This window comes from Vampirovibrio chlorellavorus, assembly GCF_003149375.1.
GTDB classification, from domain to species: domain Bacteria; phylum Cyanobacteriota; class Vampirovibrionia; order Vampirovibrionales; family Vampirovibrionaceae; genus Vampirovibrio; species Vampirovibrio chlorellavorus_B.
Map to the genome: position 1 here is coordinate 1 of NZ_QFWH01000006.1, position 57,671 is coordinate 57,671.

44 protein-coding genes and 1 tRNA gene are annotated in these 57,671 nt (G+C 55.5%); 26 read left to right on the plus strand and 19 right to left on the minus strand.

Annotated elements, in window-relative coordinates:
• The 4 genes from DF283_RS08645 to DF283_RS08660 all read left to right on the plus strand — a co-directional run.
• A partial coding sequence (locus tag DF283_RS08645; protein WP_303674365.1) for a HEAT repeat domain-containing protein occupies positions 1–751 on the plus strand: 751 nt, incomplete at its 5' end.
• Positions 752–1,204: 453 nt separating this feature from the next.
• On the plus strand, positions 1,205–2,689 hold the full coding sequence (locus DF283_RS08650; RefSeq protein WP_303674366.1) for a phosphodiester glycosidase family protein: 1,485 nt from the start codon (positions 1,205–1,207) through the stop codon (positions 2,687–2,689).
• A 346-nt stretch (positions 2,690–3,035) separates the two neighbouring features.
• Entirely contained in the window at positions 3,036–5,642 is a 2,607-nt protein-coding gene (locus DF283_RS08655; RefSeq protein ID WP_303674367.1) for a tetratricopeptide repeat protein, read from the plus strand.
• A 77-nt stretch (positions 5,643–5,719) separates the two neighbouring features.
• Positions 5,720–7,831: a tetratricopeptide repeat protein gene (locus DF283_RS08660; protein WP_303674368.1), complete on the plus strand. Its 2,112-nt coding sequence runs from the start codon at positions 5,720–5,722 to the stop codon at positions 7,829–7,831.
• A 41-nt stretch (positions 7,832–7,872) separates the two neighbouring features.
• Here DF283_RS08660 and DF283_RS08665 read toward each other — a convergent pair whose 3' ends face one another.
• Positions 7,873–9,144 carry an alpha/beta hydrolase gene (locus DF283_RS08665; protein WP_303674369.1) on the minus strand — a complete coding sequence of 424 codons (1,272 nt, stop codon included), beginning with the start codon at positions 9,142–9,144 and terminating at the stop codon, positions 7,873–7,875.
• 252 nt (positions 9,145–9,396) lie between these two features.
• On the opposite strand from DF283_RS08665, the gene DF283_RS08670 reads away from it, so the two are divergent.
• The gene (locus tag DF283_RS08670) at positions 9,397–11,100 is read left to right on the plus strand and encodes a hypothetical protein (protein WP_303674370.1); all 1,704 of its coding nucleotides are present in this window, start codon (positions 9,397–9,399) and stop codon (positions 11,098–11,100) included.
• A gap of 52 nt (positions 11,101–11,152) precedes the next feature.
• Here DF283_RS08670 and hisS read toward each other — a convergent pair whose 3' ends face one another.
• The 3 genes from hisS to DF283_RS08685 form a co-directional block, all read right to left on the minus strand.
• Positions 11,153–12,421 (minus strand): histidine--tRNA ligase, encoded by a 1,269-nt coding sequence (gene hisS, locus DF283_RS08675; RefSeq protein ID WP_303674371.1) that lies wholly within the window; start codon positions 12,419–12,421, stop codon positions 11,153–11,155.
• A 53-nt stretch (positions 12,422–12,474) separates the two neighbouring features.
• Complete coding sequence (rph, locus tag DF283_RS08680; protein ID WP_443083010.1) at positions 12,475–13,227, minus strand: ribonuclease PH; 753 nt, start codon at positions 13,225–13,227, stop codon at positions 12,475–12,477.
• A gap of 140 nt (positions 13,228–13,367) precedes the next feature.
• Positions 13,368–14,105, minus strand: coding sequence for a hypothetical protein (locus DF283_RS08685; RefSeq protein WP_303674373.1), 738 nt, complete (start codon positions 14,103–14,105; stop codon positions 13,368–13,370).
• Positions 14,106–14,340: 235 nt separating this feature from the next.
• Between DF283_RS08685 and DF283_RS08690 the strand changes: the two genes are divergently transcribed.
• Positions 14,341–15,933 (plus strand): tetratricopeptide repeat protein, encoded by a 1,593-nt coding sequence (locus DF283_RS08690; RefSeq protein ID WP_303674374.1) that lies wholly within the window; start codon positions 14,341–14,343, stop codon positions 15,931–15,933.
• A 260-nt stretch (positions 15,934–16,193) separates the two neighbouring features.
• A tRNA-Ser gene (locus tag DF283_RS08695) sits at positions 16,194–16,275 on the plus strand.
• A gap of 195 nt (positions 16,276–16,470) precedes the next feature.
• On the opposite strand, the gene DF283_RS08700 is transcribed toward DF283_RS08695, so the two are convergent.
• The 3 genes from DF283_RS08700 to DF283_RS12800 form a co-directional block, all read right to left on the minus strand.
• A complete protein-coding gene (locus DF283_RS08700; protein WP_303674375.1) occupies positions 16,471–16,830 on the minus strand; it encodes a hypothetical protein in 360 nt (119 codons plus the stop codon).
• A gap of 781 nt (positions 16,831–17,611) precedes the next feature.
• Entirely contained in the window at positions 17,612–17,821 is a 210-nt protein-coding gene (locus tag DF283_RS12795) for a hypothetical protein (protein WP_443083007.1), read from the minus strand.
• 1,233 nt (positions 17,822–19,054) lie between these two features.
• Complete coding sequence (locus DF283_RS12800) at positions 19,055–19,468, minus strand: pentapeptide repeat-containing protein (RefSeq protein ID WP_443083008.1); 414 nt, start codon at positions 19,466–19,468, stop codon at positions 19,055–19,057.
• A gap of 157 nt (positions 19,469–19,625) precedes the next feature.
• Between DF283_RS12800 and DF283_RS12805 the strand changes: the two genes are divergently transcribed.
• Complete coding sequence (locus DF283_RS12805; protein WP_443083009.1) at positions 19,626–20,465, plus strand: hypothetical protein; 840 nt, start codon at positions 19,626–19,628, stop codon at positions 20,463–20,465.
• An 81-nt stretch (positions 20,466–20,546) separates the two neighbouring features.
• On the opposite strand, the gene DF283_RS08710 is transcribed toward DF283_RS12805, so the two are convergent.
• Together DF283_RS08710 and DF283_RS08715 are read right to left on the minus strand one after the other, a co-directional pair.
• Positions 20,547–21,086 carry a GNAT family N-acetyltransferase gene (locus DF283_RS08710; RefSeq protein WP_303674377.1) on the minus strand — a complete coding sequence of 180 codons (540 nt, stop codon included), beginning with the start codon at positions 21,084–21,086 and terminating at the stop codon, positions 20,547–20,549.
• Positions 21,086–22,048 carry an EamA family transporter gene (locus DF283_RS08715; protein ID WP_303674378.1) on the minus strand — a complete coding sequence of 321 codons (963 nt, stop codon included), beginning with the start codon at positions 22,046–22,048 and terminating at the stop codon, positions 21,086–21,088. The genes DF283_RS08710 and DF283_RS08715 overlap by 1 nt, the downstream gene beginning before the upstream one ends.
• 479 nt (positions 22,049–22,527) lie before the next feature.
• Here DF283_RS08715 and DF283_RS08720 point away from each other — a divergent pair, with 479 nt between their 5' ends.
• A complete protein-coding gene (locus DF283_RS08720; RefSeq protein WP_303674379.1) occupies positions 22,528–22,962 on the plus strand; it encodes a hypothetical protein in 435 nt (144 codons plus the stop codon).
• A 44-nt stretch (positions 22,963–23,006) separates the two neighbouring features.
• Here the strand turns inward: DF283_RS08720 and DF283_RS08725 are convergent, their stop codons facing one another.
• The 3 genes from DF283_RS08725 to DF283_RS08735 all read right to left on the minus strand — a co-directional run bounded on the left by DF283_RS08725 (position 23,007) and on the right by DF283_RS08735 (position 25,664).
• Positions 23,007–23,609, minus strand: coding sequence for a 2OG-Fe(II) oxygenase (locus DF283_RS08725; RefSeq protein WP_303674380.1), 603 nt, complete (start codon positions 23,607–23,609; stop codon positions 23,007–23,009).
• 111 nt (positions 23,610–23,720) lie between these two features.
• On the minus strand, positions 23,721–24,761 hold the full coding sequence (gene pseG / locus DF283_RS08730; RefSeq protein ID WP_303674381.1) for a UDP-2,4-diacetamido-2,4,6-trideoxy-beta-L-altropyranose hydrolase: 1,041 nt from the start codon (positions 24,759–24,761) through the stop codon (positions 23,721–23,723).
• Between the two features lie 27 nt (positions 24,762–24,788).
• Positions 24,789–25,664: an aldo/keto reductase gene (locus DF283_RS08735; protein WP_303674382.1), complete on the minus strand. Its 876-nt coding sequence runs from the start codon at positions 25,662–25,664 to the stop codon at positions 24,789–24,791.
• 303 nt (positions 25,665–25,967) lie between these two features.
• Here DF283_RS08735 and pseB point away from each other — a divergent pair, with 303 nt between their 5' ends.
• From pseB to DF283_RS08760, 5 genes are all read left to right on the plus strand, one after another.
• Positions 25,968–26,972 carry a UDP-N-acetylglucosamine 4,6-dehydratase (inverting) gene (gene pseB / locus DF283_RS08740; RefSeq protein ID WP_303674383.1) on the plus strand — a complete coding sequence of 335 codons (1,005 nt, stop codon included), beginning with the start codon at positions 25,968–25,970 and terminating at the stop codon, positions 26,970–26,972.
• Between the two features lie 198 nt (positions 26,973–27,170).
• Positions 27,171–27,464: a hypothetical protein gene (locus tag DF283_RS08745; RefSeq protein ID WP_303674384.1), complete on the plus strand. Its 294-nt coding sequence runs from the start codon at positions 27,171–27,173 to the stop codon at positions 27,462–27,464.
• A gap of 370 nt (positions 27,465–27,834) precedes the next feature.
• Positions 27,835–29,439 carry a hypothetical protein gene (locus DF283_RS08750; protein WP_303674385.1) on the plus strand — a complete coding sequence of 535 codons (1,605 nt, stop codon included), beginning with the start codon at positions 27,835–27,837 and terminating at the stop codon, positions 29,437–29,439.
• 105 nt (positions 29,440–29,544) lie between these two features.
• Positions 29,545–31,467 carry a secretin N-terminal domain-containing protein gene (locus DF283_RS08755; RefSeq protein WP_303674386.1) on the plus strand — a complete coding sequence of 641 codons (1,923 nt, stop codon included), beginning with the start codon at positions 29,545–29,547 and terminating at the stop codon, positions 31,465–31,467.
• Positions 31,468–31,470: 3 nt separating this feature from the next.
• Positions 31,471–33,825, plus strand: a complete 2,355-nt coding sequence (locus DF283_RS08760; RefSeq protein WP_303674387.1) for a secretin N-terminal domain-containing protein — start codon at positions 31,471–31,473, stop codon at positions 33,823–33,825.
• A 52-nt stretch (positions 33,826–33,877) separates the two neighbouring features.
• On the opposite strand, the gene DF283_RS08765 is transcribed toward DF283_RS08760, so the two are convergent.
• Entirely contained in the window at positions 33,878–35,665 is a 1,788-nt protein-coding gene (locus tag DF283_RS08765; protein WP_303674388.1) for a glycerol-3-phosphate dehydrogenase/oxidase, read from the minus strand.
• 444 nt (positions 35,666–36,109) lie between these two features.
• Here DF283_RS08765 and DF283_RS08770 point away from each other — a divergent pair, with 444 nt between their 5' ends.
• The 4 genes from DF283_RS08770 to DF283_RS08785 all read left to right on the plus strand — a co-directional run bounded on the left by DF283_RS08770 (position 36,110) and on the right by DF283_RS08785 (position 40,382).
• Positions 36,110–37,522, plus strand: coding sequence for an MmgE/PrpD family protein (locus DF283_RS08770; RefSeq protein WP_303674389.1), 1,413 nt, complete (start codon positions 36,110–36,112; stop codon positions 37,520–37,522).
• Between the two features lie 26 nt (positions 37,523–37,548).
• Positions 37,549–38,460 carry a methylisocitrate lyase gene (gene prpB / locus DF283_RS08775; RefSeq protein WP_303674390.1) on the plus strand — a complete coding sequence of 304 codons (912 nt, stop codon included), beginning with the start codon at positions 37,549–37,551 and terminating at the stop codon, positions 38,458–38,460.
• A gap of 106 nt (positions 38,461–38,566) precedes the next feature.
• Positions 38,567–39,694 carry a citrate/2-methylcitrate synthase gene (locus DF283_RS08780; protein WP_303674391.1) on the plus strand — a complete coding sequence of 376 codons (1,128 nt, stop codon included), beginning with the start codon at positions 38,567–38,569 and terminating at the stop codon, positions 39,692–39,694.
• A gap of 238 nt (positions 39,695–39,932) precedes the next feature.
• Entirely contained in the window at positions 39,933–40,382 is a 450-nt protein-coding gene (locus tag DF283_RS08785; RefSeq protein WP_303674392.1) for a cyclic nucleotide-binding domain-containing protein, read from the plus strand.
• A gap of 156 nt (positions 40,383–40,538) precedes the next feature.
• On the opposite strand, the gene DF283_RS08790 is transcribed toward DF283_RS08785, so the two are convergent.
• Positions 40,539–41,273 (minus strand): peroxiredoxin family protein, encoded by a 735-nt coding sequence (locus DF283_RS08790; RefSeq protein ID WP_303674393.1) that lies wholly within the window; start codon positions 41,271–41,273, stop codon positions 40,539–40,541.
• A gap of 296 nt (positions 41,274–41,569) precedes the next feature.
• Between DF283_RS08790 and DF283_RS08795 the strand changes: the two genes are divergently transcribed.
• A complete protein-coding gene (locus DF283_RS08795; RefSeq protein WP_303674395.1) occupies positions 41,570–44,806 on the plus strand; it encodes a HEAT repeat domain-containing protein in 3,237 nt (1,078 codons plus the stop codon).
• 204 nt (positions 44,807–45,010) lie between these two features.
• Here DF283_RS08795 and DF283_RS08800 read toward each other — a convergent pair whose 3' ends face one another.
• Complete coding sequence (locus DF283_RS08800; protein WP_303674396.1) at positions 45,011–46,150, minus strand: DegT/DnrJ/EryC1/StrS family aminotransferase; 1,140 nt, start codon at positions 46,148–46,150, stop codon at positions 45,011–45,013.
• A complete protein-coding gene (locus tag DF283_RS08805; protein ID WP_303674397.1) occupies positions 46,095–46,808 on the minus strand; it encodes an acyltransferase in 714 nt (237 codons plus the stop codon). Before DF283_RS08805 ends, DF283_RS08800 begins: the two co-directional genes overlap by 56 nt.
• A gap of 479 nt (positions 46,809–47,287) precedes the next feature.
• Between DF283_RS08805 and DF283_RS08810 the strand changes: the two genes are divergently transcribed.
• The 4 genes from DF283_RS08810 to rpmB all read left to right on the plus strand — a co-directional run bounded on the left by DF283_RS08810 (position 47,288) and on the right by rpmB (position 52,013).
• Complete coding sequence (locus DF283_RS08810; protein ID WP_303674398.1) at positions 47,288–48,814, plus strand: hypothetical protein; 1,527 nt, start codon at positions 47,288–47,290, stop codon at positions 48,812–48,814.
• 540 nt (positions 48,815–49,354) lie between these two features.
• Positions 49,355–50,755 carry a hypothetical protein gene (locus DF283_RS08815; protein WP_303674399.1) on the plus strand — a complete coding sequence of 467 codons (1,401 nt, stop codon included), beginning with the start codon at positions 49,355–49,357 and terminating at the stop codon, positions 50,753–50,755.
• 271 nt (positions 50,756–51,026) lie between these two features.
• Positions 51,027–51,680, plus strand: a complete 654-nt coding sequence (locus tag DF283_RS08820) for a type II secretion system protein (RefSeq protein WP_303674400.1) — start codon at positions 51,027–51,029, stop codon at positions 51,678–51,680.
• 135 nt (positions 51,681–51,815) lie between these two features.
• Entirely contained in the window at positions 51,816–52,013 is a 198-nt protein-coding gene (gene rpmB / locus DF283_RS08825) for a 50S ribosomal protein L28 (RefSeq protein ID WP_303674401.1), read from the plus strand.
• 254 nt (positions 52,014–52,267) lie between these two features.
• Here the strand turns inward: rpmB and queA are convergent, their stop codons facing one another.
• Positions 52,268–53,380, minus strand: coding sequence for a tRNA preQ1(34) S-adenosylmethionine ribosyltransferase-isomerase QueA (queA, locus tag DF283_RS08830; protein ID WP_303674402.1), 1,113 nt, complete (start codon positions 53,378–53,380; stop codon positions 52,268–52,270).
• 113 nt (positions 53,381–53,493) lie between these two features.
• On the opposite strand from queA, the gene DF283_RS08835 reads away from it, so the two are divergent.
• Positions 53,494–53,961, plus strand: a complete 468-nt coding sequence (locus DF283_RS08835; RefSeq protein ID WP_303674404.1) for an HIT family protein — start codon at positions 53,494–53,496, stop codon at positions 53,959–53,961.
• Positions 53,962–53,978: 17 nt separating this feature from the next.
• Here the strand turns inward: DF283_RS08835 and DF283_RS08840 are convergent, their stop codons facing one another.
• Entirely contained in the window at positions 53,979–55,295 is a 1,317-nt protein-coding gene (locus DF283_RS08840; RefSeq protein ID WP_303674405.1) for a metallophosphoesterase, read from the minus strand.
• 315 nt (positions 55,296–55,610) lie between these two features.
• On the opposite strand from DF283_RS08840, the gene DF283_RS08845 reads away from it, so the two are divergent.
• A complete protein-coding gene (locus DF283_RS08845; RefSeq protein WP_303674406.1) occupies positions 55,611–56,054 on the plus strand; it encodes an Hsp20/alpha crystallin family protein in 444 nt (147 codons plus the stop codon).
• A 317-nt stretch (positions 56,055–56,371) separates the two neighbouring features.
• Positions 56,372–56,539, plus strand: a complete 168-nt coding sequence (locus DF283_RS08850; RefSeq protein ID WP_303674407.1) for a hypothetical protein — start codon at positions 56,372–56,374, stop codon at positions 56,537–56,539.
• Between the two features lie 621 nt (positions 56,540–57,160).
• Here DF283_RS08850 and DF283_RS08855 read toward each other — a convergent pair.
• Positions 57,161–57,358 carry a hypothetical protein gene (locus DF283_RS08855; protein ID WP_303674408.1) on the minus strand — a complete coding sequence of 66 codons (198 nt, stop codon included), beginning with the start codon at positions 57,356–57,358 and terminating at the stop codon, positions 57,161–57,163.
• Between the last annotated feature and the right edge of the window lie 313 nt (positions 57,359–57,671).

A 57,671-nucleotide genomic window follows, 5' to 3' on the forward strand; every position in this document is an offset into this window, starting at 1 on the left:
GGGAATGGACCCGGCTATGCAGCAGCAGATGATGATGCAGCAAATGCAGCAGCCACAGGCCCCCATGGGAATGGACCCGGCTATGCAGCAGCAGATGATGATGCAGCAAATGCAGCAGCCGCAAGCCCCCATGGGAATGGACCCGGCTATGCAGCAGCAGATGATGATGCAGCAAATGCAGCAGCCACAGGCTCCTATGGGAATGGATCCGGCTATGCAGCAGCAGGCAATGCAACAACCCATGCAGCCCGCCGGTGGAAGCGAGTTCCAGACCATGCGCCCGGAGGAGCTGAACATGATCATTGCCGCTCCGCCGTCAGCCAACCAGAAGTTGGGAGCCATTCTGGAGTTTGCCGCCCGTCAGCAAGGCAACCGTGAGACCTACGAATTACTGAAGCGGGAAGCCCTGGCGCCGACCAATGAACTGCCTCCGGGGCAGGCGCAGGAAGATGGCAACCTGATTCGTCAGGCGGCCCTGTTTGCCCTGGGTAACCTGAACCGGGCCCAGAACAGCCAGGTGGAAACACGCGCCCTGCCGGGTTTGGAAGCCATTAACACCATTCTGAAAAATCCCAAGGAAAACCCGGCAGTGAAAGCCGCGGCGGTGACCGCGCTGGGTTACATCGATCGTCCCAACGATCCGGTGATCAAGGGGCTGCTGAATCGGGCGGCTAAAGATCCCAATCAGGACGTTAAAAATGCCGTGCAACAGGTCCAATCCGGCTTGATGGGCGCAGCGGTGCAAGGGTAATCCCACCAGCGTAGCGGTTGCTTCCGCTTTCACCGGGATCTGCTCAGTCGAATAAACCGACAAAGTCGAAAGTCTGGATGATTTTCGACTTTGTTGACTTGAAATGAACAGAATCAGGCTTTATGATAGAGAGTGAGAAGCACATCAGTATCCATTTTTTGGTTATATACGCCGGTTTGGTGATTCACCCGCTCAGAAACAATCGGAGGGGTGTATGACCCGGATTGTTGATATCAGGTGACAGTTGCTGCCGGTTTGACCGACTGCTGCGGGGTGTTTTTTACCGAAGCATGCCCGCACTCAGGAACAGGACAATTTCGCGATCCGATATGCTGCTCCGCCATTCCGTTGTTTGCTCCAAGACGCCAATCACGCTGAACGCCTGCAATCTGGAGGACTGGACTCATTTTGAAGGCCCACTGTCTCAATCGACTGTTGCTCGGGAGCGCCCGCGTGCTTTTAGTGGCGGTTGTTCTGATGCCGCTGCTTTTTACCGGAGCGGGGGCTCAGCGTCCCTCGCCGGTCCCGGTGGTGGCAACGCTGCACAAATTGCAGTTTCTGGAGTCTGGGACGCATACCCAGCTGGTTTTAACCCTGAGTCGATCGCCGGAAGCCCTGGTGGTTCAGGATGAACCGGGCAAGCCCATGACCCTCAGCTTCAAGGCCGACTCTGCCCCGGGTGATTTTCCGCAAAACCGCACCTTTAATCAGCCCAACCTTAAAGGGGTATTTATTGAAAGCCGTAACGGGCGCATCCAGATTTTCGTCAAGCGTGTTCTCCCGGGCTCGGTTACGCTGACCCGGCAAAACGCCCGCTTGACTCTGAATATGCCTCATTTGTTGAGCCAATCCGGCACTTCGGACAAGGCCAGCAAGCCCGATCAGGAACTGGCCCCGGGCATTCAGCACAGGCTATTGATGGAACGACTACCAGCCGGGCCGGTTCGCGTCAATGTGCTGGAAATTGACCCGCAAAACCCGTCTGTCACCATTACCCCGGCTCTGGCCTCTAACCGGATGGGGGCCAAGGCCAATGTGGCGGCCATGGTGGCAGGCAATCAGGCCGTTGCCGGAATCAATGGCTCCTTTTTCAAGCAGGATAAGGGGATTCCGCTGGGCATCCTGATCATCAATCAGGAACTCATTTCCGGGCCGATTTACGATCGGGTGGCCATGGGCATTACGCCCAATAACGAGATTGTCATGGACCGGGTCCGGCTGGGCGGCGAGGTTCTGTTGCCTGATCGCCGCCGGGTGGCTATCCACACCATTAACCAGCCTCGGGTGAAGAGCAATCAGACCGTCCTGTACACCACCCGTTGGGGCAAGCAGGCTCCGCCCGTTCCTCAGGATGGATTGCAGATCCTGATTCGTCAGGATAGGGTTGCCGCCGTCTCTCAAACCGAATCTCTTTCTATTCCTAAGGACGGAATGGTGCTTTCCGGGCCAGCCACCCCCGAAATGCTGGCGCTGGGCAGTATGAATCCTAATATACCGGTCAGCCTGAATGTGTACACGCTGCCCGATTGGTCAGGCATGAAGCACGCGGTGGGCGGTGGACCCTGGCTGGTCCGAAACGGGACCCCTTATGTAGACCTTCAGGCCCAGCACTTTACCAGCAGAAGTCTGGGAAGCCGGGAGCCTCGCAGTGCGGTTGGGGTGACCGCCCAGGGCAAACTGCTACTGGTGGCTGTGGATGGTCGACACAAAGATGTTTCCATCGGCATGACCCTGTACGAGATGGCTCACCTGATGAAAAAACTGGGCGCTGTCAACGCCATGAACCTGGACGGGGGGAGTTCCACCCAGATGTCGGTTTACGGGCGGATGATCAACCGCCCTTCCGCCGGTTCCATCGGAGTCAGTAACGCCTTGATCATCAAAACCGCCCCCACGGATACGGCAAGCAACCCGTCAGCGCCCCTGCCGGTCAAATGAGAGGGCTGGCTCACACATCAGGGCGACGACCCTGTTGGGGTGGGCGGCTGTGTGGCCTGCTGCGAGATCATTCGATACGGATAAAAATGGTATACTAGATCAGGTTATAAAGCGGGAATACTGCGTCCTAACCAGATAAGGCCCCTTTCTGGCGCTGCCCGATCCGTCTGCGTCTGATGCCCGCTAACAGTCTCTCAGCCCGGCGTCGAAAAAGTGAAAAAACAGAAATCGAGGCTCGGGCAGTCAGGCTTAAAGGAACTCATTTACAGGCGCATCAACAGTCAGTCCGTATTTGGAACGGCATCAGCCGGGGCGTTATCAGATGAATTTGAAGGATTTCACGAAGTTGAACAGCAGCATGGTGTCACTCTCCAGACAAATATCCCTGATTAGCCTCACCGGTTTGGCCCTGCTTTGTCTGGCCAGTCCGGTATGGGCCGTGGATGGCAGAATTCAGGATATTCGCTACGACGCGACCAGTCGGCATTTTCAAATCAATTCCGCCGGAAATGTAAAAGCCACGGTCAACACCCTGAATATCGCCGGGCACAAGCGCATTATCATTGACATCGACAACGCGGAAATCGGGCAGGAGCTGCCCCGGGATGTGCAGCTGCTGCACACGCTGTCTCGGCAGTTGCCTGCCCTGAAAAATGTAACCGTCAATCAGTACGCCGGAAATGGTCGCCCCATTGTCCGTATTTTGTTTGACATTGAAGGCGAGCCCGGCACCATTCGGCTGGTGCGTAATCAGGGGGCTCAAATTGAGCTGGAATTCAACGAGTCGGCCAACTGGACGGCGACGCGCAGCACCTATGGTCCGCCCGTGACCTCCAGAAACCGACCGGAAGTCCCTCAGCCCGTTCAAAGCGAATATACGGATGTTGATTTGCGGCGCACCCTGGGCATTATGAACCAGAAGTATGACCTGTTGGCCCAGGAAAACCAATATCTGAAGACCCGGCTTTCCTCTCTGGAACAAAATAGCGGCGCTCAGCAAAGCCAGCAACAAAGCAATCGGGAAGAGCAGATTCGCTTAAAGGGCGAACTGGATAGGCTCAAGGCGGAAAATGGCAATCTGCAGACCCGTTTGACCTCCCTTGCCGTGGAAAAACAGCGCCCTGATCCGGCTCTGTATGCCAAAGACTCTGAAATTAACCGGCTAAAAACCGAAAATCAGGCACTGAACAGTCGATTGACCGCGGCCCTGAGCGCCAGCAACGAGTCTGGTCTGTCGGCCATGAAACAGAGTCTGGCGGAACTCAACCGGCGGTATGAGTTGCTGGCTACTGAAAATCAGGGGCTAAAAAGCAAGTTAAGCGCTCAAAGTAGCCAAACCAGCAGCGCCCAGACCTACAAGGCGGAAGTCGAGCGCCTGAGCCAAAGCTATCAGTCTTTACTGACCGAGAATAACCGCTTGAAGTCTGAACTGGGTCAAAGCAAAGCCGCGGCGGCCAAGGTGCCCGCCAGCAGGGACGCCGATCTGGCGGCTCTGAGGAGCCAGCTGGTCACCGCTCAGGCCTCATTGGGAGAGTCGATTCAGACCATTAACCAGCAGAACAAGGAAATCGCGTTTTTAAAGAATCAGGTGAATCAGGTGAAAAGCGGGCTAAACGCCTCCTCCAAAGAGCAAATCGCCACGCTGCAAGCAGAAATTGAAACCTTGCGCAAGAACGCGGCTGCCACTAAAGTCAGTAGCGCCGACAAGCAGGTCATTGAACAGCTCAGGCAGGACAAGCTGTCCATTCAGAGCGAATTGGAGGCTCTGCGCAAGAGCGCCTCTGCCAGCAAGGACAGCGGTGCTGATAAACAGCGGATTGCCCAATTAACGCAAGACAAACAGGCCCTGCAAAACGAGCTGGAGGCTGTGCGCAAGACTGCCCCTGCCAGTAAGGGCAAAAATGCCGACAAGGAACTGATTGCCCAGTTAACGCAAGACAAACAAGCCTTGCAAAGTGAACTGGGACGCCTGCGGGCAAGCCAGAGTCAGGCCGCGGATGAACAGGAGGCTGCCGTTCAGTTGCAATCGAAAGTGGCCAGCTTGCAAGCGGACTTATCCAACCTGAAAGCCCAGTACGAAAAAGCCAGTCAGGAGGCCTTGCAAGCCAAGCAGGCCCTGAAGGCGGCCAGCAACAAAACAGCGACAGCGACTGGCGCCACCCAGGCTACCGCAAGCCCGACCCAGCAGAAGCAAATCCAGAGCCTGAACCAGCAAGTGGCCAGCCTGAAACAGGAAAACAGCAGTTTGCGGGAGAGCCTGAGTAATGCCAGCGCCAGCAACCGCAAGTCTGGCTCCACCAACGCCGAAGCGGAACAGAATTATCAGTCCGGAAAGACGGCCTTGGGCGAAAAAAAGATGAGCGTGGCCCTGGATAGCCTGAAGAAGTCCACCCTTCTGGATCAGGACAACAGCAAATACGTGGTGGATTACAGCATAGCCCTGGCCGAAGATCGTCAGTTTGCCGAGGCCATCGATGTGCTTCGCCGCTATATCCAGCGCAATCCTGGGGATCGAGAGGCCTATAACCAGCTGGGCAAAATATACCTGCTGAACGATCAGCCGGATGCCGCCAATCAAGCGTTTACCCGGGCCATTCCGGTCAGCGTGCTGAACAACTACGCCACTTCGCTCAAAAAGCTGGGCAATACCGCCGAGGCGGAGTCCATTTTCAAGCTGGCCCTGAGCATCAACCCCAAGGATAGCGAAATTCTGTTTAACCTGGGGAACCTGTACAATGCGGAAAACAAGCTGGAAGAGGCCCGCAACAAGTATCTGGAAGCCATTCAGATTCGGCCCGGCTTTGCGGAGGCCCACTATAACCTGGGCCTGATTTTTTCCAAGCTGGGGGATAACCCCAAAGCTGTTCAGCATCTGGAGAAGTACCTGCAACTGTCCCCCAACGCCCGCAATGCGGAGACCATTCGGGCTTATATGCAGAAGTTGAAAGCCTAATCGGTGAGAGGCTAACCTGAGGACTCTTTGTGCTGGGTGAGTGGAGGAGACAACCCCTTAAAATTTCAGCGCTCTGCTTGCTGTCCGGTTTCGGCTGGGCCTTTGTGGCTGCGGTTTGGGCGGATCTTACCAGTCAAGTTACCGATATTCAGCTAACGCCCAGCGGCAACCTGACGTTTACGGTGAACGGGACGGGCTTTGATCCTCAGTTGCTGGTGCGTCCGGTGCCTCAGGGGCGTTACCAGATTACCATCGCCTCTCGGGAGGCCCGATTGAATGGCCCTCGGGAACGTTTACTGGCCGAGCAGATTCAAGCCCGCATTCCCGCCATTGAGTCCATCCTGCTTTCCGGCGATGAAACGGGGTTTCAGTTGAATTTGACCAGTTGGCAAAAACTGCAGCCTCAAATTCTCAGCAATTCGCCCGGGCAGATTGTGGTGACGCTGGTGGGAAATCATCAGCGCCCCCCGCACAGTCCGCTGGGGCCTGCCCCGCAGAGTCAGCCACAGTCGGTTCCCTCGGCAGTCAAGTCCCCTGCCCGGCCACAGGCGGCGGTAAAGCCATCAGGATCCGTCCGCACCCCGACCAAACCTCAGTCCGCTAAAACCACCCCGCCTCAGTCCAGTGCGGAAGGGGCCGTGGGAAAGTCCGCCCCTGCGCCAGAGTCTGGGAAAAAGGAAAGTCAGCGGGCCCTGCCTGTAAAAGCGGCCACCGGGTTGAAGGAGGTTCCTCCCACCACTGCAGCTTCCGTTGTTGCGACTCCATTCTCGGCTACTTTTGCTTCTGCCACGGCGACCCCATCCTCCGCTGCACCGGTCTCTCCCGTCTCTGCCAGCGTGAAAAAGGCTGATCCGGGCAAGCGCCAGCCGGTAGTGGCGGTCGCTCCATCCCCGGTTAAGGTGGAGTCAGTTATCAAGCGGGCCTCTGCGCCCCTTCGCGTGGCCTCCATTGCCCCTAAAGCCCTTGAAACGGACTGGCTGCCCCGTCAGCGGCCATCCGCGCGATCTCGGCTGTCTGACAACGCACCTTCGCAACATCCGCTGGAAGCCTTGAATTTCCTCAGTCAGGGGGAACCGGCCAAACCCACAGCCCCGGGTACCCCTTTAACCCCGGCAAACCCCTCCACCCAGCCCCAGTCTTCTGATACCTCCGACAGGCCGGAGCCCGTTCCCTTGCGCTTACAGAAAACCCCGGCGGGTTATGACCTCCCCATAACCCTTTCGGGGCAAGCCGATGCGGTCAGTCAGAGCGTCTATTCCCTGCATCCCCTGAATGAGTACAGCGTCTTTCAGGAACCCACCCTGCAACGCGCGGCGGACGATGTGCGAAACGGGCGACTGGACAATGCCGAAATTACCTTGCAAGGCTTTTTGGCCCGGGAGCCGAATCACTCGCAGGCCAATTATTTGCTGGCTCTGATTTATCTGTCGCCTGCCAGTTCAGTGTCCGCCCCTACGGTGAGTCCCGGTGCGGCTGACAGCAGTCGCCAGCAGCAGGCCCGCCGTTTACTGGAAACCCTTCAGGCCCGACAGCCCCATGGGCTGGTTTACCAGCAATTGATCGGGTTGGCCCTGACCCAAAATCAGCCTGAGACTGCCTCGGGCCTTCTCAAGGAGGCTCTGCGGCAGTTCCCGGACAATGCCTGGCTGTGGTATCAGCAAGGACGGGTTCTGGAAGAGGGCAAACAGTGGGAGGCGGCAAAATCGGCTTATACGCAGGCATTGGCGCTGGATGACAATCATCCGGAATACCTCTATCGGCTGGCCCTGATGCACTTGCAGCAGGAAAATCGGGCGGCCTGTGCCCAAACGTTGAACCGGGCGCTGGCCATCGCTCCGGACGATGCCCGCTTTCTGAAGTTGATGGGCTACCTGAGCGAGAAGCAGGCTGCCCCCTCGGCGGCGGCCCATTATTATCAAGCGGCCCTGCAAACGGATGTCATGCTGTACTACGGGCGTCTGCTGCAGCATCAAAAACGAACCGCCGAAGCCCTGTCTTTTTACCGGGCCGTTGAGAGTGTGGCGGAGAATGATCCGGACCTGTTACTGAGCCTGGGCACCCTGTACACCGAGGCCAATGCGCCCCAGCGCGCCCAAACTGTCCTGAAGCGATTGATCCAACTGGTGCCCGACCCCAGGGACCCCCGGCAAGGTCAGGCCAAAGCCATGCTGCGGCAAGCCAGAAACTAGCCCACGCTCAGGGGGGGGGCTCTGTACTTTTCCCGCACGCATCAGGTTCCCACAACCTCATCATCCACATACCGGGCCAATTGGTGGTAATCTTTCTCTCCCAGTCGGTGGTGGGTATCGTTCCACAACGTCAGTTTTTTCTGACCCGAATCGTTGTAAAACGCCCGGGCGCCTTGTGAGCCCACAGTTTCAAACATCTCTTCAACCTGCTGCACGGGGATGTACTTGTCATTGCGACCCCGCACAAAGTGAACCGGGGTTTTGGTGAGCTGCCTCAAGGGGGTGGCCCCATCCATATCCACCCGAATGCGTTTTTCATTCAGCAGCCAGCCCAGCTTCAGGCGATCCCGAATGTGGACAAATACCTGTTTGAAAGAAGGCAGTGGGTTGACCAGAACCAGTGCTTTCAAGGGATTTTCATCCAGATGTTCCAGAACGCGGGTCGTGTAAGCGCCCACCATACTGCCCAGTGAATTGCCCACGTGAATTTGCCGGGAAAGAGGAATTTCCAGCCCGCGACTGCTTTGGGCGTACAAACTCACCGCCACACCGGATTTGTTCAGGGCGTCCGGGGTGGCGATACCCCCACTGCGGCCAAAACCGGGATAGTCGTAGAGCAACAGGCCCAGTTTTTTTTGCCGAAAGACCTGCATGACATCCTCCAGGTGCATCATGTTACTGCCCCGACCGTGGTGGAGAACGACAGTGGGCCGCCCGGGAGGGGCCGGGATGTGCCAGGCGTGAATTTTCAACGTGTCCAGGGTGGCATCCAGTTTTACCCCGGCTTTGGCCAGGCTTGCCCGGTTTTCCTCCAGAACCTGTCTCATGTTGATGAATCGTTCCTGAACCAACGCCCGCAGGGAGGTGTCTTTCAGGTACATTAAATCCGGCTTTTCCTTGGGTCCGGTTAAAAAGCGGTGCGCTGACATTTTCTCAATGCGGGTGGATAAGGCTTTGGGCAGGGGGACAAAAATCAACGACCACAAACACAGGCCCCCCAGCATTTTCATCCAGTCCACGGCGTACCGCAGGGAGAGCAAGCCGTCGATGGACGCCTTTCGCAGCCATTGGGGCAGTTTTTGCCCGCAACCGGGTGAGACGTTTTGGGTTTGGTCCGAGGAATGGTGAACGCCGCCCTGAACGATGCCCGCCGTGGAGGGCCGTCCAGCGGTCGCCGCCGGATGGGCTGTGGAGGCGTTTGCAGCCGTGCGCTGATGAGCGGCTGTGGGGGTATCCACAGCAGCCCGCTGATGAGAACGATTCCGGGTTCCAGCCTGCGGTGATGAGACAGTAGGGACGGACAATTGACTCACGATGAACACTCAACGATTCAGCCTGTGATGGGGGTAATTACATGAACGCCAAACATGATTTTTAATGCCCGCCCGGGCCGCCTGATTCGGGTGATCCCAGCGATGACAGACTTTTCTGTTCACTTTGGGCGGCCAATTGCTTATAGTGGGTGTACGCTGTTGCGGCGTGAGCTTGATTGTTCCGCGCCTCAGGCCCAGCTCTTCAATAGGCAGTCACTTGTTAATCTTTAGTCAGGGGCATTGTCCGGCGCCATGCGTGAGAAAGAATCTGATAATCCCAAGGCGTGGTCAGACTGGTCGCTTCTGCTGCTGGCCCTTGGGGTTGCCCTGGGGCTGGCCTTGTGGGTGGAACGTCGGGTTTTCAGTGATCCGGCGGCCCTGAATGATGATGTGCGCAATCAAATCTACTGGATGGCCCGTATCGCCGACCCCTCCGCCTTTGGTGAGGATTACATCGCCCGGTATTTCACTCAACCCATGCTTATCTCGCCGGTATTGTGGCTGCTGTACCTGCTGGGCGGGCAATGGCTGACGCCTGCCCAGCTCTCTCAGGTCTTGCCCTTCGGGATGGTGGTGCTGACCACGTTTCTGTTGTTTCAGTATGCCAAACGCTACCAGAATGGTTTGTACGCTTTTTGGGTCTGCTTTTCCTTCAACTGCGCCCTGTGGATCTTCAAGAATATGGCGGGTGGGCTCTCCCGATCGTTTATTTATCCCCTCTTATTCTGGACGCTTTGGCAATTGCACCTGAAAAACTGGTACTGGCTGGGGCTGGGACTGGTTCTCAGCGCCATAATCTATCCCCCGGCGTTCTTTTTGGGCTTTATTCTACTGATCATTGAAACCGTTTATCTGGCCAATCAGGATGGCATGCTCAAAGATCGGCTGCTGTGCCTGCTGGGGAGCTTGGCCGGAAGTCTGGGCCTGCTGTTCTGGCGTTCGGCCCATAGCGCCGAAACCGGACCCTTGTTTGGCCCGCTGAATACCAATCAGTCCATCGAGGGCCTTCCTGATTTTGCCAGTGGGGGGCGGGTGGTTCTGTTTCCGTGGGGCAATTTTTCGGAAGACTGGATAAGGCCCCTGCAATGGCTGGGTCAACTACTGGAGCGGGTTCCTCATCTGTATATCCTGATACCCACGGCGGGCTTTGGTCTGGCGTTGTGGGTGTACAATCGCTATGCCAAAGCGTACTGGGGGCCCCTGCTGATTCCGCCGCAGGTCTGGCGTTTGCTGATCAGCTCGTCCATTTTGTATGTGGTGGCCTGGGCCGTTCTGTTTTACTTTTACGTGCCAGAGCGCTACTTTCAGTACACCTTGCCCCTTATCCCCACTTTTATGGTGGGGGCCATTATCTATCAGCTTCAGCGGCGCTATAGCCCGGCCAAACGTTGGCCTTATCTGGGTCTGGCCGCACTGGGCCTGCTGCTCACCAGTTTTTTCTGGCGGGCGGATCTGATGAACCCCAAGGAGAGCGAGCGCAACCTGTACAGTTTTTTGGGAACAACCCCTGCCCAAAGCATGATTGCGGCCTCTCCCGGCCTGGCCAGCAATATCCCCCTGTACGCTTATCGCAGCGTCTATATTAGCAACGAAGCCTACATCCCCTTTCATCAGGGGTATTACAAGGTCATCAAGGATCGCCTGAAGTCGTTCCTGAAGGCCTACTATGCCGTGGACGCCCAGTTGCTGAGCGCGTTTGTGCGACAGAACCGTATTGACTACTTTGTGGTGCAAAGCATTGATTTTAAGGAACCCCGCCTGAGCGAGCTGCCCAAGCGGTATTACCATGCCTTTGACACCCCGTTTTTCGAGGCCCTGAAGCAGGCAAACCCGCGGAACTATCTGCTGTTCCAGGCGCCAAAGCGCTGTATCCCGTTTCAGACCCGGGGCTTGAAGGTTATTGAGATGACCTGCCTGATCAAGGCGCTGCAACCTTCCGCATCGCAAACACGCTGAAAGGAGCGAGCCAAGGTATTGGGCCTGAGCAATGCAGCCTCCTGATCGGGGATTATACCGGCTTGTCTTGCAGCAGCAGGGCGTAAGGAACCACCCGCTGTTCCTTGGTGGCCAGCGTTTTCAGTTGCACTTCACCGCTTTGGACTTCCGCCGAGCCCAAAATCAGGGCTTGTCGGGCATTCAGCTTGGCGGCCCGTTCCAGTTGCTTGCCAAAGCCCTTGCCAGACAGATCCACTTCCACTTTGTAATCCTGGGCCCGCAGTTGCTCCGCCAGATCAAAGGCCGCCGCGTGCTGATCGGTCACAATGTAGTAGTCCAGCGGCTTGACGGGCAGCTCGCCCACCAGGGCCATGAGCCGCTCCATGCCCAGCGCCCAGCCGATGGCAGGGGTTTCCGGCCCGCCCAGATCTTCCACCAGTGTATTGTAACGTCCGCCCCCACAGACGGCGTTTTGCGCCCCCAGATTGGTGGAGGTAATCTCGAACACGGTTTTGGTGTAGTAGTCCAGCCCTCGCACCAGCATAAAATTGCGGTGGTAAGGGATTTTCAGGGCGTCCAGAATCGTCAGTAGTTCGGCGAAATGGGTCTGGCAGTCTTCGCTGGTAAAGTCCGTTTGTAAAAAGGCTTGCACCTCCGGCTGAGCATAAATACCCTGACAGCCCGTATTTTTACAGTCCAGCATGCGCAGGGGATTGCTAACATACCGGGTTTGGCAATCCGGGCACAACTGGGTCAGCAAGGGCGCCAACAGGGCTTTGAATCCGGCTTTGAAGCGCTCCCGACATTCGGCGGTGCCAATATTATTGATTTGCAGGGAGAGATTGGGCAAGCCCAGCTGCTCAAACAACCGCATGGCCATTAAAACGGCTTCGGCGTCTGCGGCGGGGGTGTCCAGACCGAACAATTCCAGCCCCACCTGATGAAACTGGCGCTGGCGGCCCGCTTGTGGCCGCTCGTAGCGGAACATGGGGCCCATGTAATACAACTTGACCGGCTTGGGCCAGCGGGCCATGCCTTGCTCGATGAAGGCCCGCACCACCCCGGCAGTCCCTTCCGGGCGCAAGGACAGGCGACGCTCGCTTTTCTCGAAGGTGTACATTTCCTTGTTGACGATGTCGGTGCTTTCGCCCACGCCCCGTTCAAACAGCTCGGTATGCTCAAAGATCGGGGTGCGAACCTCCTGGTAACCGGCGTTCTGAAAGTGCAGACGGCAGGTCGATTCCAGGGATTCCCAGCGTTCCACCTCCGTTCCAAAGAGGTCCTGCGTTCCTTTGGGACGCTGAATCAGTTCTCGGCGAGATTTTTGGGAGGTGCCAGTCATGAGGGTTACGGTCTTTCTAGTGTAGCGACTTGTTTTTGCGGTTTATTCGGGAATTATAGGGCTTCCACCGGCACGGATGTACCTGTTGCCTGAGCAAGGGCGATTTGCTGCTCGGCGAAGAGTTGCTGAATGCCCGCTTCCGCCAGATCCACCAGCCGGTTTAGCTGGGCCCGGCTGAGGGGGGCCCGTTCACTGCTGAGTTGCAACTCAATCAATTGCCCTTCGGCGTTCATAACCACGTTAGCGTCCACTTCCGCCGTGGAATCCTCATCGTAGTTCAGGTCCAGAATTTCCAGCCCTTCCACCAGTCCAACACTGACGGCGGCCACGGGGTTCAAGGGCGGCAGTTCCGCCAGCATGCCATCGGCCACCAGTTTGTTGAGGCAATCCACCAGGGCCACATATCCACCGGTAATGGCGGCCACCCGGGTGCCACCGTCGGCCTGAATGACATCGGCGTCGATGGTAATGGTCCGGGAACCGATTTTGGTCAAGTCCACGCTGGCCCGCAGGGTGCGCCCAATCAGCCGCTGGATTTCCGCGGTGCGCCCGGAGACTTTCTGCCGTTCCCGCTGGGTGCGCTGGTTGGTGGCGCCCGGCAACATAGCGTATTCCGCCGTCAGCCAGCCGGTGTTCTCTTCTTTTAAAATGTGAATGTGGCGAGGCACCCGTTCTTCCACGGTGGCGGTCACAAGGACCTGGGTATCCCCGAAACAGACCAGTACCGACCCGTGGGCGTGCTTGGTGAAATGACGGAGGATGCGAATGGGCCGAAGCTGGTTGGCGGAGCGCTGATCGGGTCTGATGAACATGGATACCCTTCTCTCTGGAAGACAAACACACAGGTGTTTATCATAGCAAAAAAGAGTGGCGTCTGGCCCGCTGGCCCAAAATGCTGCCAAAATACTGGATCAGGGCTGGGTTCTTTGACCGGACTGGGGTCTGTTTAATACCAGGTGGGGGTCACAAAGTGATCGGGCTTCAGGGGGATTCGCTGGGAGACGGGGGCAAAGTGAGGGGAACGGATCTGCATCTCCAGTTCGATGGGCCATTGATTGGGATGTTTGGATAAATAGGACAGCAAATTGATTCTCCCCAGCGGGAGGAGCTGATCCTCGCCCGGGGCGATGGCTGAAACGGTCAGGGTCTCCGGGCCCAAGAGCGTTTTCCAGCGGGCGGATTGCTGCAGATGCCCCCAGTCTGTCATCTGGATGGCCGGGTTGACCTTTAAGTCTCCCATTTTGGCCCGCACGGTGACCTGGACAGGTACGTTCAAATAGGCCTTCTGCCCATCATTGAACAAATGGGCCTTGAGGGACAGTACCCATGGGTTTGGCCCCCCGTGATATCGCCACTGTTTCAGCACCTCTTCCACGTCCGCCTTGTCATAGGCCTGATCGGCGAAAATCTGGGCCTGTTCCGGGCCTAATTCCCCACGATGTTCTGACTGCCACTGGTTCTTCAGGGCAATAAAGGAGGCTTTTTCATCCAGACGGTAATAAAAATCGGCGCTGGCCACCTGGAGTCCCTGCCGGGCTGACTGCGGGCGGGCAGGCGCGCTCCGGCTGATGGCGCCTGTCAGGCTACCATTCAGAACATTGTCAGCCTTGGCGGACAATAACGTTAGCGCCTGCGATAAGAGCAGCAGGCCCAACACCAGCCAGATGAGTACAGTTTGTTGCATACCCTGATTATAAAGCGCCGATGGGGAGACTTTCACCGTTTACTTGCAGGATTGCGCAAAACCCGCTTCAGTCAGCCTGTTTGCCGAGCGATGCAGCGTCTCCCGGAAGCAATGTAGAGCTTTGGGGTGCAGAGCTTTGGCGCGTAAAAATATGTAACGCTTTCCCCTGAAATCCCAAAGTTCAGCCTTCTCCCGCCGATACCCCCTACACAGCGGTGTGAAGGGGATCTCTGCCATGAGCCAAAAAACGCCTGAGACAGATGCAAGCCTGCAAACGGTGTGTGATGGGGTGGCTCGTCAAATTTGCGGCGCGGCTGATGAGTATTACCTGAGCCACTTTAACCCCACGGTTGATGAAAATCAGCTCCCGCTGGCCCTGAACGAATATGCCCGGGCCCTGGAACAATCGCCGGACGCGGTGGGGATTGTAGTTAAAATGGCCCAGACCCAGCTCAGGCAGGGGTTATTCATTAAGGCGGAGCAATCGGCCAAGCGGGCCCTGACCTTGCATGAGGCAGGCAAGGTACTTTCCACAGAGGCCTTGGCTGGCGCTTATCAGGTGTTGGGGATTGTGGCCTATCACCGGGACGATTATGAAGCCGCCAAACGCCTGCTGGGCAAATCCATCCGGCTTTGTCCCAAGGCGCAGGCCCAGGCCAGAATCTTCCTTTTCAGGCTGGAGCGGGACTTTGTTACGGAAAACTGGAAAAATCCCCGTTCGCTCTGGAAAGGGCTGTACGGCCTTTGGTGCCTGTTCATGGCCCTCGTCGCCGCACCGTTTGCCAAAGAGCGGATGAGCCTTGGGCACGGCTTTCTCCTCTTGCCCCAGCTGATGCAGGCCTGGTTTCTGGAGGAATTCAACCGGGGCGAGCAGGCTTTGACGCACTATCTTAAAATTCATCAGCAGTTCCCGGGGCTTCCCGGTGTCACGGTTCTCATTGGCGAACTTTACCGGGAGACGGGACACCCGGAGGAGGCTCGCCACTGGTTTGAAAAGGCCCTGGAACGGCATCCCGACTACCTGAACGGATACTATCATTTGGCCCGCTTGCTGGAAGAGCAGGAAAATTATCCGCAGATGGCCAGGGTCTACGAGACCATTGTCCAGATGACGCCCCATCAGCCGGACGCCCATTGTCATCTGGGCAACGCCTATTATTACATGAATGACTTTACACAGGCCGTCTGTCACTACGCCACCGCCTTGCAACTGGGCAAGGATAACCATTGGAAGGCCATGGTGGCTCAAAGCATGGCCAATATTCACGCGGATTACCTGCGGAACGCTCAGGCGGCCATTGCCTATTACGATATGGCCAGCGTTTTGAACCCGGAGGATGTGGAAAACTACATTCAGATGGGCCTGTTATATTTCCAGAAGGAAGACTTTGCCAACGCCGAGTCAGTGTACCTGAAGGCCATTAAAGCCAACCCCAAAATGCCCAAGCTCTACTCCAACCTGGGGTATCTGCGCTGGATGGCCAACGATGTGGAGCGGGCCATTGCCTACTACAAGCGTGCCATCGAGCTGGATGACACCTATGAGATTCCGATCAACAATCTGGGAGTCATTCACCTGGATTTGCTGGGGGAGGTGGACAGTGCCATTGGGTACTTCCAGCAGGCCATCGCCATCAATGACAGTTACGCCCTGGCCTACTACAATCTGGGGAGGGCTTACAGCTTTCTGGGAAACCGTCTGGATGCCGCCCACTGTTTTAAAACCGCTCAGGCGCTGAATCTGGAAAGTAAGGATCTGGACAACGACGAGTTGAGCGCCCGCATTCACAGTTTGTTTGACTCCTGCGAGATAGAATTGCTGGATTGAGCAGAGCAGGGGGCTTCGCTCAATCCTGCCCAGCTGGCTTTTGCCTTGCTGACTCTTGTCTTGCTTTTTCTTGTATGGCTGAATCTTTCCTTTTGCCACCGGGCCAATTTTTTGTATAATGACGGACAAAGAAGGCGAGTAACAGGCGGTGTTTGGCGCTTCACGTCCCGAATGACAACAGGCGACACCTGTGGGCCCGAAGTCCCATTTATATTGCCCGGGCAGCTTTTTTTCCTCAATTGAATATGTTTCCTTAACTTGGAAGTGATCCGAATGGTTAGGGAGCCGCCTCGAAAGCGGTCGCCCCGCAAGGGGTTGCAGGTTCGACTCCTGTCACTTCCGATTTTTTAAATAGGGAATATGTGCCTTTTATTAATTTGGGCAAGGCAGCCTTACCTTAATTTTTAGCGATCCCGAGTCCCGGTCTGGATGGGGACAATTGCAAGTCTAGCCCGCCCAAAATCCCGGTGGCAAAAACCGACCGGGATTTTAGAATTTTTGAGAATCCAATGACTCGCTGAAAGGGCTGGAGCTGGTCTATTTGGCTCCCAGGCCGCTTAATAGGGTCATCAAAAACTGCATTAATTGACTCATATCCGGCTGTGTTGCGTTTTCCGGCATGCCGCTGGCCCCACCCAACAGGCTGGCCAGAGAAGGTTGCTGCTGCTGTTGTAGCGCTTGTTGTTGCTTGCGAAGCGCCGATTGCTGAACCAGGCCATTGGCCCAGGAGAGAATGTCGCTGCCATCGGCGTTGTGCGTGGCGCTATAGGTCAAGCTGTTGATGCCGCGCATGAAATCCGTCATGCTGTTTCCCGGACTACTGGTTACGAAAGGGGTTTGCATACCGGACAGGGTATTGATGGCAGGAAAACCCAGCGAAGATGACATTGGTAACATTTAAACAAGCCTCCGAACTTGAGAGGATGATTTTTTTGTATCAACCAAACCTAAAAGGATATACACTATATAAAACTTTTTGCGGGTATGGATTGCTAACGTATATGGTTTTTTGTGTTTTTGTTACAAAAAGGGACTGCCGGACTTCTCTTTCAAACAGCCGCCCCATGGGGCTAAATGGCCATTATGAGGCCTTTGGAAAAATCCTTGAATCCAGGAGCGGGCAGCAAGCATCTATTTAATTCGCACAGGCTGGGATTCCCGCTTTGCTTTGTTTAGAATAAGCGCGTTAACGGCAATCCAGGGATTTTATCTGCATATCTATGAAAAGCGTGGCCTTTGGTTTTTCCCGGTTATTAGCGCGCTCTATATCGCTGCTGATGGTGACCACCCTGATCACCGGCTGGTTACCCAGTAGCTTTGCCGTTAAAGAGGAAACTGCCCCTGCGCTTCAGTCTGCCCCGGAGCTTGATACGGAACTTGAACGGCTGTGGAACCAGAGCATTGAAGATCCCACGCCCCAAAAACGGTCAAAACCATCAGGGGCTGCTTCTTCTGCGGCTATTCAAAAGCCTGTGAGACCACCCGCTGCCCAGCCGACCCCTGCCGCCGCCAAGACAAAACCTTTACCCTCCACAGCGGAAAACCCGGTCAAGACCAAAGCACAGCCGGTTCAGTCCCGGCCAGCGGCTTCCACGCCCGCAGCAAAAACAGGACGGTCCACCCCGGCGCTGTCTGAAAAAGCCGAATCGCCAGAGACCAAAGCAAAAACCCAGCCGGATCAGTCCCCCGTGTCTCCCGGCTCAACGCCCTCCGTGCCTCCAAAAACTAAAGTCGCCCCGCCGGAACCCGTTAAGGAAAGCAAACGTCCTCCCAAGGCCAGCCCCAAAGCGTCCGCCCCGGGGCAACCAAAAACTTCGGCGCAGCCTTCAGGCTCCACCCCGAAACCGTCTTCAGCCGCCAGCCCGGCACAGTTACAATCCCCGGCCATTACTGGGCCTGCTCCCTCGACTGGAGCAATTGAAACACATGAAACAAAGGTAAAGGCGCTCAAACCGGAGAAAATTAAAAAAAGCTGGCGTAAATCCAAAGAGAAACCGGTCAAGGCCCAGCCTGTGGCAAGCCAAGCGCCGAAGGTGGAGAAGGCGGCGCAAGACCCCTTAAAAACCCCGCAGACCGCTCAGGAGACCAAGGCTGTGAGTGCCGGGGCCAAGCCAGTGAGCATTGAGGCCAAGCCCAAAGTGCTGCCCGTTGACAGTGCCAAGCGTCCCCCTGCAGCTCCACCCGCAGAAGCCGCAGAAGCCAAAGTCGCCAAGCCTGATTCCGGGACGAAAGCCGACAAGAGCCACACCCGTGAGGAAAAACAGGCTGACGAAAAACAGGCTCACCCGGTTCGCCAGCCCAGACCTAAAAAAGAAAAAGCCACAAAAGAAAAAATCAAAACAGAAAGACCCAAAAAGGGAAGATCCTCGAAAGACTGGGCTCCTATAGTGGAAACCAATCCTCAGGCCATTCAGGTTCAGGCGTCGCCCGAGGTGAAAGAGCTGTCCAACCCGGCGGAACCCCAGGCGCAGGCCAGTCCACCCGCTTCGCCTATGACCCCGCCCGTGGCCAAAGTGAAGCCTGAGGCCCCCGCCAAGCCTGTCAAAATCAGGCAGAAAAAGGTAAAACCGGTCAAGGCTCAACCTTCAGCAGCTCAGCCTGAAATTGCCAAGCCCGAAAATATAAAACCCGAAAAAATAAAGCCTGAGAAAATAAAAAACAAGAAAATAAAACCTGAAATCGTAAAGCCTGAAACCATAAAGTCAGAGCCCCTTCCTCCCTCGAAGAAGCGTCAGGAGAAGCATGCGCCGGAAAAAGTGACCTTGCCGGAAAAAACCAGCCTAGAGGCTGAAAAATCCAAAGTCCACCGCCCGGAAGAGCCCTTCTCTGCCAATGCGCAACCGGAAAAAGCGGCGGGGCCTCAGGCAGAGCCTTTCCCGACCCGGCGGGATAAGAAACGGAAAAAACAACGGGCTCAAAAATCCCGGCCCGTAAATCCGTCGACCACCCCAGTTCAGGCGGATAGCAAGGCCCCGGCGTTGACGCCCTCAACTGCCTCTGCTGCGCAGGAGCCGACGCCCCAGCGCGATCGTGGGACAACCCCGCTCAAAACGGCCAAACGAAAAGAAGCCAAGCGCAAAGAAGCCAAACGAAAAGAAGCTAAGCCAACAGAAGCCAAGCCTCAGGAAATTAAATCCCAAGAAGTGAAGTCCCAAGAGGCCAGGCTGACGGAAGTGAAACCCACAGAAGCCAAGGCAAAGGCGGCCAAAGTAAAAGTGGTCAAGGCAAAAAAAGTCAGGACTCCCAAGCCACCCAAACCCTCCAAAGTCAATCCCAAAACCGAGGAACAGACTTCGCCAGGCATTGGCACCACGCCGGTTGCGGGAGGGCAGCCACCCGCAGTCAAACCGGATTCTCCGGCCGAGCAGTCGGAGTTACTGCCGCCTGCACAATCAGCGCCTGAAAAGTCTGCACGCCAAAAATCAACGGATGAAAAATCAGTGCGCGAAAAAACGGCACGCGGCAAGAAGGACGGTAAAAAAGAAAAGATCAGGCCATCCAAAGTGGCCCGTCCGGCCAAGCCAGAAACGCCCAAAGCGCCACCCGGAACAGCGCTAAACGCAAAATCGGCAGCTACAAAGCCGGTAGATACAAAACCGGTAGATGTAAAACCGGCAGCTACAAAGCCGGTAGATGCAAAATCCGCAGCGCTCCAGTCGAGGCCTGAAACTCAGGCAGGCTCCCCGGCACAAGTGCAGCCCCCACAAACCGTCCCCAGTCCGGCGCTGCCCGTCAAGGCCGAGTCGACAGAGCGTTCCACTCCTCCCGACGCTTTTACGCAGGCTGCATCGGCCACCGTCTTGCCTGTGCCCCCGTCGTCGACCATGCCTGTGGAAGTGACCCAGTTGGCGGCGCAGTACCTCACCGCCCTGCAACAGTGGCAGCAATCGAAGCAAAAAGAAAGTCTGGAGCCTGTCCTGAACAAAGGGCAAGAGGCGGCCCGGGCCATTCTGCAACGGGCTGAAACCCTCACCGATGAGGATTTTGAAGCCCTCAAGAAGTCCATGCCCGGCTACCTCATTCTGCATCGGGATATTTTGGTGGCGGGCCCCGATCCGGCCTTTTTCCTGACCTTGGCCACCCAAAAGGGCAAACCCGCCGATCAGGCTTTTTTCAAGCTGATGAACCAGACCTTGAATGGCTACTGGCCCAGTACTATGGAACAATTAGACGATTTGAGCGGCTGCACGCGCTTTGGCAGCGGGGAACTGGTTCGCCTGTATGGCGAATGGACCGCTTTCAAGCGCCAATATCCCAATGCCTTCGCCAAGGCCCTGCAAGATCCGAACCTGTTGCTCCTGAATGATCTGGAAGATCAGCTGGTGAACAGTAATGCCGCTTGTGAAGGCCCGGACAGCGTTCAGCAGGAGCTACAGCGCTTTGTGGAAAACTTCCCGAAGTCGCCTCTGACTCCTAAAATCAGGCAGCGCCTGCTTGACCTGCAACAAAAAAAGCTGGATATGAGCTTTAATCAAGGGGTTCGACACCGCTTGAAAGACGATGCCGGCGACGATAGCGATACCGGCGAGTAAAATAAAAAACACCCGCAAACAAGCGCAAACAAGAGCGGGTGTTTTCTCAAGTCAGGGTGCTTTTGGTCAGGCTGTTAAATGTCAGGCCAGCACCAGGGCGGGCTTTTCCAGAGAACGCTTCATGAAAATATGGCAGCTGGCGTGGCCCGTGTTCCCCAGCCGATCTTCCAGTCGCTGGAAGCCCAGCTTCTCATACATGGCGATGGCGTTGGTCATCACGCCCACCGTTTCCAGATACATCTGCTGGTACCCCAGGGCTTGCGCTTCCCGAAAGTTCTTTTCCAGCAATTTCCGCCCGAAACCCCGTCCCCGCAGGATGGGATGAAAGTAGACCTTTTGCAGCTCGCAAGTCTTTTCCGAGCCCGTATATCCTTTTAACGGGGCAAAGCCGCCACCCCCCAGCACGCGTCCGGTTGCCTGCTCCTGAATGACCCAATATCCCCGATCGGGGGCTTGATGGGCGGGCTGCTGGTAGGCGGCATAGAGATCCTGCAGTTCGGGATCGGAAGAGGCGTATCCCGGCCCGACGCATTTCAGTTCGGTCAGTACCGACAGGATGACAGACTGTAGCTGAACGCTGTCCTGGGGCTCAATGGGGCGAATTTGAAACAGGGAAGACATCAGGATGTAGCAACCTCCAATTCATTGGGGACGGGGGAAGTAGAGACGGGCTTATTGGCCCAGGGCCGATTCATGAGTTGCACCAGAGCCACGCCACACAAAATAACCACGGCGCCCAGCACCATGGTGGAGGTCACGGCCTCGTGCAGGAACAGGGCCCCGAACACCACCGTCAGAACCGGGGTGACGTAGGCAAAGGTACTGGAGACCGAGACCGGCAGTTTTTTGAGGGCGAACAGATAGCAGGGAGTGGCCAGCATGGTGCCAAAAACAATCAGGTACAACAAGGCCAGTACGGACGTGCGGGTGGGCTGCCAATGCCCCCACCATTCGGGTGCGGTCCAGAAGCAGACGGGAATGAGCAGAAGCCCCGCAGCCAGGTTTTGCAGGCCCACGGCCATAAAAAGGGAATCTCCGGTGGGGTTCCGGCGGGCGTATACCGAGCCCACCGCCCAGCAGAAGGTCATTAAGGCCAGGCCAGCCATGCACCACCAAAAGGTCGTGGTGACCGCCAGCGGATGGGTCAGCTGTGGAAACAGCAAAATCACCATACCCAGAAAGCCAATGACAATGCCCAGCCAGGACAGTCCCGAGATCCGTTCCCGGGGTGGCACCAGGGCCGATAACAGGGTCATCCACAAGGGGGTGGTGGCCACCAGCACGCTGCCGAAACCGGTCGCCACGTACTTGACCGTCCAGCAAACAATGGAGTTTCCGGCGAAAAATAGTAAAAATCCTGTCATGGCGTGAATTTTAAGGTTCCGCTTGCCGGGTAGCAATTCCCCTCGCAGCAAGGCAATGGCCACCATCAGACCACCGGCAATCAGGAAACGGACGCACGGCAGCAAGGCCGACGGAATGCTGTCCACGCCCAGCCGAATGGCGCCACTTGTGGTTCCCCAGATTAAATAAACAGCCAACAAGGCCGCATACGGTTTCCAGGAGTAGTCACGTTGAAGCATGGGAATCGTTTTCCAAAACAAAATTACTGGTGGGAACAGTGAGAAATCGTGAGAGAGATATTGTTAAAAAGTCAGGGATGAAATTGGTGAGAGGGTGAGGAACTTGAGAAATCTGTCTGTAACAGTGAATCGCAAAAATAAAACCTGAACCTTATTATAAGTTGCGCACCCGGTTTGTCCAAGCATGAGCCGATGGCCAATTTCAGGCTGATTTTTCTGGCGAATGTGATCCGTTTCTGATGGGTTCCTCTGATAAATCTGGGGGAGGGAGAAAGATTGAGACGCCCGTTATAATAAAACGAGAGAATATCCCTTGGCCACACGTTTGTCAGACTGCGTTCCGCTCAGGCAATCCGGGGAAATACTTCTGGCAAGGTTTGCCCACGCCGTCTTTCTAACTCGCTTTACTTAAACCGTGACAAATGTGGCGCCAAGCGATACTTCCCTAAAATCTCTTCCCAGACAGAGGAGTCCCATTGATGTTGTTGACTTGTAAGCCTGTTAACGCCCGGATTCTGGCACTGCTCATCATCCTGTCGGGTCTGCTTTGTGGCAGGGTCAGTCATGCCCAGGAGAGCAACCTGGTGGAACTGAACCGCTCCAGTTATGGCAGCCGGTTTTATATGGACAAGAATACCATTCAGGCGGCGGGAGACGGCACGCTCCGATACAGGGTGATTGAGCTGCAACCCGGTCAGAGTAAGCCAGGGCGGGTGAATCAGAGTGAAGTGGACTGCAATACCGGGCAATTAAAGTCCTCCATGTCATCCTGGGAGGAAAGCAGCGACGGAAAGCAAAGCAATCCCTTGCCCGGGCCCAGTCGCCCCGTGAAAATTTCCAGTTATTCAAGCACGCATGCCATTTTTAAAAACATTTGCAACCAGTATGCCCCGGAGGCCAAAGGGAGCTGGTAACCCCTTTCGGAGAATCCATCTGCGCAAGGCGCGATACGGGGGCTTTACTTGTATTCCCGCTCCCGAACCCACTTGGTGGAAATCCACTTCTCCCCGGCGATGACCGGTAAAGATGCGTGCAGGGTTTTGCGATCGACCTCCCCTTCCTGCGTCACGTTTATAAACAGCAGCGCACTGCCCTTTTGGGGACGTACCCGGATGTCCAGCTCCGGGAAGTGGGTCTCTCCGCCCTCTTCCACATCGTTCAGGTAGAGAATGCAAGTGGCTACCCGTTGCCCGCCAGAGGCCATAACGGTCGCTGACCCTTTCAGGTTGGGATCGAAAAAGTCAAAATGCGGGCGATATTCCTGTCCCACACTGTAGTTGAGTACCTGCAGCCCTTCTCCATTTTCCACCGGTAGGCCCAGTAACAGGGCAATACGATCCTCAATGCCGGTAATCGTGGGCGTTTCCCGAATCATGAAATACGTGCTGGTACTGCTGCGGGCTTCCACCAGGATAAATTCCCCGGTTTCCGGGTCCACCGTGGTGGAAGGCGCAATCTTGGGCCGGGCCCGCTCTATTAGATGGGCGCATTCCTCGTCGCTTAAAAAATTCGGCAACGTTAAAATGCGGGGTTGGACGGATAATTCTACGATATCGAACATGCCGGGCTCCTGGGTCGAACATACCAAACCCTGAGGGTCAGGGAGCCGCTAATGCCTGGGTACGGCAATGGCGCATCCCTGGGCTACGGGGCTGACCTTCATTATAACGCCCTAATAACTCGTTAGTATTTCCAGAATCCTGTGGGTGCCCCCACCGTCCACCAGTCGCAGTCCGTTATCCGTATAAGACTTGAGCAAAGCGGGGTTGCGGGCAAACGTCAGCACTGTCTGGGCAATTTGTTCAGGCGATATAGTGCCGGTGGTGCCCAGATAGAGCTGAGCCCCGGCGTCCGCCACCTCCTGACTGATTTGTCGCTGGTTGTCGGCCACGGCAATCACAATGGCGGGCAACCCCAGACAGAGACGTTCCCAGGTGGTGGTACCTCCCGCGCCAATGGCCAGGTCGGCCTCAGCCATCAGCCGGGCCATATGCGGGGTCTGGCAGTGAAAATGCCAACCGGGCTGATTCTGGCAGCGGGCCTCGATGTCTTCTCGGGCCGGATTGCTGGCCCCCACGATCACATCCACGATACAGCCGGGCAGGGATAAACCCGACAGGGCCTCCAGCACGTTCAGGGTTTCCCCGGTGGGATCGCTGCCGCCAAAGCAAACCTGAATGCGTTTTAAAGCGGCTTGCTGCCGTCGTCCGCTGGCCAGTAGTTCGGCGCGTGTGGCGGAAAATTCGGGGCGCAGCAGGGCAAACCGGGGGCCCAGCAAACACTGGGCGGTGGGCGGGATCAACCCCTGATAGCGATCCTGTGGCCGGGTAAAATAGTTTTGATCCAGTAACACATCGCAGTGGTGAGGCCGATCGGCCAGATCGTCAATGACCAGTATCTTCCCCACTCCGTCCCGCAGGGAGCCTTCCCAGGCGGCATCCAGTTGATAATGATCCACCACTACCCAGTCCGGGCGGGTTTGTCGCAGATACTGAAGGAGACGGGGTGGACTCGCAGCCGGATCGTTATCCTCCCAGGTCAGCAGCGCAAAGCCTTGCTCGGCAATCCAGCGGTTCATATCACCGGGCAGATGCCGGCAGGCAAAGGTGATCGCCATGCCCGCCTGGGCCAGACGCTGGGCCAGGGTCAGGCAACGTACCACATGGCCAGTTCCCGTGGCCACGGAAGCATCGGCCCGGAACAGGACCTTCATCGTACAGTCTCCATCATGAGGGCGGGCCTATTCATACAGGTTCCATTGCAAGGGGTCCACAAAACGGCTGTCATTGCTGGCAAAGGGGAAAAAATCATCCGTGGCCACGCCGGGCAGTATGGCGGCTACCATCTCGCTGAGTTGATCCCTGCTTTGCACCCCGATTAAAGCGTAATCGATCTGGGGTAAGGCGGTGACAAAATTCAAGGCCCCTTCCAGCGGGGTGAGTCCTTCTTTCACCAAAAACTCGTGATACTGGGCCATCCGCTTTTTCAGGGGCCAAAACCAGGGGTGCAGGTGGAGGGGATCCAGCAGTACCCCCTGCAAAAAAACGTCTCTGGCGTGTATCTCGATTTGCCTGTTTTTTAGCAGGCTTAAATGACCGTTGTGCAAAAAACGCTGATCCAGCACATTGAGTGGTAACTGGACAATATCGGGCTGGCAGTGTTGGAGCAACCAGTCCAGCGCTTCGGGCTGAGACACGGAAAAAGCCGTTTTTTCAATCAGTTGCTGTTTTTTCAAAGCCTCCAGCCGATGAATCAGGCGCTCTCCCTGCCGGTTCATCACAGCGAGAGACAGTCCGGTTTTCAGGGCGTAAAGGCGGGGCTGGGACAAGGCCTGCAGGGTGTCTATCAACCCCTGTTCCAGTTGATCGGCATACGAGCTGACCCCGGGTTCGGCAGAGTGCAGATAGGGCCTGACCACCAGTTTGAAAGGGGCTTTTTCGGGCAAACAACGCCCCACCACGGACAAGCTGTCCTCCTGTTCGGCGGCGGCATCCAGCAAGCCAATACCGGCCTGCCCGGCCAGGTTTAAAATCTCCCGAACGGATTCCAGCGGCACCGACGCGGCGTGCTTTCCGTTTTGCGCGGTCAATGCCACGGTGCCCAGGGCCAGCTTCATTGGTTGTTATAATCCCGATTATCCAGCACGACTGTTCGCCACTTCTCATTCATATTGCTTGCTGCTCATTTCTGATGATAGCAAAAGCACTCTGACTTTTTTGGGATTTTCGATGACGCTTCCAAAAATACTGAACCTGGATGACGCCGATAGTGACCGGAAAAAGGTTCAATAGACAAGAACGCCCACAGGGGCGAAAACCGTTTTTCGCTGTGAGCCTTTGAGCTTGAGCGCAGGCGCCAGATGTGGATATGAGTTAAGTATGGCCTGATTGTATGGGCAGGGACTGATCAGAGGTAAGCTATGTTTGATGGTAAATCCATTTTAATTACCGGGGGAACCGGTTCTTTTGGCAAAAAGGCGGTCAAGACCCTTCTGGAGCGGTACAAGCCCAAAAAAATCATTATCTTTTCTCGGGATGAGTACAAGCAGTACGTCATGCAGCAAACTTACAACGCCCCCTGCATGCGGTACTTCATTGGCGATGTGCGGGACGCCCAGCGTCTGGATATGGCCATGAGCGACGTGGATGTGGTGATTCACGCGGCAGCCCTGAAGCATGTGCCCATTGCCGAATACAACCCGCAGGAGTGTATCCATACCAACGTGACTGGTGCGGAAAATGTGATTCGGGCCTGTCTGGATCACGAGGTGGAGCGGGTCATTGCCCTGTCTACGGACAAAGCGGCCAATCCCATCAACCTGTACGGGGCCACCAAGCTGGTGTCCGATAAACTGTTTGTGGCCGCCAACAATCTGGCGGGGCGCAAGCCAACCCGTTTTTCCGTAGTGCGCTATGGCAACGTGGTGGGTTCCCGTGGCTCGGTGATTCCGTTTTTCAAAAAACTGATGCAAGACAAGGTCAGTGAATTGCCCATTACCGACCCGCGCATGACCCGCTTCTGGATTACCCTGTCCCAGGGTGTGGACTTTGTGCTGGATTCCTTTATGCGCATGAAGGGCGGCGAAATTTTCGTGCCCAAATTGCCCTCTACCCGCATTACCGATTTGGCGGAAGCCTTGTATCCCGGCGTGCCACATAAATTTGTGGGCATTCGCCCCGGAGAAAAACTGCATGAGGTGATGTGCCCCAGCGATGACTCTCACTTGACGCTGGAGTTTGAGACCTATTACGTTATCCAGCCCACCATTCAATTTTCCAATGATATTCAGTATGACACCAATCAACTGGGGCATCGTGGAAAGCCGGTTGAACTCGGCTTTGAGTACAACTCGGCCAACAACCCGGTCTTTCTCTCCTCAGAGGAAATTCAGGCGCTGGTGACGCTGGATGAAATCGAGGTTTAATCAGGCACCTTCCTTCAGGGAAACGCGCTGTTAGCCTCTTGGTAAAAACTCACGTCCGCTTTGTCTACCTTTGTGTAATTTTGCCCAAACCATCGGGGGGAGGGCTCAGCGGCGGATTCCTTTAAACGCAGGAGGCTGGCCTTCTGGAAATGGCGCACAATAAATTTATCGAAGGCAATCCAAAAAAGAGTTCAACTTATGAGCAGAGAAACCGTTTCCCTGTTGGTTTTCAGTGTGCTGGCCATTGTAGGGGTAACCGCATCTTATCAGTGGATGGAAGCGCACAGCACCCTGGATGCAGGGGAGGCCTGGCGGCAGGTGCGGCCTGCCGCTCAGCATCTCAGTCAGCAAAAAAAGTCCTCTCTGCGTTTAACGCAAATGACACCACCCACGGGCGCCAATACAAACTGGGATTTTGAATTTCATACCGCTTCCCGTCAAAAGGTTCATATTCTGGTGCGAGAAAACGGGACGGCTTTGGCGGTTCAGTGATTTTTCTCCTACGGGTAGTGGGGTGCCGCAACCGATTGTATTGAGAATGGCCTGGGCCTGATCTTTGCTAATTGGAGCCGGACCTGCGTTTTCAGCCATAGCGCTCTGCAAAGTCCTATGGATAGATGAGTTGATTTAATGGCTAAAACGATATTCTGAACAATGAGGCCCTGTGTATCAGTGACTGTATATTCCAGTGGCTTCATTAGAGAAAACGGCTCCTGAAAAATGGTGGTTGTTAAACGCGTTTATCAACCTCATGCCAGTAATCAGGCAAGCGCCGGACAGGAACGCATTGGAAGAGTCGGACTGGAAAAATCTGACACGGGAAAAATCTGACACGGGAAAAATCTGAAAGGTAAAAAGCATTATGCTGAGTGAACATTCAGGGAAGAGAATGGGCGGCACCCATCCGCAGGAAGCGATGACTTCTGAAGGCATGGAGATTGAAACCCTTAAAGCCGCTTACTGGTCAGCTGTGGCCGCATCTGGGCATACGGTTTTTTCAGCGCCTGCCAGTCACAACCCGATGACTGACCAGACCTCGACCTCACTGAGCGCCCAAAAAATGGGGGCCTCATCCCCCCTGTCATCCACCTCGCCTTCTCAGTGGCTGCTGGTGTCAGAGTCCAAAAGCTTTCGCCGATTGGGTCAATCCCTGCCGGAGCCCGCCCGCTTACCGGCTGATGGATTTAATGCCGATGGTTTCAATCAGCATTCGCAGCGTGGGCAGGACCCGCACAGCCAGTTGCCAGACGTGTATCGGGCCACTTTAAAGCCCATCGTAAAGTCTACCGGATCGATCAACGAAAAAAATCAGACGTCAGAAAACCCGACTGAGACAAAAATGACTCAGGCAAATCTGACGCCAGAAAGAACGATGGTTTCCCGGGCGGATGTGGCCAGCAGCTTTTGGGAGCAGTATGAAGGCCCGCAAACGAAGCAGGCTATCCCCGAGGGATCGGAAACCGGCTCTTCACTGGCAGAAGAACAACCCGATCCGCTGGACTGGGTGGAAATGTCGGCGCGTCTTGATCAGGGTTTTTGGGACAACGACTCCTCCCCGCTCAAGAATCACTGGACATCCAAGTTGTTAAACAACCCCAGAATGGTGGCCGCCCTGATTGGGTTATGTTTGCTGGGCTCATCGCTTTACGCGGGGCTTGGGTATTGGTGGCTAACCTCTGTTAGTCTGTCGCATGCCGCGGAACCTGAAAATGGAAAATCCCCGGTCCCGTCACGCCACAGTGACTTGCTTAATATTCAAACCCTGCAGGAGCAATGGCCCAAACAGAAGCCCGCGGGAAAATTGGATCCCGATGAGCGTCTCATCGCCCAAGCAGCCCCTGCCCAGAGCTTTGGCAAGGTGGATACCGCGGAAAGCATTCCGGGCTTGAGTGGACGGCCTGACCCGTTTTCTCCCCTGATTCAGGAGACCAACGGCGCGTTCATCGTCCCGGCTGAAAGTCAGGATGCCCTGACGGGCGTCCAGTACACCGGGTTTATTGGCGGGGCCAATAGCAAGAGCAAGATCGCCATTATCAAGGTTGCAGACGTCAATCCCGCGGTTGCCCCCAAAACACTGTTCAAAAAAGCGGGTGAATCATTTTACGTGAACGGGCAGCGTATTTACCTGACCGCCATTGGCAAGACCGGTTTGAGTCTGCAGCTCAACGGGGAAAATCGCACATTGGGTCTGAATCCCTACAAGGTTGTGGTCAATGCGACCACGACCAGCGGTACGAACCTCACCGCCGGTAATGCGGGCAATGGCATGGTGGGTGGCACCGCTCCGGTGGACACTGCGTCCGTCAGCAGCCCCGCTGCCACTGGATCAGCCAGTTCTTTCGCAAACCCCTTCGCGCTGGAAGTCACGGGTACAAGGCCCCCCAACAACAGTGCCACGATTGGCAGCACCCCGGGCAGTGCGGCTGTGAGTACCGGGAATGGCATTAACATCAATCTGGAAGAGTAAGGCTGCGTTGTGTTTTAACCCTTCTGCCCGAAGGCATTTCCGTTTGGGCAGAGACCGTGTTCAAAATTTCCTGGAGTCGAGTTGAGATATGAGAGGCAACCAATCATGAAGAAAACGCTGGCGCCATTGCTGGTCGCAATGATGATCCTCCAGGGGGTATCCCCGTTGCCAATCATGGCTCAATCGGGTCTGGGCGCTGGCGCTCTGGACAATACCGCCATGCTGGATGAAACCCTGAATGTACCCAATGGAAGCCGCCGTATTTCCCTGAGCGTTGACAATCAAAATATCCGCAACGTTCTCTACGCCCTGTCGGATACCGGGAAGTTTAATCTGGTGATGGACGATTCGGTTACTGGCAATGTTACGATCGATCTGTCCAAGGTGACCATTAATCAGGCGCTACAATCGATTGCTTCATTGGGTAATTTGAAGATTCTGAAGCAAAGCGGCAATATTTACCTGGTCATGTCCCGACAAACCGCCCAGGCCAAGGGGCTGGATCGTCAGCTTTCCAAAGTGGTCGCCCTGCATTACACCAATGCCACCCGGGTGGCCAGTATGCTGAATAACTCCCTGCTGGCCAATGCCTCCCCGACTGGAACAGCCGCGGCGGGAGGTGGTGGCGCCGGTGCCGCCGGGGGCAATGTCATGCAACCGGCCACAGCGGAAGCGCGCACAAACAGCATTATTCTGATCGGCACCGCTCAAACCATTGCTCTGGCGGAAGCGGCCATTGCCAAGATGGACGTTCCCCGGCAAAGCAAGACCTTTTACCTCAGTCATTCCAACGCGTTGGATGTGGCGACCCTTCTGGCGGGCAGCGCCTTCAATGACGGGGTTGCCTCCTTTGCCGTGGGAGGCGCAGCCGCTTCAGGCAGCGCTGCAGGCGGCGCCGCAGCAGGAGGCATCAATGGAACGCCCAGAACCCCTTCCTCGCTTCGGGTGGAACGTCAGGATGTACAGGAAGGCACTGGCATCAACGTGTTTGGCAGCAATGGGGATGGGGTCACCTCCGGCCTTTCCAGCAGCGTTACTTTGCGGGGTTTTGTCAAAACCCAGGACAATGCCACGGTGTCCCCGGAAAGCGCGTTGATCATTCCGGATACCCGCCAAAATGCCATCACCATTATGGGCACTGCCGAGCAAATCGCCCTGGCTGAGTCGCTTATTCCGACCTTTGACGCCCAGTTGCCACAGGTTTCCATTGAGGCCTCTCTGGTAGAAATTACGGATACCAACAACAAGCAACTGGGCACCCGCTGGGGGATTGCCGATGGCAAGTTACAATTCGGGTTTAACAATCAACCGCTCAGTTCAGTGTCCGGTAACGGGCTGATAGGGCTTTCCACAATCACCGATATCACGGATGTCAACGCCCTGGCTCGTTCAGGTATTGCCTTTAATACCAGTCCTGCGGTCACTCGACCGGATTACGCCTTCCAGATCCGAAACCTGATCTCCCAGAACAAGGCCAAGGTACTGGCCAACCCTACCGTGGTGGCCACTCACGATACCGAGTCGATCATCAGTATCGTGGATGAAATTGTACGACGGGTGGTGACCACGGTGGATGAAAGTGGCTTTGCCACTCAAACTGTGGAGATTGGGGAGGCGGGCATTGTGATGGACATCCTGCCCAAAATCGGCGAAGACGGGACTGTCAGCATGCGTATTCGGCCTTCCGTAACCAGTGTGCTGCGGGAAGAAACCGTTTTGGGTAACCTGGTGACCCTGTTGCAAAAGCGGGATTTGCTGGCTCAGAATGTTCGCTTGAAAGACGGTGAGACGCTGGTCATTGGCGGGCTAATCCAGCAGCGGGAACTCAATCGTACGGACAAGCTGCCTGGTGTGGCGGAATTGCCCATTGTGGGCGCCATGTTTCGGGCCTCTCAAAGAACCGGAACCCGTTCGGAGCTGGTTATGATGATTACCCCCCATATCATCAACAACACCAAACTGACACCGGTTATTTCCACCACCGCGACCGACACCGGTGCCCTGAATAACCTGGCCGGAGGGAAGTAGCTCATGCAGAATTTGTTTTCATTTCGGGAAAAAAAGATCTTCAGTCTGGCCCTTAAAAAAAGTCTCTCCCTGCTCCTGAGTGTGGGATGCCTTTTTTCTCAGGGCGGGCTACTGGCCTTTTCCGCTTCGACCGGCACGATTACCGGGGATATTCGGGTCACCGTCAATCCCACCAACATCAAGGCGAATTTGCCCATCCCCGGCGGGCAGCAGTTGGTGACCATGTCCTTTCACGGTATTTCCATTCAGGATGCCCTGCGAGCCCTGGCTCAAAAGGGCGGCTTCAACGTTCTGATCGATGAGTCGGTGGCCGGTGAAATCAGTGTGGATCTCAATAACGTCACCATTCAGGACGCGCTGGAATCCATCAAGTCTTATGGAAATCTGGTTTACGCGATTCAGGGTAACAACCTCACAGTCGCCCATGCCACTTCACCCAAGGGGCAAAGCCTGAAAAAGGCGGCGACCCGCATTTTCGCGCTTAAAAACGCCAACGCCAGCCAGGTGGCCAGCATCCTGAATAATACCCTGTTTTCGGATGCCCTGAATGGGGGAGCGACCGGGGCTGTTGGCGGCGGCGGAGCGGGGGGGGCAACCGCAATGCCCGTGACCGCGGACTTTCATACCAACAGCATTATCGTGGTGGGACAGCCTCAGGATATTCAGGCGGTTGAAAAGCATCTGGCAATTCTGGATCAACCCCGGCAAAGCAGAACCTGGCGTTTGAGTCATGCCAACGCGCTGGATGTCGCCACCATTTTGTCCTCCAGTTTGTTTAACGAGGGGGTCCCGGTGCTGGGTGCCAATGGCACCGGCAGCAGTGGTGGTGCGGGTGGAGCCGGCGGAACGGGCAGCGTTGGACAGACGCCAGCACAGGTGCGGGTGGTTGCGGATAACGTGCAGGAAGGTCAGGGCACAAACCAGTCCTCTCAAAGTGGCGGCAATTCCGGTGGTCAAACCAGTTTGACCAATACCATCAACTTGCGCACTCGGGTGAAAGCGGTGCAGACCATCAGCGTGGCCCCCAACGGCCCGGTTATTTTGCCGGATACCCGGCTTAACACACTGACCCTGATGGGAACGGCCGAGCAAATCGCCATGGTGGAAGCCATGATCCCTATGCTGGATCGTAAAATTCCACAGGTGGTGCTGGAGACAGCCCTGATTGAGTTGAGTGAAACCGGTATCCGGGAATTGGGCTTTAACTTTGGCGTGAATGTGGGCGGCTTTAAAGTGGGCTCCAATAATACTTCGACCAATAATGGAAGGGGCAGCGCCATCGGGGTGGGCACCAGCACGGAGACCCCCCGGGAGAGTCTCCTGCAATTCACCACCAGTCCCACCCGCCGGATGAAGGATTTTTACTACCAGATCAACGCGCTGGTCAATCAGAATAAAGCTCGCATGCTGGCCAACCCCAGTATTGTAACGGCCAGCAATGATGAAGCCGTGGTGAGTATTGTGGATGAAATTATCCGGTCTGTGGAAATTACCCAAAGTGCCCTGAGTGCGCCCACGGCCACCGTGAACATTGGTGAAGCCGGGATTGTGCTGAATATGTTGCCAGTGGTGGGCGCGGACAACACGGTTTCCCTGAAAATTCGCCCGGTCATTAGCACCGTGGCCGAAACCAAGACAGGTTTAAGTGGCACCACCATCACCTTGCTGTCCAAACGGGAGGTGTTGACCCAAAACGTGCGGCTACAGGACGGTGAAACCTTTGTGCTGGGTGGTCTGGTGCAAAACACGAATAAAGAGGCCGTTTATCGCACCCCGGGGCTGTCCAATTTACCCATCGTGGGTGCCTTGGCCCGAAACTCCACGCTGAATAAAAAGCGGACGGAACTGGTGGTCTTGGTGACCCCGCATATTTTAAGGGAAGAGGGGGACTCTCCCAACAGCAATAACGGCTTTGCGTCTGGTGGCCAGTTAAACCCAAACAATGCGGGGCGAAACGGAGATGACCCCGGCATGGTGCCGGTCTCCCTGCAGGGTCGAGGACACTCCAACGCCTTGCCCGCTATGGAACCCGCCAGAACCATTAATAGCACGACCAATGGTGTGGATCCGCTGGATTACAGGAGAAAAAGCCAGCCGTCACCGCGCCCTTCCGGTGCCTTGCTGCCGGATGAACTGAAGCCCGCCCCAGCCGCAGCCAGTACACCTTCCAGTAAAAGCAGCGGGGCCATGGTGCCCGTCAGTTACCAGCCGGCCCAGTCCAGCACGGTGTACAAACCCAGCCGGACACCCCCTGCCACCGTTCGTCGAAGTACCCCGAGTCATCCGGTGGTGGAAGCGCCCGGGCCGGTGGACACTTCGGATGCCGCCATTCAGGCCATTCTGGAAAAATTCCGCTAGCACCGGCGTTTTAGCAATCGCGAACACAGGCGTCTTGGGCGTCTGTGTTCGTTTATGCGGTGGCAACGGCGGAGGCCGCCCTGAAGTGTAAATGCCGGGCCTGAATCAAGGCTCGATATTGTTGAACTTCCTGTTCAATTCTAGAGAAGCCCCAGCCCAGTTCAGTGGCCATATCCTGAGCCACCTGCTGAACCGACTGCATGCCCGCGTCGGCGTTGAAGGCACAGCCGATCCGGCGCAGCATGACATCCGATACGGTGCAGGCCATCTGCTTGCGAATGGCGAAGATGACCTGTGCCCGGATATCCAGTCCCGCACTGCAAAGTGGCTGTTTCCACGCTTCATTTTCAGAAAGCAGTGACAGCACCTGATCATAGCCGCTGCCGTATAAATCGATGAGATGGGCAATCACCTCAGGGGCTACCTGGAACCGCTGACTGGCTGCGGCCATGTGGTCCGCCTTATAGCGCTCAATGCTGGCAATGCCCGTACCACCGGGCAAGGGCAGATGTTGGGTAGCGGATTTTGGAACTTTCTGGCCGTGGGGCAAACGCAGATCAAAAGCCCGAACGGCGGTATCTACGGTAGCCTGCGCCAGATTACGATAGGTGGTCAACTTGCCCCCAATGACTGAAACCAGCCCCTGTATGGGGTTCCGGGTATCCCGGGCATGATCCTCAATCCAGTGCTTCCTGGAAATTTTGCCCGGTTGATCGGCAGTTACCGCCGGAAGAGGCCGCACCCCCGCATAGCTGTAAAGCACATCGTTCACCGAAAGATTGGCCTGAGGCAGCACCCGATTGGTTTCCCGTAGCAGGTAATGCACCTCTTCCAGGCTGCCAGCGGCTTGATCCAAATCGCCTGTAAAAGGCAGATCGGTGGTGCCAATTAAATAAAAGTCTTTCCGCCAGGGAATAATAAAAAAGGGCCGCCCGTCGGATTCCGCCTCCACGTATAAGGCTGTGTCCGGGCCACTGGCAAAACGGGGAATCACGATATGGGTGCCCAAAGTGCCCCCGATGCGGGGGCGCAAGGTGGACGCTGGCCTCACCGTGTCCATTGGCGTCAGGGCGATTACCTGATCCAGCCAGGGCCCGGCGGCGTTAATGACCCCTTTGCCCTGAACCTGATAACGCTGCCCGGTGAGGGTGTCCTCAAATTCCACCCCGGTGATTCGCCCATTCTTTAGCTCAAAATCAACCACTTGGGCATGGTTCAGCATGGAGGCATAACCGGTCGCTTTGGCGGCCATGGCGTTTTCCACGCAAATCAATTCGGGAAATTCCACCTGGGCATCGTAATAAACCGTACCTCCTTGTAAATTCCGTTGGGACAGGGAGGGATAGCGTTCGGCAAACGCTGCGGCACTGAACATTCGATGCCAGGGCAGGCTTTTGAAAACAGAAAGCGCATCATACATCCACATGCCAAGCTCAATCATCCAGAAGGGTGTTTTTCCGCCCCGGTAAGCGGGCAAGCCAAGGGCCAGGGGGCGCACCAGATGCGGGGCGTTTTTCAGTAATAATTCCCGTTCGGCCAACGATTCATAGACCAAATCCAGCTCCAGATTGGCCAGATAACGCAAACCACCATGAATCAACCGGCTGGAATATGCTGAGGTGCCGGAGCCAAAATCGTTTTTTTCCAGCATTAACACGCTTAAGCCCCGCAAAGCGGCGTCCCGGGCGATGCCGGTGCCATTAATGCCCCCGCCGATGACAATTAAATCGTAAACCGGCCACTGAATCGTTTCAGTGCTTTCGGCTGACGGCCCAATGATTTGACAGGATTTGGGGCATCGATTTGGCAGGATCGGCGGATCATTATTTAAATTGGTCACCCGCTGCACTCCTTAAAACCTGTTCCCAACCGTGGGCCCTCTTTATTTTGATCTTACCGTTTTTTATGGACCCTGCCAATCAATGCTGCCGAAGCCATGTGGGCAGAAGTTATACCGAAAGGCACGCTGATGGCAGCATCGGGGGAGGCGGTTGATCTGTCAGGACAGGCCCGGCATCTCCTGACGATGTTGAGGCTTGGCTTTCCTCGAAATCGGAGTAAAATAAAAAGCAAGGGGAGTCGATGGCAGTGCGTTGCGCGCATTCGGTCAAGGACCGTGATGACCCCTGCACCCCGGGAGCTGGCGGAAGGCACTCTGGACTTTCGAGTTACTGAAGGCCCAGAAACCAAAGGCCCACAAGAGTGAGAGAAAAAAGACACTGCCACCCAAAAGATATTGCAGCCCTGAAAAACGTTTGATCAACCGTGAGGGAGAGTAGACCCCATGACCGTTATTTCGCACACCAAAATGTTTTTAGCGGATCGTCTGGCTGAATACACCAGTCAGCTCAGCTTTGAAAAATTACCGGCTGAAGCGGTACTGGAAGCCAAGCGCCGGGTCATTGACGCACTGGGCTGCGCCATGGGCGCCTACGACGCCGAACCGGCCCAGATCGCCCGTCAGGTGGCTCAACTCTCCAGTAACCCCAACGGGGCCACCGTATTAACCACCGGACACAAAACCTCGCCGGATTTGGCCGCCTTTGCCAGCGGGGTCATGATGCGCTATCTGGACTTCAACGACACGTACCTCTCCAAGGAACCGGCACACCCCAGCGATAACATTGCCGCCGTGCTGGCCGTGGCCGAAGCGGAGAAAAGAAGCGGGAAAGACATCATTACGGCCATTGTGCTGGCCTACGAAATTCAGTGTCGCCTGTGCGATGCGGCCAGCATTCGCGCCAGAGGCTGGGATCACGTGACTTATGGGGCCTTTTCCGCCGGATTGGCCGCTGGCAAGCTGTATGGCCTGAGCCAACAGCAACTGGTGCATGTGCAAGGGCTGGCTGCCACTCCCAACAACGCCTTGCGTCAGACCCGGGTGGGAGAGTTGTCTCACTGGAAAGGTTGCGCTTTCGCCAATGCCTCCCGAAACGCGGTGTTTGCCGCCACGTTGGCCAAGCACGGTATGACCGGCCCTTCGGAAATTTTTGAAGGCGAAATGGGCTTCTGGGCCCAGGTGTCCGGCCCCTTTGATCTGGCCCCCATGGGCGGGGAAGACGGCAACCCGCACTTTATGATCAACCAGACCTACGTCAAGCACTTCCCTGCGGAGTACCACTCCCAAAGCGCCATTGAGGCCGCCCTGGAACTGCGGGCCCAAATCGGGGCGGACAATATCGATCAGAAAATCGAGTCCATCACCATTGAGAGCTTTGACGCCGCCGTGGATATCATCGCCGGGTTCGCCGAGCATTGGGCCCCCAAAAGCCGGGAAACCGCCGATCACAGCATGCCCTATTGCGTCTCGGCGGCCCTGATGGATGGGGACATCACCCTGGATACCTTCAGCGATGCCCGCATTCAGGAGCCCAAGTTGCGGGCCCTGATCCAAAAAGTCAAAGTCAATCGAAACGCCGAAATGACCGCCGGTTACCCGGAGGGCATTCCCAACCTGCTGGTGATCAAGACCATCGATGGCCAGCAGTACAGCAAGAAAATCGCTTACCCTTTGGGACACAACCGCAACCCCATGAACGATGTGGATATCGAGAAAAAATTCCGCTCGCTGGCCCTGCGCTGGATGAGTGAGGCCCACGCCGACCGCATCCTGAAAGCCCTGTGGAGTCTGGAAACCTGCACCGATATTTCCGAGATTATGGCCCTGTTTGCGGAAGCCATTGCCACCGGGAAGTAAGCGTTTGCCGATATAAAGGAAGAGCCGTGAGCGAAGCCCTGCTGAATCCGCAACCCAACAAGCCCGCCCAGTTGCGAGCCTTGATGAGGCAGGGCACCATCGCCTTGCCCGGCGCCTTTAACGCCATTTCCGCCAAGATCATCGAATCCGTGGGCTTTCCGGGAGTGTACGTCTCCGGGGCGGGGATTTCCAACGGGGTGGGCGGCTATCCCGATATCGGGTTTATGACGGCCACGGAAATGGCGACCCAGGCGGGTTACATCGCTCGATCGGTCAGTATTCCAGCCATCGCCGACGCGGATAATGGCTATGGGGAGGCCATCAACGTATTCCGTACCGTGCAGGAGTACGAGCGGCAGGGGCTGAGCGGCCTGCATATCGAGGATCAGGTCATCCCCAAGCGCTGTGGACATCTGGATGGTAAGCAGGTCATTTCCATTGAGAATATGCGGGAAAAAATAGCCGCTGCCCGGGAAGCCCGGATTAATCCCGATTTTTTGCTGATTGCCCGGGTGGATTCCAAAGCGGTCAATGGGTTTGAGGATGCCGTGAAGCGTGCCAATGCTTACCTGGAGGCCGGGGCGGACATGATTTTTCCGGAGGCCCTGACCACCCGGGAGGAATTCGCTGAATTTTCCCGGCAAGTGAAGGCCCCCCTGCTGGCCAATATGACCGAATTCGGCAAAACGCCCTATTTGAGCCTCTCTGAATTTGAGACTCTGGGTTATACAATTGTCATCTTTCCAATGACGGCCTTTCGCATTATGATGAAGGCGGTAGAGGATGGCATGCGTCAGCTGCAGCAAGAAGGCACTCAAAGTAACCTGTTGCCGCAGATGACTACCCGGCAGGATTTATATCAGCTTATTCACTACCAGGATTATGAACGGCTGGATTCCAGTTTGGCCACTCAGTTTTCGTCCAACACCAACCGTTAATTGTCCAACCCGTCAGAACTCAATCGCCCGGATGAGCTTATCCGGAGACGGTTGTAGTACAATCCTCACAAGCATTTAAAGTCATCTGGTAAAAAAGGGGACGACTATGAAAACGGCAGAGTACAGCCCTGGACTTGAAGGCATTATCGCCGGAACCACCACCATTTCGCACGTTAATCCGGATTTGTGCAGCTTGATGTACCGAGGGTACGATATTCGGGATCTGGTGAAGAATTCCACCTTTGAGGAAGTGGCCTTTTTACTGCTGAAGGGCCATTTGCCCACCCAGAGCGAGTACGACGCTTTCTGTGCCGAGCTGAAACAGGAGCGGGATCTGCCCGCCGTTGTGGTGGAGAGCTTTAAGACCTTCCCGCCCAACAGCGTGCCCATGGACATGCTGCGCACCGGCGCAGCCTTATTGGCGTTGCATGACCCGGATCGGGATGACAACAGCCATGCGGCCAACCTGCGCAAGGCCACCCGGCTGATCGCCAAGTTCCCGGCCTTGATTGCCTATTCCTACCGCATCAACCGGGGGCAGGAAATCGTCAAGCCGGACAACAGCCTGGGTCACGGCGAAAACTTCCTGTATATGCTGCAAGGCAAAAAACCGGACGCCTACATGGCCCATGTGTTTGATTGTTCGCTGATTTGTTACGCGGATCACGGCTTCAATGCCTCGACATTTTCCAGCCGGGTGACGGTTTCCACACTTTCCGATATTTATTCCGGGTTGGTGGCGGCCATTGGTGCTTTAAAAGGCCCATTGCACGGTGGGGCCAACGAAGAAGCCATGAAGATGCTGCAAGAAGTGGGCACCCCGGAGAATGCCGAAGCCTGGGTGCTGGACGCCTTGGCCACCAAGAAAAAAATTATGGGCTTTGGGCATCGGGAGTACAAAAACGGCGATCCCAGAGCGTTCATTCTCACCGAAATGGGTGCGGAAATGAGCGAGAAGCTGGGCGATACCCGCTGGTACAAGACCGCCTCCATTGTGGAGTCGGTTATGCGCCGGGAGAAAAATATTGTGCCCAACGTGGATTTCCCCACTTCTTATATTTATTACCTGATGGGGCTGCCCATTGAGATTTACACCCCCATCTTCGCCCTGGCCCGGGTGGCAGGCTGGACGGCCCACATGATTGAGCAACTGGATAACAACCGCCTGATTCGTCCCAAGGCCTTGTATGAAGGGCCGGATCACCTGGAGTTTATCGCCAGAGGGCAGCGTTAATCCTGCAAAACCAAACATCCAAAAATGCCTGTTCGATCACTTGAGCAGGCATTTTGGGTGATCCGCTGCTTTTTTCCAAGATTGTCGGTTAGCGCTTGCTGGGAGGGGCTTGTGAATTTTTGATGCCCCCCACCCGCAGTATGGTTATAATGGGTATATGAGGTGTGGGCAGGGCTTGATGAGCGTTCGCCTGACCGGGCCCACAGTGATATTCCCAACCTGGAGGCGGAATCCGATTTTGTCCACGCGACCCAGACCCATTCGACAGTTTCAAAAAGGGCAAACCATCATTCAGGAGGGCAGTGTTGGCGATTGCAGTTTTAAAATTCTGGTGGGCGAGGTGATCATCTGTAAGCGCAATCCGCAGGGGCAGCTGATCCCTGTGGCCAAAGTGGGCCCCGGTGAGATATTTGGGGAAATGTACCTGTTTGAAAATGACCACATCCGAACCGCCTCGGCAATCGCCGTCAGTGACGCGGTGAGTGTGGAGGTGTACAGCCAAAGCGACATCAGCGACATGTTGGCGAATCTCAGCGAGCCGACCCGGGATATTTTTCAGGGCTTAAGCCAACGACTCAAGACCGTGTCCGAGAGCTACACTCAAATGGCCCAAACCGCTCCCGCCCAGCCGGGAGTTGTGGAAAGCGGTCATACTTTTATTACCCGTAAACCGCAGTCGCCCCAGTAGTCAGGTCAATCAAAAGTCAGGTGGCGTCGGTGCGGAAAAGCGTGTGCCAAACTGCTTGCAGCGCCATGAAATCAAAACGGCCAACGACGGAAATGTCCGCTTTTTTTATAAAGCCTTTTTGCGAGGGCGAACGTGACTGTCGTTTGTCATGAGACGTTAGTCGTAGTTCAGGCGGGGGGCTGGCTTTCCGGTGATTTTGGCCAGCGCTGGTAAAATCTCATCGCTGTGCAATCGTTTTCCCTCGGCGTTGGCAAAGGCCAACCGCACGGTGCCCTGTTTATCCAGCACGTACAAAGAGGGCCAGGCAATGCCTTTTTTGCTGATGTTACTGACCCCAAACAGTTTTATCAGCTTTTTTTCAGGATCGGGCACCACCGGGAACGTTAAACCATGTTCCCCCACGCTGCTCAGGGCGTGAGCCGGATCGTCCGCGCTGATGGCAATGATTTCAGCATCCTGAGCCCGGTAATAGGACAGGTTTTCCTGGATGTTGGTCAGCTGATGGCCGCAGACGCTGCAAAAACTGCCCTGATAAAACACCAGCACCAGATTTTTCTTGCCTTTATAGTCGGCCAGCCGAATCGGCTTGCCCTCGGCGGTCTGGGCGGTGAAGGCCGGGGCTTTTTTACCCACCGGGATGAGATCCAGAAACTCAAAGGCATCGGCCTGGGTTAAAACCGGAGAGAGGGATCCAGCGGGCTTTGACGCAACGGAAGCGCCCGCAGCGGCAGAACGAGACGCCGCAGGGGGGGGAGAGGATGGCTTGGCCTGCAGGGACGGCGAGGGCGTTACGGACAGGGCGTACACGAAGCCAACGGTTAACAGAGACAATGCGCCCACTGCCCACAGGCTGGCCTGAATTTTCATAATGGAACCTCTGCTCATTAACATTTTAAAGCTGCTCTTTTCAAATCTACTTTGCCTGACTCGACAACTCCAGCGTTCACTGGTCTTTACCGCCATGTCCGGTTTGAAGTCGGCTATTCGGCTTGGGTCCAGCGGTCGTTTTGGATACAGGCAATCAGAAAACGTGTCAGTCCTACAGTCCGGGGCTACTGGGGGAGAGTCCCATTTTTGAACGAGCTTTCAGGAAACTTTCCGTCTCGGCCCGACTGCCGAAAGTCATTCTATTATATAATACAGATCTCCAGTCGTTTTTATCATGACGAGCAGAGTGGGAGCTATCTTTGACAAACCCGAATTCTCTTTATGACGCCCCGACCCGGGAAATCTACTTGCTGGAAAATGTGCCCATCCAGGGGCGCAAAACCGAGCTACGCCAGTTGCTGAAATTGCTGAATCTGGCCAAAACGGGCCAGCCCAAGGCGGCTCTCATCACCGGGGACGCTGGTATTGGCAAGACCGCCCTGCTGGAAACTTTTACCACGCTGGTTCAGGAAGGCGTTTACTGCCGGGTTTTAAATCTGGGTAAAATGACCTATGACTCGCCAGAAGCGGTGTATGTGGCCCTGGTGGAAAAGCTGCAGGCCGATGCCAACCACATTCTGGATGAGGCGCTGGTGGCGGTCAATGAAATTACCCAGGAGCTGGATTTGCGCTGGGAACGGCAGGATTTGGTGCGAGCCATCGCTCTGGTCAAACTACAGGAGTCCATCGGGGGCAAGGATGCCATTAGTCAGGAGCAACTGGTCAAAGCCATCCGCAGTCAGGTGCCCGCGGTCAAAAAGCTCAAGTTTTCGGTGAATGAAAGCATCCAAAAGCTGGTGGATCTTATCGTGAACCCCTGGGTTATGGTGGCCACTTCGCTGCTCAACCCCATGAGTCCGACCTTGCAGGAGTCGATCCGTCTGGCGGAAACCCTGCGGGAGAACAGTTTTACAGCCCCCGACAATCAGAGTGATGTGGGCCTGCTCAAGTCCAACGCTGGCGGGGAAGCTCAGCACCCTTCGGCCATTGAGGAGAATACCCCGGCCCGGGGTGCCGCAGAACCGGAACACCATGATCGGGTCGATGGTATTGTCTCGCCGCCCAAACCGGTGAAAGCGATACCAGCGGAAACCCTGCCGGAACTGAACGGGCCGCCGGAATTGAATGTACTGATTGATCAGTCTGTGGCCGCCGATCATTTTGACTTTATGCCGCCTGCGGTCATTCCCAATGCGCCGGCCGCTTTTGAGCATGTGGCCGTTCCGGTCAGTCATTCGGCTGCCTCCCGGCTGGAAAAAAATGTCAAGGCGGCCAAAGATCCCTTGATACGGCACCTGATGGTTATTTTCAATTTCATCAACGCCACGCTGGAAAATATTGATAGCGGCATGTTGCTGGCCATTGACGAATGGGATCGCATTCAGGACAAGCCCCGTCAGGAAGATCTGAAGAATTTTTTCACGGAGCTGTTGTTTCAAATTACCGAGCAAAAAAATTATCACTTCATGGTGGTGATGACCGCCCGCACCGAGGGCGAGAGCTATACGCTGGGCGGCGCGCTTTACAATCATTTCCGGACCAAGTTGTTGCTGGATGCCCTGGGAGACGCGGCCTGCCGCAAGCTGATTCGCACCCCCTTGCACGCTATGGGCGTGGAGGTGGATGAGTCCGTTTATCGCAGCCTGATCCAGCTCAGCCGAGGCAACCCGTTCTGGTTGCTGAAAATCCTCAGTTTTATGAAGGAACGGGTGGAAGGCAATCGCCTGAAGCACGTGGATATGGAATTTTTCCAGCGTCTGGGCATTGATAAGGTCAGCAATCTCTTCGAGCTGAATTTTACCCGACTGAAGTTGACCTTTCTAAATGATGAAGAGTCGCTCTACAAGGTGCTGGCTTCACTGATCAAGCACTTTGGGGAGAACCGGTTCTCGGCCAATCAGGCCATCAAGGAGATCAGCGCCTCTCAGGGCTTTACGGACGGGTATGTCTTTGAGGTATTGCGGGCCCTGTTCCAGCATGATTTTATCCGGCAGTTGCCAGAGAGGTCCACTGCGTCGCCAAAGAAAAGCGAAAAGGGACAGGGGCCTTTCTACGCTATTCAAAGCCGCTTTATTCTGGAATTTTTGCAAGAGAAAACCCGAGCCATTGAAACCGATATTTCCACCGATGAAAAGCTGATGTACCTGAAGAAGGTTATCCCCCTGTCGGTCAAATCCGGGGATCTGGATCGGGAAAAAACCATGGAAGTGATCGCTCTGGGGGACGCCATGGGCAACCCGGAGATCGTCAAATTTCTGGAAGACGTGTTTGTGCAGTTTATGCACGATGACAAGGCCGTGGTGCGAGTGACCGCCCTGAACAACATGGCCCTGATCGACTCTCCCACCGCGCGTGGGGAACTGTTCAAGGCCATGAAGGATGAAAATTCCATGGTGCGGGAATATGCCGCCCGCAACCTGTTTATGATTTCCCAAAAACACGCGGATGCCCAATTGGCCGAGCAGATCATGGATGTGATGATTCAATCCATTGATGATGAGTGTGAGGCTGTGCGCTCGCAAGTCTACAGCACCCTGTCCCGGTATCGCTGGCATCGGGATTTGACCAGTGTCTTTATCAAGGGCCTGTCGGACGCCTGTGGGGATGTGCGCTTGACCGCCATCAAAAATCTGGCGGACGCCGAAAGCGATTCTCCTTATGTGTTTAACAGCTTTATGGACGCCTTGAGCGACAGCCTGCCGGAAGTGCGGCGCTACGCCTGCATTGGGCTCCAGCGTTTCCCCGGCCCGGAGGCCATTGACGTGCTGGTGAAAACCCTGCAGACCGACAGCGACAGCGCCATTCGGGCCCTGGCCGCCGACTCCCTGAGTCGCATGGAAGATCAAAAGGCCTTTATTTCCCTGATTACGGCCCTGCGTCGGGAAGCCTCCGAAGACGTGAAGCTGGCCGTGGTGCGGGCTTTGGGCAAGCGCCGTGGCTGGGAAAGCGAAGCGATTCTGGTGGAGTCCCTGCAAAATGCCGACTGGGAAAACATGCCGGTCTTTGTGTGGGCCTGTGTGCGCAGTCTGGGTCAAGTGGGAGGGACAGAGCGCTCTCGGGATCTGCTGATGGACTTGCGCAAAAAAATCAGTAATCCCATTATCTCCAGTGCCATCGAGCATGCCTTACGCCGCTTGAATGAGCGGGTTCAGGAGTTGCGTCAGATGGAGCGCCAGTTGGAGGAGGCCACCCCTTTAACCGTGGCCATTCCCAGTGATTACGACGAAGAAGTGGTGCTTCCCGAAGAGGAGCTGCCTCAGGAGATTTCCGCTGGAGAGTCAGATACCGGTTTGGACGCTCAGGGGCCACAGGCCGTGGACTCCGAAACGGATACAGAGGAAGTGGATCGGCCTGTGGAGCGGTCCGTGGAGCGGATGACACCGGTCTCTCATCCCGAAGCCCCTTCCCGACTGGAGTCCAGTACTCTCATCAGCAAACGACCGGTCACCCCCGGCGGCAGAGCGGCCTCGCTTTTGAAGTTGCCCTTCGAGCGGTAAGCTCAGGCCATCCGGGCAAGCGTAAGGTCATGATACTGGATTCCTTCCCACTTTCGTTCGTGGAAAGGACAAATTGCCGTGTGAATGACAAATCGCCTAGCTGGAGAGCGTCCCAAAATAAAATCAGCGCCAGTCAATGTATCCGGCGCTGAGTATCCGGCGCTGAGTATCCGGCGCTGATTTCAAGGGATTTGACGGACTGACTTAAGCCGGAACCGGTTGGGCTTTCAGGGCGGCGGTCAACGCTTGTACCACTTGCTCTTGCTCGTCCAGACGCAATTCCGGGAACATGGGCAGGGACAGCACCCGATTGCTGATCTCCTCGCAAACCGGGAAGTCGGCAGGATTCAGGTTCAAGCTGGCGTGTGTCTGCTGCTTGTACAGGGGCACCGGGTAGTAAATCATACTTTGCACCTGGGCGGCCTGTAAGCGCTGCTGGATTTGCTCCCGCAGCTGGGCGGGATGGGGCCCTTTGAGCTGAATGGTATACTGATGAAAGACGTGCCCGCTGTTTTCAGCCCGGCGGGGTGTCTGAATCCACTCCGCCAACGGGGCCAGCAAGGTATCGTAGCGATGGGCCACCGCCTGTCTGGCGTGATTCCACTCATCAATGTGGGGTAACTTGACTCGCAAGATGGCGGCCTGAATCTCATCCAGACGGCTGTTCAGACCCGGTTCCTCGTGATAGTAACGCTTACGGCTGCCGTGTACCCGCAGCATGCGCAGACGCTCGACCAGCCGGTCATCGTTGGTGGTACACATGCCGCCATCGCCAAAGGCCCCCAGGTTTTTTGAGGGGAAGAAGCTGAAGCAGCCGATGTCTCCGATGGTACCCACTTTTTGATTTTTGAAGTGGGAGCCAATGGCCTGCGCGCAATCCTCAACAATGGCCAGCCCGTGTTTTTCGGCCAGGGCGCGAACCGCGTCCATATCTACGGACTGACCGAAGATATGCACCGGCAAGATGGCCTTGGTATGGGGGGTAATGGCCGCTTCCAGCCGAGAGATATTGAAGTTCATGGTGTCGGCGTCAATATCCACAAACACCGGTTTGGCTTCGGCCCGCACAATGGATTCGGAGGTGGCCATATAGCTGAAAGGGGTGGTGATGACTTCATCCCCCGGCCCGATTTTAAGGGCTTTCAGGGCCAAAAACAGGGCGTCGGTGCCGTTGGCGCAACCGATGACATGTTTAACTTTCAGGTAATCAGCCATTTCCTGCTCAAAGGCTGTCACTTCGGGCCCCAGAATGTAGTGACCAGAGGCGGCCACCTGAATCAGGGCCTGATCAATCCTGTCCTTGAGCTGTTCGTACTGACGGGTCAAATTGAGAATGGGAATCAAGCGCGGTGTCCCCCTGGGTCAACTGCAATATTTTCCATTGGGACTGCCTGATATAGCGACGGCTACAGTACGAACATCGCACATCCTGAGCGTCTTGAGCGGCAGGGGCGATTTTTAATGTTTGTCCGCAGGTGCAACGCCAACCGGCAAGCCTGAGTGGATTGCCGTATGCTATCGCAAAGTCGGGAATATTTCTATCGACAATCGTACCCGCCTCAACAAAGGCGTAACTGCCGATGGTGGCACCGGAGGCCACCGTGCTGTTGGGCCCCAGTTGAGCGCCTTGCCGCACCAGCGTGGGGCTTACCCGGGAAATGTTATTGGGCTGGGCCCGCACGTGCCGGTTTTCGGCAAAAACCACGCAGGGACCGCAATACACCTCGTTTTCCAGAATGACGCCGCTGTTGAGCTGACTGCTATTCATCACCCGCACGCCATCGCCCAGCAAAACCCCGGAGGCGATAGTCACGTTGCGGCCAATCAGGCAGTGGTTGCCGATGATGGCGTGGGCCATCACGTGGGTAAAGTGGAGAATGGCCGTATGTTCGCCAATGTGGCAGGGGGCATCCACATAGGCGGATTCGTGAACGTAGGCCGTGCTGGCTCTGCGATCTTCAAAATATGGATCGGGGGCGGAGGAATGGATGCTTGCGCGCATAGCAACCCTCAAATTAAAGCCTCTTGTATACTTACTTTACCATGGATTTTAAATATTGCTTCTGTTTGGATAGTAAAGTGGTTTGGAAGGCGTAGTGGTGTTGTGGCGGGTGTAAAGCCGTTGCATCCGTTTCGGACACCGATGCAGTAAGCCGATGCGTGAAACGCGCTGGGCGCTAAGGACAGGCAGTCAACCGCGCCGGGTGGTGTTTGGGCTGCGCCATTGCTGGCCCGGCTTGAGTCCGTTGCCCTCTGGTGCCTTTTGGCTTGGGGGAGGGGCCGACTTTGAGTGTCTGTTATATGAAATGTTTTTCTTTTAAATAATAAGGCAATCCAAATCGATACTTTGTTTTTATTTTTTATATCCATATAAACCAGTCAGAGAATGATGGAACGCTCTGATATGCGGACATAGCTAGACTTGCGCCAGAGACAGGCCTGAACTCGCTCTGCGCCAGGTTCAAAACTTAGGAGAAATTCATGTCGATTAACGCTTTTAACGCTTTCCCGCAAAGGCTGCCGTTGAGCAATTTGAACCCCACGGCACAGTCGGTCAGCCTGTTGGGTTCCCAACAGGCCAGTCTGGCCCAGTTTAATACCCCTGTCCTGCCCAATGCCCTGGGCAACAGTCTGGCCATGAGTCCGATGATGGCCACCAATTCACAGGATGCCATTGGTCAGTTGGTCGGCGTTCTCCTGACGCTTCTCAGCACCATGTTAAAAGCGGCCCTGCCTTCGCAGCTGCTGGCCAGCGATCAGTCCGTCCCTCCGCCCATGGCGTCGTCCTTTTCGCCAGCCATGACCGATCCACTTCCCCCTCCTCTGGCGGACTCGGCCAACCCGGATCTTGGGGCACTCATGGGCGCATTGGCCGATCTGCTTTCGACCCAGGCAGAGCAGTTCACCAACGCGGGCAATAATGACAACCCTGGCGATATTGGAAACTTACCCCCAGAGCCCCAGGATCAGGGCCTTACGCAAATCGAGACGCCAAACCCGAACGAAGCCCCCGCTGCGCCCGTAGCGGATCAGGGAACCGCCTCCGCAACGGCGCCTGAACCAGAACCAGCCCCCGCCCCAGTGCCTGTGCCTGCGCCAACCCCAGTGCCTGCTCCTGCGCCAGCACCAGTGCCGACTCCAGCGCCTGTTCCGAACCCTTATTCTCTTCCTGATTGCCCTCCGGAGGAACCCCCGGTGACGCCGCCGGTAACGCCTCCGACAGAGCCTCCGACCAAGCCTCCGGTGACGCCTCCGGCATACCCCCCGACAGAGCCTCCAGCCAAGCCTCCGGTGACGCCTCCGGCATACCCTCCGACAGAGCATCCAGCCAAGCCTCCGGTGACGCCTCCGACCAAGCCTCCCGTGACCCCGCCACCCTATAACGACAAGCCCGGCGGCAGCTACTGGGGCGATCCTCACTTCGTGGGCTTCGGTGGCGAGCAGTACGATGTGATGGGCAAGCCGGGCGAAACGTATAACATCGTTTCTGACAAAAACTTCCAATACAATGCCCGGTTCGAAGCCTGGGGCAAGCCTGATGCCAACGGCGTGCAGCCCACCATTATTGGCGGTGCGGGACTAACTGTTGGTAACAGCCAGGTGGCCCTGGACCGCTCGGGGAAGCCTCCCACGGTCAATGGTCAAGCCATGGAGCCCAATAAGCAATACGCCCTGGATGGTCAGGGGCAGGCGAGCTGGAACGGAACAGTCCTCACCGTTCAGTCCGCCGAATACACCACCACGCTTCAGGTGAAACAGCACCCCACGGGTAATTACATCGACAGTGACGTGAAGCTCGGTCAGGGTGTGAACCCGCTGGCGGATGGCGTTGTGCCCCACGGCCTGCTGGGTCAGACCGCCGACGGGGTTGCTGGTCAGCGCAAAGGCGTTAACAATACCGGCGACCTGAAACAGGGCGGTACGGTCATTGATGGTGTGGTGACCGATTATGTGGTCAGGGACCTCTTTGACACCCGCTTTATCAAGAACAACCAGTTCACTGCCTGATTCACCGGAACTGTTCCTCTGTCCCACAAAGCCCGCCAATTCCTCCGGGAGCTGGCGGGTTTGGGCTGATTTAGGTGAGGGCACCCTCGTCTCATCTTATTTTCGGTGAGGGCACCCTCGTCTCATCTTATTTCCGGTGAAGGCACCCTCGTCTCATCTTATTTCCGGTGAAGGCACCCTCGTCTCATCTTATTTTCGGTGAGGTCACCCTCGTCTCATCTTATTTTCGGTGAGGGCACCCTCGTCTCATCTTATTTCCGGTGAAGGCACCCTCGTCTCATCTGATTTCCGGTGAGGGCACCCTCGTCTCATCTTATTTTCGGTGAGGGCACCCTCACCTTGTTTTTTCGGATTTTCGGAAGTTACTCTGTTTTTGAGGCAACTGGTATCAATTTTATATATTCGATTGTTTTAATTTGTATATATCGATGAAATGATTTGTATTGAACATAGAGCTGGTTATTCATTGCATTCAAGGGTGACCCCCGGGCCTGTCCTGGGCACCCTGAAAAAGCTAATCAACCGTGAAGGAGCATTTCCATGGTTACAATGGGCAACGGTATTTTCATTCCCAACAAAGTGACCCTCACCGGCGCCATGGTTCCCGGCGCGATGCTGCAGCCCCTGATGGCCGGTAATCCGCAACCCGCCTTGGTGGCCCCGCAGCCCTTGATGGCTGGCAATCTTCAGGCGGGCCTGTCCGCTTTTCCCGGTGCGGGCATGCTGCCCAATCCGGCGAGTTCCTCCGGCCCTGTTTTGAACCAGATGTTCTTGATGGCCAATAACTTCTCTCTGGCGGGCAGCATGCTGACCCAGTTCTCAGGCCTGTTGCAATCCCTGTTACAATCAATGATGCAGGGTCTGGCGGGAGCCCCGCCGCAGCCTTCATTTCTGCCTCAACCGCAACCGATGCCCGTTGCCTTGCCGCAGGTACAGCCTCAGTTGCAATCGCCCCTGCTGCCTGTTGCCTTGCCGCAGGTACAGCCCCAATTGCAATCGCCCCTGCTGCCTGTGCCTTTGCCGCAGGTACAGCCTCAACCGCAGCCGTTTCTGCTACCACAGCTTCAACCGCAGTTCGGTTTACCGTCTTTTTTACCCAACGTTCTGCCTGCCCTGCCTTCGGGAGCGGGAGGGAATGGGGCCGCATCCACCCCCCTGGCCAATCTGCTGTGCTGCATTATGAATTTGCTGCCCAAGCTGATGGCCCCGGCCGACCCTCAAGTACCACCGCCCGTCTACAACGGCGGAAATGCCAGTCGTTACTGGGGCGATCCGCACCTGGTGGGTTTTGACGGCGAACAGTATGACGTGATGGGCCAAGGCGGCAACATTTACAACATGCTCTCTGATAAAGGGGTGCAGTACAACACCACCTTTGTGAACTGGGGCAAGCCGGGCGCCGATGGCGTGCAGCCTACCGTGATTGGCGAGGCGGGCATTCAGGTCGGAAAAAATCTGGTTTACTTCGATCGCTCCGGCAAAGCGCCCACCGTGGACGGCAAGCCCATGAGCAAGGATGAAAAAATCGACCTGGGCAATGGTAAGTTTGCCCAGTGGGATGGCAGCAAGCTGATCGTCAAAACCGATGAGTACACCATTGACTTGCAGGTCAAACAGCCCGATAAGAATGGCGGCTATATTGACAGCAACGTAACCATTAACCAGGGTGTCAACCCGCTGGGCGATGGCGTGAACCCGCACGGCTTGCTGGGGCAAACCGCCGACGGGGTGAAAGGCGCCCGTAAAGGCGGCGATGGCAACCAGAATATCGAAAAACAGGGCGGCGATGTTATTGATGGGGTGGTGGACGATTATAAAGTCCAGACCCTGTGGGATAACGCCTTTAAATATAACCGGTTCCATTCCGAGAAAGAGAGCGAAGACCTGACCGCGCTATTGATTACCGCGATACAAGGTTTAGCCAGAAGTTTGGCGGCCTGAAAAGCCTCTATGGATTTCCTCTCTCCGCCGGAACCAGCACTGAAAACGCTCATCCCATTCGGGGATGGGCGTTTTTGTATGGGAGCTTGCCAATGGCCATTTATTAAGCGCCTCCTTAGTCCCCGAAGGCGTGGGAATGACTGATGCCACAGTCGGGGATCACTGCGTTTAAAAAAATTCCCTCAAGTTTTCAGGCCAGTGATCGATATCTTACATAGAAAAAATAGAGTAAAAAACGCAACAACAGACCACTCTGTGTAGAGGATTGATTATGGTCGCTACCCACCAACCCCGTGGCTTTTCTCTGGTGGAAATACTGATTACCCTGGCCATTATGGGGGTAGTGGCCACCTTTGCCATTCCTAAAGTGCTGGATTCCCGCAATAGCAACACCAACCTCAGCGCCCGGCAAACCACCATGGCCCGGGAAGTGGCCTTTATGATCATGAACGCCTACGAGCAGTACAAAGCCGCTAATAACACCGTTCCTGCTAACCTGAAAGCCAGCGACCTGACCCCCTACATGAATTATGTTTCCGTTTTGCCCACCACCACGCAACTGGATAGCCATGCCAATACCGGCGGGATAATCTCCACGTGTACGGGCGGAACCGGATCCAGCCAAATTGGGGTTTGTTTGCGCCTGCACAATGGTGGCGCTTTGTGGGCGGGTTCAAGTACTCATTTTGGGGGCACAACGCCACGGAATGTAGTGTTTTTCAGGTTCGATCCCAATGCCACCTATGAAGGGGCGGTGAATGACGCCCCCGGCATGGGCATGCAAATGGCCCTGTATTACGATGGCAGTATTCGTTCCCGACGGCAATTAAAGTCAGCTACCACGTATTATCACATTCCTTCAAACTCTTATCCTGTGGATGGATCAGTCGCTACAGCCGATCCTTCCTGGTTTACCGGCTTCTAAAGGGGCGGGCATCAAGGCTTTCAATCCCCCGGCTCCCATTACGGGTCTCCCGGGGGTGTTGCCATTCCCGTTTGTTAATGGTTCAATAACCAACACTTAACCTTGTAAACCAAAGTAAAAGGACGTCCCCTCATCATGGCCAGCGTTTGTGAAGTGTGCGCCAAGCGTCGCAACAAATCCAACAAAGTTTGCTTCTCCAACAAGCACCACCGCTTTTTCCAGTATCCCAACCTGCAAAAGTGCAAGGTCATTTTGCCCAGCGGCCAGCATAAAACCATCAAGGTTTGCACCAGCTGCATTCGGGCCAACAAAATTCGTCGCGCCGTCAGCTAGTTCAGCGGTTCGCCCAGACTTTAAAAACCTCGCTACGCAGCGGGGTTTTTTGGTTGTTATAAATCGTTACAGGCTAGCATCCAATTCCCTTCAGGGGGCTTTATTGAGCAGAATCCCATCCCCTCTAGAAGCACCCAGTCGATATTCCCCTTGTCCCTCTCTCTACCTGTTCCCTTTGCCAATCCATACCACCCGACCCTCCCTCATCCCCCGGTCGGGTTTTTTATTGGTGTTATTTTGGAAATGCCAATTGCTTACAGAATCAGCATGCAATCGCCGTAGGAGTAAAAGCGGTAGCTTTCCTCCAATGCGGCCCGGTAGGCGGCAATCATGTTTTTTCGCCCGGAAAAGGCGCTGATCATCATCAACAAGGTGGACTTGGGCAAGTGAAAGTTGGTCAGCAAGCTATCCACGACCTGAAACTGAAAGCCGGGATAAATATACAGCTTGCTCCAGCCGGTGCAGGGAACCACTGCCCCCTGATGCTCACTGGCGGAAGTTTCCAGCGTTTTGGCCACCGTGGTGCCCACGGCTAAAATACGGCCGCCCCGCTGCCGGACAGCCTGAACGGCCATGGCGGCTGCTTCCGGGATGGTGTAAGCCTCGGCGTCCATGGCGTGTTCCCGGATGTCATCCGCTTCCACCGTGCGAAAGGTGCCCGAACTGACGGACAGGGTGACCTCGGTTTGCTGCACGCCCTGCTGCCGGAGTTGCTCCAGAATCTGGGGGGTAAAGTGCAGGCTGGCCGTAGGAGCGGCCTGGGCCCCCGGTACCTTGGCGAACACGGTCTGATAGCGTTCCTTGTCACTCTCTTCAGCGTCCCGGCGCAGATAAGGCGGAATGGGCATCAGGCCCACCCGCTCCATCAGGGTGGCTACATCCCCATGCTCGGCGGGATGCACCCGCACCCGGCAGCAACCCCGATCGCCTACGGCCAGCACTTCCATAGTGGCCCGGGTGTTGGGGAATTCCACAATGGTGCCCGGCTTCAGCTTGCGAGCCGGACGCATCAGGGCGCTCCAGATTTGCCCGCTGGCGTCGCCTTCCGGGTGTAGCATCAAAATCTCCACCCGGCCGGTCAGGCCCTGCCGGTGCCCGTAAAAGCGGGCCGGTAAGACCTTGGTGTTATTCAGGGCCAGCAAATCGCCCGGCTGCAAAAATTGGGGCAAGTCCCGAAAGGTGTGATGGGCAATCTCTCCGGTGGCCCGGTTGACCACCATCATGCGGGACTCATCCCGCTGGGGCAGTGGATAGCGGGCAATCAGGGCCTCTGGCAGCGGATAATCGTAGTCATCCAGATGCAGGCCACTGCGAGCCTCATCAAACATGCCGTAGCTCAAGTCAAGGGGCGAGGTGGAAGGGATCATGACGAATCAGCACCTGTTTTTAAGGGATTGCGGAAAAATGGAGAAGTGAGGGGAGAGGGGCGGCCACGCTGGAGCCCCGGGGCATCTGCTGGCCAGTTGAGGGATGCCGTGCTATGGTTCTAACAATATCCCAAACCCGATGGAAATACGAGCCCGCCGTGAGCCTGTCCGCCCAGCCACCGGAACCCCCCGACCCCCTGAACCCGCAGGATAATCCCTTTCTGGCAATCCCGGGTAATCTCCCGCTGGTGGCCCTGAAAGGGGCCCGCAATGGCTATATCATGCTGGCCCCGGCCACTGCGATCACTCAATACGCCGATCTGCCTGCCTCCATCTGGGCAGCGGCGCAAGCCTGGGCCGCTATGTTGGAACAGGCCGGTTCTCCCCGGGTGTACACGGTCATTCTATCGGAGGTGACCCGACACCTGCACATTCACCTGTTTCCCCGCTGGCCGGAAGACACCCTGCGGGGCACTGCCCTGTTCGATACCCGGGACACCCAGCCCCAACCGCTCTGGACGCCAGCCTTGCAAGACGCGCTGACCCGGTGGGCCCAGACCCATCCGGTGAGTCTGGGGTAAAGCCCCTCATGGGAGGACTATCCCAACCCGCTTTGAATGGTTTGCAGGGAAAATTCCGCCGGGGAGGAACGATCCGATTTTTCAATCAGTAAAATGCCGGAACGCTCCACCTTGTTGAACTGCACGTCCGGGTTCAGGTACTCCAGTTCCACGGGGTCCTTGGAGATTTTAAACAGGTTGATCACCGGCTTCCAACTGCCGGTGTTGAAGTAATAAGCGCTTTGGCTGAGGGGTTGCACCCCCGGAATATGGGTATGTCCAAAGGCAATCAGTCGATACCCTTTTTCCCGGTGAATTTTTTGGGCCGCTTTGTACTGGTACTTGTTGGAGTGGGTGCGCCGCATGAGTTTGGAGGTGAAAAAGGAAATCACGGGCAAAATCCACGGAATCCTGAGAATCAGCTTGACCATGAGGGGCAACATGGGCCGTGGCCACTGCAAGCGACGGGTCATGTAGGCCACCATGTCCGGGTCTCGAAGAATTTCGGCAATGACCGCCATTAGAATATCGGGCACTCCCATGATCTTGCCCCGGCTCTCGGGGTGGCCCTCATACTCGTAGCCAATGGTCTGAATCCACACCGGCAGCAAAGCCAGCGGACGCAGGTACTCAATATCATGCAGGCGGCTGTGAATGCGGGTAATAAAGGGTTCGGAGTACCCATGCTCCCGGAACCGATTGACCGCCAGCTCCACAAACCGGTTCACGATCAGCACGTTGATGACATCGCCCAGGGGCGGTTCATGCTGATCGCACTGGCGATTGAAGGGATCTTGCAAATGCCCATGCTCCAGGTAGAGATCCAGTTCCTCGGAGGCATAGCAGGGCACAAAGCGGATGCGAGACTGACCTTCAGCTTCCGGGCATAAGAAGGTTTTCACCACGGCGTGGCTTTCCGGGTACTGTTGCAGCATACCATCGTGGTTGCCAAACACGTAGATGATTTCGGCATAGGGATGCCGCAGCAACCTTCTCAGTTCTTCAAAGGTGCTGAGGTTGTTTTCCATAATATCCAGCAGCAACCGGTTCAGGGTGTCCAGCACCCGGGAACGATCCCCATCCCAGGGCATGACGGACTCAAACCAGGAGCCGGTGATGTCCAGGATATCCCCGTTCAGAATGAGCTGAATGCGCTCATTGGCCTGCAACTCCTCATTCAGGCGCCTTAAAAAAAGTCTGAAATTTCGACGTCTGGGATTTTCTGACAGATGGGCGGCGTCAAAGGGGTGGTTATTCAAATGCACGTCGCTGACAATATAGGCTTTCAGTTTTTCCACAGGCGGACAGTCTGAACCCTCTGGGCTTGCCGGGCCTCCCTGTTCCGATGTGTGCATTGGTTTCACAAATCGCCAACCGTCAAAATCCTAATGCTTTTCATTATAAGGGATGGCTGACGGCACACAGGAAACCCGGCTCGGAATTAAGCCAAACGAAGGACTCCCAAAAACAGGCCCTTGAAATCACGGGCGCTCTTTTTTAATCCTTAAAAAATCCTTAAAAGCAGAGGCTTTTATTTCCACAATTTCTATAATGAAATTGTTCCAAATCAGGAACCGAGTCAGAAATCCTAGAGAGGCTGGTGAATTGCCCCAGGTCTCTATCAGGTCTCTGAATGTCGAGATAACCCCACAGTGTTTCAGGAGGATAGTATGAGCATTTTAAAGTGGACAACACCCATTGAAGAAATGAACCTGCTTCGCCGGGAATTGGAAGGTTTTTTGAATACACCCGGCTATTCCGGCAACAGTTCTGACTTTAACCCACCGGTAGAAGTGGTGGAAACCGAAACCCATTATCAGGTGCGTATCCTGTTACCGGGCTTACCCGCCGATCAGATCTCAGAGCATGTGCATCTGGATGCCACCCCAAAAACCTTGGCGGTTTCCGGTGAAATGCATCCACGAGAATTGCAGCCGGGCGAAAAAGTATTGGTCAACCAGTTCCGCCACGGCCAGTTCTTCAAGCAACTCAGCTTTCCGGACGGTGTGGATCACGAGCGTATTGAAGCCGCTTACAAAAACGGCGTTCTGGAAATCAGTTTGCCCAAAGCCTTAGCGGTTCAAAAACGAAGCATCCAGATTCAAACCAGTTAAAGGCCTACAACTTTGTCTCTGCCGTATTCCACGTTATCCACCCAGGGAGTAGCTTTGTTTCAGGCGTACTCCCTGCCATTTTCCTGACGCAAACGATCAGGTTTATCAGAGTGGGCAGTAGCTCCTATTGACCAACAGTCTAGGGTGTCCCTGCAACGCCGAAAATTCAAATTAGCCGATCGGGGGAGGTTATTCGAGCATCAAAAATGCTATTTTTTCTATATCCAGTTCGTTGTTTCAATCAATGTTCAACGCAATTTAAATCGATCCAATGAATTAATTGAGGGTTCACCAGAGAAAAAAGGAGGTTGGATTTCATGGCTATTTCCAATGCCCGTTATGAGAAAAAACACGCTGGTACTAAAAATCGGGGATATTTTTCCCAATTGGGCTACCCTGCTTCAAGCAGTCTGGACGCCAATGAGTTTGAGATTCCCAGATACGAAGAAGTAAAATTCCTGCGGCTGGAAGATTTTGAGGAATAAACCGCTCTCTTAAGCGACCGTTCTCCGTCGTTTGAGAGTGGCTATGCCTGCCGTTCAATTCTGTTATTTGTTAAAGTTTTTAAACGATGCTTAACTTACTATATCGTACGTAACAGATGGGGATTTACCATAGAACCGTGGCTTGGTGTAATCACGTCAATTCCTGAAAAGCCCATTCAATCGGTTACCGATTGACTTTAGCAAAGGGGTTGGCAAACCGGAGAGCAGTCGCAGGTGAAAAGAGTCAATCCAATTTGTTCTCAAAGTATTTTTTCTTTGAAGAATATCTTGTGGGATAGGCTCCACCGGTTTGAATAGGGTCGCTTGCAACCCGGTTCCGATATTTCGGAACCGGGTTGTTGCCCGCGTTACTATTCGGGATTGCACCAAGCGCTTTTCAAAAGGCAAGGCTGTTTTCACAATACGTTTGTCACTGTATGAGTTCAGCGCGTTAAAAAATTCAGACTAGGCTTTTTGCCAGAAGCATCCAGGGTTTGTCTGCGCTGTACGCAGTCTTAGAAACGTGTTGCGAAGGCAGCCTCGCCTCTCAAAAAATGAGAACGCAGCCTTTTTTATCTCGTTCTCAGAGATTATGTGGAATGGATTTTTCTGCGCCGCTTCTCAGGCCATCACCCCGGAAACGTTCAGGGGGTGCGCCGCGTTGTCGTCCAGTGGGCTGGGCGCGGACAGCGAGTCATTCAGTTTGATATGGGGTAAACCATACACCCCAAGGTAGGCTATCCCTGCAATAACAATGGCCAGTAATAGCTGGTAAAAATTGGTTTGAGTGCAGGATTTCAGCCATTCCAGATTCACCATGGTCACCTTACCCCTTTAAGCCCAATTACCTCATAGCAAAAAAATTCAGATATATTTTGTGATTTCCGAGTTTTTATTTCCCTTTTGGCAAATGGTTCAACCTCATCGTTACGGAAAATTCACAAACTGCTTGGCGGGCGGTGGGCGTTTTTCACAATTCCCGCATTCAGATTGTATCTGCCGTGCGGTTTCACCCCGTTGGGGAGTGGATGGTTTAAAATGGAGAGCAGGTTGGTATTGAAAATCAAATTGATATTCGAGTGGTGAATGATTCCGGGTTCTCGTTATAAAGCGTTTTGATGGATTGTGAATG

What these genes read in the sequence shown, in the direction of transcription:
- DF283_RS08710 (WP_303674377.1), bottom strand. Translation starts at nt 21,086, where the DNA reads ATGTCTTCCCTGTTTCAAATTCGCCCCATTGAGCCCCAGGACAGCGTT.
- DF283_RS08810 (WP_303674398.1), top strand. Translation starts at nt 47,288, where the DNA reads ATGTCGATTAACGCTTTTAACGCTTTCCCGCAAAGGCTGCCGTTGAGC.
- DF283_RS08670 (WP_303674370.1), top strand. Translation starts at nt 9,397, where the DNA reads ATGCGTGAGAAAGAATCTGATAATCCCAAGGCGTGGTCAGACTGGTCG.
- DF283_RS08720 (WP_303674379.1), top strand. Translation starts at nt 22,528, where the DNA reads ATGTTGTTGACTTGTAAGCCTGTTAACGCCCGGATTCTGGCACTGCTC.
- DF283_RS08715 (WP_303674378.1), bottom strand. Translation starts at nt 22,048, where the DNA reads ATGCTTCAACGTGACTACTCCTGGAAACCGTATGCGGCCTTGTTGGCT.
- DF283_RS08750 (WP_303674385.1), top strand. Translation starts at nt 27,835, where the DNA reads ATGCTGAGTGAACATTCAGGGAAGAGAATGGGCGGCACCCATCCGCAG.
- hisS (WP_303674371.1), bottom strand. Translation starts at nt 12,421, where the DNA reads ATGACTGGCACCTCCCAAAAATCTCGCCGAGAACTGATTCAGCGTCCC.
- DF283_RS08855 (WP_303674408.1), bottom strand. Translation starts at nt 57,358, where the DNA reads ATGGTGAATCTGGAATGGCTGAAATCCTGCACTCAAACCAATTTTTAC.
- rpmB (WP_303674401.1), top strand. Translation starts at nt 51,816, where the DNA reads ATGGCCAGCGTTTGTGAAGTGTGCGCCAAGCGTCGCAACAAATCCAAC.
- queA (WP_303674402.1), bottom strand. Translation starts at nt 53,380, where the DNA reads ATGATCCCTTCCACCTCGCCCCTTGACTTGAGCTACGGCATGTTTGAT.
- DF283_RS08780 (WP_303674391.1), top strand. Translation starts at nt 38,567, where the DNA reads ATGAAAACGGCAGAGTACAGCCCTGGACTTGAAGGCATTATCGCCGGA.
- DF283_RS08850 (WP_303674407.1), top strand. Translation starts at nt 56,372, where the DNA reads ATGGCTATTTCCAATGCCCGTTATGAGAAAAAACACGCTGGTACTAAA.
- DF283_RS08840 (WP_303674405.1), bottom strand. Translation starts at nt 55,295, where the DNA reads ATGCACACATCGGAACAGGGAGGCCCGGCAAGCCCAGAGGGTTCAGAC.
- pseB (WP_303674383.1), top strand. Translation starts at nt 25,968, where the DNA reads ATGTTTGATGGTAAATCCATTTTAATTACCGGGGGAACCGGTTCTTTT.
- DF283_RS08835 (WP_303674404.1), top strand. Translation starts at nt 53,494, where the DNA reads ATGGTTCTAACAATATCCCAAACCCGATGGAAATACGAGCCCGCCGTG.
- DF283_RS12795 (WP_443083007.1), bottom strand. Translation starts at nt 17,821, where the DNA reads ATGGCCGGGGATTGTAACTGTGCCGGGCTGGCGGCTGAAGACGGTTTC.
- DF283_RS08745 (WP_303674384.1), top strand. Translation starts at nt 27,171, where the DNA reads ATGAGCAGAGAAACCGTTTCCCTGTTGGTTTTCAGTGTGCTGGCCATT.
- DF283_RS08685 (WP_303674373.1), bottom strand. Translation starts at nt 14,105, where the DNA reads ATGCAACAAACTGTACTCATCTGGCTGGTGTTGGGCCTGCTGCTCTTA.
- DF283_RS08700 (WP_303674375.1), bottom strand. Translation starts at nt 16,830, where the DNA reads ATGTTACCAATGTCATCTTCGCTGGGTTTTCCTGCCATCAATACCCTG.
- DF283_RS08790 (WP_303674393.1), bottom strand. Translation starts at nt 41,273, where the DNA reads ATGTTAATGAGCAGAGGTTCCATTATGAAAATTCAGGCCAGCCTGTGG.
- DF283_RS08820 (WP_303674400.1), top strand. Translation starts at nt 51,027, where the DNA reads ATGGTCGCTACCCACCAACCCCGTGGCTTTTCTCTGGTGGAAATACTG.
- pseG (WP_303674381.1), bottom strand. Translation starts at nt 24,761, where the DNA reads ATGAAGGTCCTGTTCCGGGCCGATGCTTCCGTGGCCACGGGAACTGGC.
- DF283_RS08845 (WP_303674406.1), top strand. Translation starts at nt 55,611, where the DNA reads ATGAGCATTTTAAAGTGGACAACACCCATTGAAGAAATGAACCTGCTT.
- DF283_RS08770 (WP_303674389.1), top strand. Translation starts at nt 36,110, where the DNA reads ATGACCGTTATTTCGCACACCAAAATGTTTTTAGCGGATCGTCTGGCT.
- DF283_RS08760 (WP_303674387.1), top strand. Translation starts at nt 31,471, where the DNA reads ATGCAGAATTTGTTTTCATTTCGGGAAAAAAAGATCTTCAGTCTGGCC.
- DF283_RS08805 (WP_303674397.1), bottom strand. Translation starts at nt 46,808, where the DNA reads ATGCGCGCAAGCATCCATTCCTCCGCCCCCGATCCATATTTTGAAGAT.
- DF283_RS08725 (WP_303674380.1), bottom strand. Translation starts at nt 23,609, where the DNA reads ATGTTCGATATCGTAGAATTATCCGTCCAACCCCGCATTTTAACGTTG.
- DF283_RS08735 (WP_303674382.1), bottom strand. Translation starts at nt 25,664, where the DNA reads ATGAAGCTGGCCCTGGGCACCGTGGCATTGACCGCGCAAAACGGAAAG.
- DF283_RS08815 (WP_303674399.1), top strand. Translation starts at nt 49,355, where the DNA reads ATGGTTACAATGGGCAACGGTATTTTCATTCCCAACAAAGTGACCCTC.
- DF283_RS08755 (WP_303674386.1), top strand. Translation starts at nt 29,545, where the DNA reads ATGAAGAAAACGCTGGCGCCATTGCTGGTCGCAATGATGATCCTCCAG.
- DF283_RS08690 (WP_303674374.1), top strand. Translation starts at nt 14,341, where the DNA reads ATGAGCCAAAAAACGCCTGAGACAGATGCAAGCCTGCAAACGGTGTGT.